The sequence below is a fragment of the Paenibacillus sp. 01T431 genome, from assembly GCF_056398625.1.
In genome coordinates, this window is the sequence record NZ_JBFTPT010000012.1 from 115,344 (window position 1) to 173,014 (window position 57,671).

General features: G+C 43.2%; 41 protein-coding genes, 1 tRNA gene and 2 pseudogenes (1 of these 44 only partly in view). 37 read left to right on the forward strand and 7 right to left on the reverse strand.

Features of this window, described 5'->3' with window-relative positions; genetic code table 11:
* The first annotated feature begins 55 nt into the window (after positions 1 to 55).
* The 13 genes from AC1DM9_RS21770 to sigK (AC1DM9_RS21830) all read left to right on the forward strand — a co-directional run bounded on the left by AC1DM9_RS21770 (position 56) and on the right by sigK (AC1DM9_RS21830) (position 18,798).
* A complete protein-coding gene (locus AC1DM9_RS21770) occupies positions 56 to 3,799 on the forward strand; it encodes a DUF4430 domain-containing protein (RefSeq protein ID WP_477582166.1) in 3,744 nt (1,247 codons plus the stop codon).
* A 76-nt stretch (positions 3,800 to 3,875) separates the two neighbouring features.
* Positions 3,876 to 5,396, forward strand: a complete 1,521-nt coding sequence (locus AC1DM9_RS21775) for an S-layer homology domain-containing protein (RefSeq protein WP_477582168.1) — start codon at positions 3,876 to 3,878, stop codon at positions 5,394 to 5,396.
* Positions 5,397 to 5,616: 220 nt separating this feature from the next.
* Positions 5,617 to 7,746 carry a right-handed parallel beta-helix repeat-containing protein gene (locus AC1DM9_RS21780; RefSeq protein ID WP_477582170.1) on the forward strand — a complete coding sequence of 710 codons (2,130 nt, stop codon included), beginning with the start codon at positions 5,617 to 5,619 and terminating at the stop codon, positions 7,744 to 7,746.
* A gap of 186 nt (positions 7,747 to 7,932) precedes the next feature.
* Entirely contained in the window at positions 7,933 to 9,711 is a 1,779-nt protein-coding gene (locus tag AC1DM9_RS21785) for a glycerophosphoryl diester phosphodiesterase membrane domain-containing protein (RefSeq protein ID WP_477582172.1), read from the forward strand.
* 33 nt (positions 9,712 to 9,744) lie between these two features.
* Entirely contained in the window at positions 9,745 to 10,470 is a 726-nt protein-coding gene (locus tag AC1DM9_RS21790; RefSeq protein WP_477582174.1) for a uracil-DNA glycosylase family protein, read from the forward strand.
* A gap of 38 nt (positions 10,471 to 10,508) precedes the next feature.
* Positions 10,509 to 11,297: an SGNH/GDSL hydrolase family protein gene (locus AC1DM9_RS21795; protein WP_477582176.1), complete on the forward strand. Its 789-nt coding sequence runs from the start codon at positions 10,509 to 10,511 to the stop codon at positions 11,295 to 11,297.
* A complete protein-coding gene (locus AC1DM9_RS21800; RefSeq protein ID WP_477509263.1) occupies positions 11,294 to 12,205 on the forward strand; it encodes an ABC transporter ATP-binding protein in 912 nt (303 codons plus the stop codon). Before AC1DM9_RS21795 ends, AC1DM9_RS21800 begins: the two co-directional genes overlap by 4 nt.
* Complete coding sequence (locus AC1DM9_RS21805) at positions 12,198 to 13,169, forward strand: ABC transporter permease (protein ID WP_339208052.1); 972 nt, start codon at positions 12,198 to 12,200, stop codon at positions 13,167 to 13,169. Before AC1DM9_RS21800 ends, AC1DM9_RS21805 begins: the two co-directional genes overlap by 8 nt.
* Positions 13,170 to 13,211: 42 nt before the next feature.
* Positions 13,212 to 13,595, forward strand: a complete 384-nt coding sequence (locus tag AC1DM9_RS21810; protein ID WP_430063071.1) for a hypothetical protein — start codon at positions 13,212 to 13,214, stop codon at positions 13,593 to 13,595.
* A 562-nt stretch (positions 13,596 to 14,157) separates the two neighbouring features.
* The gene (locus AC1DM9_RS21815; RefSeq protein ID WP_477582179.1) at positions 14,158 to 16,647 is read left to right on the forward strand and encodes an outer membrane protein assembly factor BamB family protein; all 2,490 of its coding nucleotides are present in this window, start codon (positions 14,158 to 14,160) and stop codon (positions 16,645 to 16,647) included.
* A 13-nt stretch (positions 16,648 to 16,660) separates the two neighbouring features.
* Entirely contained in the window at positions 16,661 to 17,311 is a 651-nt protein-coding gene (locus AC1DM9_RS21820) for an HAD family hydrolase (RefSeq protein WP_477527858.1), read from the forward strand.
* A 4-nt stretch (positions 17,312 to 17,315) separates the two neighbouring features.
* Positions 17,316 to 17,933, forward strand: coding sequence for an NUDIX hydrolase (locus tag AC1DM9_RS21825; RefSeq protein WP_477509260.1), 618 nt, complete (start codon positions 17,316 to 17,318; stop codon positions 17,931 to 17,933).
* 163 nt (positions 17,934 to 18,096) lie between these two features.
* Positions 18,097 to 18,798, forward strand: a complete 702-nt coding sequence (gene sigK / locus AC1DM9_RS21830; RefSeq protein WP_053374990.1) for an RNA polymerase sporulation sigma factor SigK — start codon at positions 18,097 to 18,099, stop codon at positions 18,796 to 18,798.
* A gap of 192 nt (positions 18,799 to 18,990) precedes the next feature.
* Here the strand turns inward: sigK (AC1DM9_RS21830) and AC1DM9_RS21835 are convergent, their stop codons facing one another.
* The gene (locus tag AC1DM9_RS21835; RefSeq protein WP_477582183.1) at positions 18,991 to 20,505 is read right to left on the reverse strand and encodes a recombinase family protein; all 1,515 of its coding nucleotides are present in this window, start codon (positions 20,503 to 20,505) and stop codon (positions 18,991 to 18,993) included.
* A gap of 120 nt (positions 20,506 to 20,625) precedes the next feature.
* Here AC1DM9_RS21835 and AC1DM9_RS21840 point away from each other — a divergent pair, with 120 nt between their 5' ends.
* From AC1DM9_RS21840 to AC1DM9_RS21895, 12 genes and pseudogenes are all read left to right on the forward strand, one after another.
* Positions 20,626 to 20,784 carry a hypothetical protein gene (locus AC1DM9_RS21840; RefSeq protein ID WP_477509258.1) on the forward strand — a complete coding sequence of 53 codons (159 nt, stop codon included), beginning with the start codon at positions 20,626 to 20,628 and terminating at the stop codon, positions 20,782 to 20,784.
* A gap of 205 nt (positions 20,785 to 20,989) precedes the next feature.
* Entirely contained in the window at positions 20,990 to 21,928 is a 939-nt protein-coding gene (locus tag AC1DM9_RS21845) for a phage/plasmid replication domain-containing protein (protein WP_477509257.1), read from the forward strand.
* Positions 21,929 to 22,187: 259 nt separating this feature from the next.
* Positions 22,188 to 23,477 carry a hypothetical protein gene (locus AC1DM9_RS21850; RefSeq protein WP_477509256.1) on the forward strand — a complete coding sequence of 430 codons (1,290 nt, stop codon included), beginning with the start codon at positions 22,188 to 22,190 and terminating at the stop codon, positions 23,475 to 23,477.
* A 28-nt stretch (positions 23,478 to 23,505) separates the two neighbouring features.
* On the forward strand, positions 23,506 to 24,972 hold the full coding sequence (locus AC1DM9_RS21855; RefSeq protein ID WP_477528211.1) for a DUF5677 domain-containing protein: 1,467 nt from the start codon (positions 23,506 to 23,508) through the stop codon (positions 24,970 to 24,972).
* Positions 24,965 to 26,068 carry a hypothetical protein gene (locus tag AC1DM9_RS21860; RefSeq protein ID WP_477509254.1) on the forward strand — a complete coding sequence of 368 codons (1,104 nt, stop codon included), beginning with the start codon at positions 24,965 to 24,967 and terminating at the stop codon, positions 26,066 to 26,068. Before AC1DM9_RS21855 ends, AC1DM9_RS21860 begins: the two co-directional genes overlap by 8 nt.
* Positions 26,069 to 26,282: 214 nt before the next feature.
* A complete protein-coding gene (locus tag AC1DM9_RS21865) occupies positions 26,283 to 27,449 on the forward strand; it encodes a DUF4317 family protein (protein ID WP_475775611.1) in 1,167 nt (388 codons plus the stop codon).
* 135 nt (positions 27,450 to 27,584) lie between these two features.
* Positions 27,585 to 28,095: pseudogene (sigK, locus tag AC1DM9_RS21870) on the forward strand (RNA polymerase sporulation sigma factor SigK); the annotation flags it as partial.
* Between the two features lie 373 nt (positions 28,096 to 28,468).
* The gene (locus tag AC1DM9_RS21875) at positions 28,469 to 29,383 is read left to right on the forward strand and encodes a phosphotransferase (RefSeq protein WP_477509253.1); all 915 of its coding nucleotides are present in this window, start codon (positions 28,469 to 28,471) and stop codon (positions 29,381 to 29,383) included.
* A 464-nt stretch (positions 29,384 to 29,847) separates the two neighbouring features.
* Positions 29,848 to 30,759 (forward strand): sensor histidine kinase, encoded by a 912-nt coding sequence (locus AC1DM9_RS21880; protein WP_477509252.1) that lies wholly within the window; start codon positions 29,848 to 29,850, stop codon positions 30,757 to 30,759.
* A 1-nt stretch (position 30,760) separates the two neighbouring features.
* Entirely contained in the window at positions 30,761 to 31,456 is a 696-nt protein-coding gene (locus AC1DM9_RS21885; RefSeq protein WP_477509251.1) for a response regulator transcription factor, read from the forward strand.
* Positions 31,457 to 31,558: 102 nt separating this feature from the next.
* A complete protein-coding gene (locus AC1DM9_RS21890; protein WP_477509250.1) occupies positions 31,559 to 32,485 on the forward strand; it encodes an ABC transporter ATP-binding protein in 927 nt (308 codons plus the stop codon).
* 10 nt (positions 32,486 to 32,495) lie between these two features.
* Positions 32,496 to 33,242 (forward strand): ABC transporter permease, encoded by a 747-nt coding sequence (locus AC1DM9_RS21895; protein ID WP_477509334.1) that lies wholly within the window; start codon positions 32,496 to 32,498, stop codon positions 33,240 to 33,242.
* Between the two features lie 229 nt (positions 33,243 to 33,471).
* On the opposite strand, the gene AC1DM9_RS21900 is transcribed toward AC1DM9_RS21895, so the two are convergent.
* Positions 33,472 to 34,386: a ketopantoate reductase family protein gene (locus AC1DM9_RS21900; RefSeq protein WP_477582189.1), complete on the reverse strand. Its 915-nt coding sequence runs from the start codon at positions 34,384 to 34,386 to the stop codon at positions 33,472 to 33,474.
* 149 nt (positions 34,387 to 34,535) lie between these two features.
* Between AC1DM9_RS21900 and AC1DM9_RS21905 the strand changes: the two genes are divergently transcribed.
* On the forward strand, positions 34,536 to 35,126 hold the full coding sequence (locus tag AC1DM9_RS21905) for a TetR/AcrR family transcriptional regulator (protein ID WP_477509248.1): 591 nt from the start codon (positions 34,536 to 34,538) through the stop codon (positions 35,124 to 35,126).
* A 284-nt stretch (positions 35,127 to 35,410) separates the two neighbouring features.
* Here the strand turns inward: AC1DM9_RS21905 and AC1DM9_RS21910 are convergent, their stop codons facing one another.
* Positions 35,411 to 36,262 carry a helix-turn-helix transcriptional regulator gene (locus tag AC1DM9_RS21910; protein ID WP_477509247.1) on the reverse strand — a complete coding sequence of 284 codons (852 nt, stop codon included), beginning with the start codon at positions 36,260 to 36,262 and terminating at the stop codon, positions 35,411 to 35,413.
* A gap of 175 nt (positions 36,263 to 36,437) precedes the next feature.
* Between AC1DM9_RS21910 and AC1DM9_RS21915 the strand changes: the two genes are divergently transcribed.
* From AC1DM9_RS21915 to AC1DM9_RS21945, 7 genes are all read left to right on the forward strand, one after another.
* Positions 36,438 to 37,826: a family 4 glycosyl hydrolase gene (locus AC1DM9_RS21915; RefSeq protein WP_477509246.1), complete on the forward strand. Its 1,389-nt coding sequence runs from the start codon at positions 36,438 to 36,440 to the stop codon at positions 37,824 to 37,826.
* Between the two features lie 246 nt (positions 37,827 to 38,072).
* Positions 38,073 to 38,146 (forward strand) — tRNA-Ala (locus AC1DM9_RS21920).
* A 316-nt stretch (positions 38,147 to 38,462) separates the two neighbouring features.
* Positions 38,463 to 38,852 carry an endo-1,4-beta-xylanase gene (locus AC1DM9_RS21925; protein ID WP_477582323.1) on the forward strand — a complete coding sequence of 130 codons (390 nt, stop codon included), beginning with the start codon at positions 38,463 to 38,465 and terminating at the stop codon, positions 38,850 to 38,852.
* A 328-nt stretch (positions 38,853 to 39,180) separates the two neighbouring features.
* The gene (locus tag AC1DM9_RS21930; protein ID WP_477528046.1) at positions 39,181 to 45,276 is read left to right on the forward strand and encodes an endo-1,4-beta-xylanase; all 6,096 of its coding nucleotides are present in this window, start codon (positions 39,181 to 39,183) and stop codon (positions 45,274 to 45,276) included.
* A 113-nt stretch (positions 45,277 to 45,389) separates the two neighbouring features.
* A complete protein-coding gene (locus tag AC1DM9_RS21935) occupies positions 45,390 to 45,551 on the forward strand; it encodes a hypothetical protein (protein WP_477509244.1) in 162 nt (53 codons plus the stop codon).
* 923 nt (positions 45,552 to 46,474) lie between these two features.
* Complete coding sequence (locus AC1DM9_RS21940; protein WP_477582192.1) at positions 46,475 to 48,580, forward strand: sensor histidine kinase; 2,106 nt, start codon at positions 46,475 to 46,477, stop codon at positions 48,578 to 48,580.
* Between the two features lie 18 nt (positions 48,581 to 48,598).
* On the forward strand, positions 48,599 to 49,306 hold the full coding sequence (locus tag AC1DM9_RS21945) for a response regulator transcription factor (RefSeq protein WP_477509242.1): 708 nt from the start codon (positions 48,599 to 48,601) through the stop codon (positions 49,304 to 49,306).
* A 285-nt stretch (positions 49,307 to 49,591) separates the two neighbouring features.
* On the opposite strand, the gene AC1DM9_RS21950 is transcribed toward AC1DM9_RS21945, so the two are convergent.
* The 3 genes from AC1DM9_RS21950 to AC1DM9_RS21960 all read right to left on the reverse strand — a co-directional run bounded on the left by AC1DM9_RS21950 (position 49,592) and on the right by AC1DM9_RS21960 (position 52,958).
* Positions 49,592 to 51,961, reverse strand: coding sequence for a flagellin N-terminal helical domain-containing protein (locus tag AC1DM9_RS21950; protein ID WP_477582194.1), 2,370 nt, complete (start codon positions 51,959 to 51,961; stop codon positions 49,592 to 49,594).
* Between the two features lie 157 nt (positions 51,962 to 52,118).
* Positions 52,119 to 52,319, reverse strand: a complete 201-nt coding sequence (locus AC1DM9_RS21955; RefSeq protein ID WP_076269472.1) for a carbon storage regulator — start codon at positions 52,317 to 52,319, stop codon at positions 52,119 to 52,121.
* Between the two features lie 477 nt (positions 52,320 to 52,796).
* Positions 52,797 to 52,958: a carbon storage regulator gene (locus AC1DM9_RS21960; RefSeq protein WP_147947669.1), complete on the reverse strand. Its 162-nt coding sequence runs from the start codon at positions 52,956 to 52,958 to the stop codon at positions 52,797 to 52,799.
* A 379-nt stretch (positions 52,959 to 53,337) separates the two neighbouring features.
* Between AC1DM9_RS21960 and AC1DM9_RS21965 the strand changes: the two are divergent.
* A pseudogene (locus AC1DM9_RS21965) lies at positions 53,338 to 53,619 on the forward strand (YkoP family protein); the annotation flags it as partial.
* Positions 53,570 to 53,938 carry a polysaccharide deacetylase family protein gene (locus AC1DM9_RS21970; protein ID WP_477509240.1) on the forward strand — a complete coding sequence of 123 codons (369 nt, stop codon included), beginning with the start codon at positions 53,570 to 53,572 and terminating at the stop codon, positions 53,936 to 53,938. The pseudogene AC1DM9_RS21965 and the gene AC1DM9_RS21970, both read left to right, overlap by 50 nt.
* Positions 53,939 to 54,011: 73 nt before the next feature.
* Here the strand turns inward: AC1DM9_RS21970 and AC1DM9_RS21975 are convergent, their stop codons facing one another.
* Entirely contained in the window at positions 54,012 to 54,815 is an 804-nt protein-coding gene (locus AC1DM9_RS21975; protein WP_477509239.1) for a helix-turn-helix domain-containing protein, read from the reverse strand.
* A 375-nt stretch (positions 54,816 to 55,190) separates the two neighbouring features.
* Between AC1DM9_RS21975 and AC1DM9_RS21980 the strand changes: the two genes are divergently transcribed.
* Positions 55,191 to 56,648: a sulfatase family protein gene (locus AC1DM9_RS21980; RefSeq protein ID WP_477582197.1), complete on the forward strand. Its 1,458-nt coding sequence runs from the start codon at positions 55,191 to 55,193 to the stop codon at positions 56,646 to 56,648.
* 154 nt (positions 56,649 to 56,802) lie between these two features.
* A protein-coding gene (locus tag AC1DM9_RS21985) for a formylglycine-generating enzyme family protein (RefSeq protein ID WP_477582325.1) crosses the window boundary here: on the forward strand, positions 56,803 to 57,671 show its 5' portion. It continues 106 nt past the right edge of the window; only the first 869 of its 975 coding nucleotides appear in the window; it begins with the start codon at positions 56,803 to 56,805; the stop codon falls past the right edge of the window.

Genomic DNA, 57,671 nt, shown 5'->3' on the forward strand with positions numbered 1-57,671 from the left:
CACAAACGGAAAGATGTTTTTTTGTTGCCAAAAATGATTAAAGGGAGAGAAAACATTGCTTAATTTAAAAAGATTTATGAAAAAGAGTTTGCCTGCAATTTTAAGTTTTGTATTGGTGTTTACTTTATTTGCACCACAAGTAGGTAAAGCAGCAGATCATTCTGCGAATGCTTCATTGAATGAGATGATTGATAAGACTGTTGAGTATTATAAAAATAGAAATACAACATTGAATTCTTGGTGGGAAATTGTTGCCCTTTGGGGTGCTGGAGAAAACCTGCAGGATGGCAGTTGGAAGCTGCCTAGTTGGAAGACCGTGGATCCAGGGTTGAAGCCTAATGATAGTGATACAACTCATATCCGCTATATTTATTCATTACTCGCGATGGGTGAAGATCCTGCGCATGCGTGGGAAACGGATCGAAATTTGTATGCGGAGTTAGCTGCACAGCAAAATATGGATACGGGGTCATTTGCCGGTTCAACAAACAGGCATATGTGGGCGATGCATGCACTTGATACAGGTGTAAAGCTTGGAAGTGACGTTGGTAGCTGGGATGCAGCTGCAAAGAAGAAGGCAGTTGATTATCTATTAAGTAAGCAGTTAAAAGACGGTGGCTTCACATTTTTTGGAAGCGTATCTGATCCAGATATGACTGGTATGGGGCTGCTTGCACTCGGCAATTATCAGAATGATAGTGCTGTTCAACGAGCTATTGAAAGAATAAAAGAAGAATACTTGAAAGTAAAAGTATTAAATAAAGAAACGGGAATGCTTGGAGTAAACTCGAACAACTTAGCTGCAGTTGTATCGGGCTTGTCTGCGGTTGGCGAAGATGTGTTGTCTAACGACTGGGCTGCTACCAATGGAAATACAGTCCTTGACTCCTTTCGTTTATATCAGCTGGATAATGGAGCATTTCAATATACTTTAAATGGAAGTCCTAATTCAATGGCAACGGAGCAAGCATTAATTGCTCTTCTTGATATTAAATATCAGAAAACGGTATGGTACCGTTTTGAAGAAGTAAAACTTCCTTCGGTTAACGTAAAGGTTAAGGTTGATGGTATTTCACAAAGTATTTATGAACAGAAAAATGTTAGTTTAAAGCATAACGAGTCTATCACTGCTCTCGATGCGCTTAAAAAGGCGCTTACTACTGCAGTTCCGCCTATCTCCTATAATATCGTAGAAAGCAGTTATGGTCCTTATGTCAAAGGTATTGCTGGACAGGAAGCGGGTTCTTTTGGCGGCTGGGATGGCTGGATGTTCGAGGTTAATGGAACTGCGTCAAGTATAGGTGCAGGTGCGTACCAGCTTAAAGAAAATGATGAGGTGAGATTCTATTATAGTCGTTACCCGGAACTCTCTTCATCAACAATTGTGAAAATTGGAACATCAGATCCATCGGTTGATGTGATGCTCGCGGGTGATCATTTCAGCAGCGAAGCGGCTAATCCGAGCAACTGGTCTATTGATACGGGAACCTCAGGCCTTACTGTTAAGTCGTTTGAAAAAATAAATGATCAACGCATCAAAATTAATCTTTCGGGCAAAGCATTAGATAGTACGATTACCATTAAAGCATTAGCAGCTGCATTAGAAAGTAACAAGGTGAGCGAACCGATTACGATTTCGGACACCGTGACAGTAGATTTTCAGGTTGATGGCATTTCAGAGCCAATTTATACGAAACAATCGGTGACACTTAAGAATACGGAAAAACCAGTAACGGTTTTAGACCTATTTAAAAGTGCTCTTGATCAAGCAGATCCAAAGATTGGTTATAAAATTACGGAAAGCAGCTATGGCCCTTATGTATCTGAAATAAATAAGCAAGCAGCAGGCAGCCTTGGAGGCTGGGACGGCTGGATATACGAAGTAAATGGGATTGCACCAGAAGTTGGCGTGGGCGCATATGAGCTTAAGCAAAAAGATGTCGTTCGCTTCTATTACAGCAGATATGCTGCTCTTACTACGCAATCAACGATTGCGAGTGGTGCTGTTAATCCTTCGATTGATGTAAAGCTTGCAGGCGATGAGTTCACTAGCGTAGCGGCCAATATCGATAATTGGACAATTGACACAGGAAATACAGAGCTGAAAGTGAATTCACTTGTTCAAGATGAGAAAAACATAAAGATTTCTTTTGAAGGAACAGCAAAAGGCGGCACAATTACCGTTAAAGCATTAGGTGCTGCGCTAGTTGGAAAAAAAGAAAGTGATCCAATTTCTGTTGTAGTTCCACGCGAAGTGAGTGATACAACGGATCAAAATATTGCGATTCATGAGAATGAAAAGGTTGTTTCTCTTGGTACAGCAAGCGATGCTCCAATCACGAATAGTATCATTCTTACATTTGCTTCGGCTGCATTGCCAAAGGTAACAGCTATACGTGGTGCGACTACGCTGGAGATCCCAGCTAATACAACAATTACATCAACATGGGACAAAAAGCTTCAGCTTCCCAAAAACTTAAGCACAGATGATAGCGGGCTAACGACTAAGCTGAATAGTGCTTTGTCTGCTGACAATAAAAAAGTTGATGCAATTGCAATTCGCATACAAGCGGGCGGTAACGAAAAAATACAATTTAATCAACATGTTACCCTTACCTTAAAAGGACAAGGTGATAAGGAAGCTGGTTTCGTTGATCAAGCAGGTGCATTCACAGCAATTAAGAAATATCCGGATTCGGCTTTGCGTACAGATGAGGTGTACGCTTATAACGATAATGGAAATTTGATTATTAAAACCAAGCATTTCACAGAATTTCTAGCTTACAAAACAGCTTCTTTGACAGGTGGCGGTGATGTTGGTGGAGGCGGAACTGATCCGGTAGCAGAGACGATCACTTTATCCGTAGAAAAACGTTCAATAAAAGCTGGGGATATTGTAGCTCCATATGCTGTAACACTTAAAGCAGGTGATACGGCCTTCACTGCTCTCAAACGTGCTCTTGATGAAAAAGGCGTTTCAATAGACTATTCAGGGTCAGAATCAAGCATCTACGTGAAAGCGATTGGCGGTCTTGCCGAGCGTGATCCTAATCATGGTGACTTGAGCGGCTGGATGTATTCCGTAAATGGAGTATTCCCTAACTATAGTGCAGGTTCTTATGTATTGAAAAAAGGTGATGTGCTTCGTTGGCAATTTACGAAGGATCTCGGCGCGGATATTGGAGCAACGGTTCCAGGGGATACTGGTGGACAGGTTCCAGGAAAAGACCCAGAAGTGAAACCAGATCCATCTGCACCTAAGTACACCGATGCTGCAAAAATATCTAGCTGGGCAATAAATTCTGTCATGAAAGCTACAACACTTGGCTTCATGCAGGGTACGAGCACAGAAAATCCTAAATTTGAACCTAAGCGTCAGCTAACCCGTGCAGAATTTGCTGCCTTAGTGGTTAAATTTGCTGGAGTAGAACCGGTTCTTACTGATGCTGGATTTAAGGATGTCAGCAAGCAGGATTGGTATTATGGATATGTAGCAGCAGCCAAAGAAAAAGGATTGATGTCAGGTGTAACTGAAACTTCTTTTGCACCGAACCAACCGATTACAAGACAAGAAATGGCTGCCGTTTTAGTTAGACTTAAAGGTCTAACTGATGAGAATGCACCGCAAGCAGCAATTATGGATCGTGACGCTGTTGCAGCGTGGGCTGTTCCTTATGTAAATGTAGCTTACCAAAAAGGTCTGATGACAGGAGATAACGGCAAGTTTAATCCACAAGCTCTTGTTACACGTGAGATGGCAGCTGTTACGATCATCCGACTTCATGAATTGAAATCATAATTTACTAAGCTGTCTCGTAGGCTATTGCAATAGCTGCGGGACAGCTATTTTCTTGAAAGGAGAGTGTGGATTCAGCATGAACAAAAAATCCGTATCACTTAAATCGTTATTATTGTTGGTTATATTCGCATTAATGCTTTCTTGCGTCAGTACGGCTCTGCTGCCTATGCAGCGCGCGGCAGCGGCAGAAACGATGGCGGTAGAGAATGAAATGACATCAGCCGCGAAACAAATCTTAAGCAGCGGCACCATTAGCGATTGGGAAGCGATTGCCTTATATCGTTCTGGTCATGCGGTGCCAGCGAGTTACTTGAGCGGGCTGGCTTCTTATTTAAAAGAGAACAAAGGTGAATTCCGCAAAGTAACCGACCTTGAACGAATGGCTATTGCGATTAGAGCGGCAGGTGAAGATGCAGCCTCCTTCGCTGGCTACAATCTCATTCAAAGCATCTACAATCATTCGAGAATGACGAATCAAGGCACGAATGGCGTGATTTTTGCATTGATTGCTTTGGATAGCGGCAATTATGAGGTGCCAGCAAGTGCCATATGGACACGTACGAAGTTAATAGACTGGCTGCTCAGCCAGCAAAATACGAGTGGAGCATTCCCGCTATCGGAAAAATCCGAGGATAATTTAGATATAACCGCCATGGCGATTAGCGCACTCGCTCCTTACCAAGAACAAGCAAAAGTGAAAAGTGCAATCGATAAAGCTCTAAAATGGCTGTCTTCTGAACAGCAAGTAAATGGCGGCTTTAACGCGTTTGGAGACGACAACAGTGAGAGTGTAGCTCAAGCTATTATTGCTTTGGCAGCTGTAGGAATTAGTCCAATGGAATCCAGCTTTATGAAAAAGAACGGGAATCTCCTAACGAGCTTATTAAGGTTCCAGCTTGCGGATGGTAGTTTTGCACATGCACTCGGTCAGCCATCAAATGAGATGGCAACGGAGCAAGCTTTGATGGCGCTAGCCGCGTACGACCGCTATAGCAAGCAAAAGCCGGCGTTGTTCAACATTTCGGCGGATACAGAATTGACGGGCAGCAAGCCGCAATTTGTAGACAATAACCTCATTTCCGTATGGGCCTATGATGCTGTTTATAGCGTGTTCGAAGCCAAAGTTATGGTAGGGGTAAGCGGTTCGGAGCTTCGCTTTGATCCGAAGAAGCAGATGACAAAAGCTGAATTCGCAACCTTGCTCATCAATCTATTGGAGGAAGCCCCTGCTAATGAAGCAGCAAAAGTGTTCAAGGATGTTCAGCCTGGCGCATGGTATTACGGAGCCATTATGCGTGCCAAGGAACTGGGCATCATTCAAGGGATTACAATAGATTCGTTCAAACCGAACCAAGCGGTAACAAGACAAGAAATGGCGATCATGATTGCCAAGGCTTTCAAGCTTAAGGGCAGCACAGATACAATTCCTTTCAAAGACGAGAGCAGCATTCATGAAAGTGCAAAAGCATACGTCAACGCCGTATATGTAAACGGTTTGATGCAGGGCTCGAACGGCAGCTTTAATCCTAAAGCGGTCGTTACGAGAGAAGTGGCAGCCGTAGTAGCAGATAAACTGCTGGAATTGCCGGCAGCCTAAATTCAGAAGAAGCGAAATGAAAGAGCAAGCTGCTCTTTTGTTTCGCTTCTTTTTTTGCATCTTACTACATAGGAAGGAAGCCCCTTTTTTCACTAAACGAACCAAATACAGGATTTTGTTCTTTATAAAGAATATTGGTAGTGGTATATTTAAGAGGTTGAAAGGAGGAGCACTTATTTCTTGCAATCAGATGATTTGAACCGCAAATAGGAGGCTTAAAGTGAATATATTAAAGCTAGTAATGTCACTAATGCTCGGATTACAGCTATTGCTAATACCTAATCAGGCTTCGGCAGAAGCGCCGGATTCCAAAGACTATTATCTAATTGAACTTTCTAAGTTTGGCATTTATAACGATGGTACACATCCTATTGAGACAACAAAGGGCATTAACAATGCACTGCAATGGGCGGTTAAAAATGGGAAAACGACGACGTCACTGCCGCCGGGTACCTATTTAATCGATAAAGCTAACCGGATTAATATGGTCAGCAATATGGTGTTTGATCTCCCGATGGATGCGGTGCTCCAGAAAGAAACAAATGATAAAGAGTCGTATCAACTTATGTATTTGGGTTATGGCGTTCATAATGTCACGCTCAAAGGCGGGACCTATGCAGGTGACAGGGAAACACATAACTATTCTAAAAAAGACAATAAGCACAGCTCAGGCACACATGAAGCTGGTTATGGCATTTTTACGCAAGGAGCTTATGATATTACCATTGACGGTGTGAAATCGATTAATTTTACAGGCGATGGTCTCATACTAGGCGGTTATGGCACGATGGCAAAGGATTTGTATGAAGATCATTTTGTATTAGGTTCATTTGATGATAAAGGAAAAAATGTCGCGAATGCCAAAAAGCTTCGAACGAAGCAGCCGCTTAATTTTACGAACACGATTTTTAAAACAGAAAAACAATTTGAACTGTCGAATGCGATTAAACTGCCGTATAAATTTGATATCTTCTTCTATAAAGCGAACGGAGCTTTTATTAAGAAGCTGGCAAATGTGAAGGTGCGCGAGCTCATCGACATACCGGAAGGAGCGACGCAGTTCCATCTTGTATTCGAGCAAGCGACCAAAAAAGGCGCCTATGTGGAATTTTGGAACAAAAGTGTAACCAAAAATGCGGTTGTGAAAAATTCTGAATTTGCTTATAACCGTAGGCAAGGGATTACAGTCGGCGGTGCTGATCAAGTACTTATTGAGAACAACGTTCTTCATCATATCAAAGGGACGATGCCGCAGTCGGGAATAGATGTGGAGGGCGGTTTCGGCGAGAACGGACACCGCAACAGCAATATTACGATCAAAAGCAATAAATTTCACGATAATGCTTCGTACGATGTCATTCTTTATGATGGAAAAGACGCAATCGTAGAAGACAATCATTTGGCATCAAAAGGTGCGATTGGGTTAGCCATCTCCGATCCATTTAAAGGGGCCATGATTAAAGGCAATCATTTTGACGGCTCGCGTATTGCCGCGGCTCACGATGCCACATTTATCGATAACAAGATGAATGATTCCTATACTTCGTTTACGGGTCCTAATATCAAAATAGATGGAATGACCTTTACGGACTCTATGTTTTTAATTAGTGCGAAGGATGCTTTTGGTGTGAGTGCATCGAACATCGTTATGAATAACAACAAAAAGAGTGATTCTGGTCTATCGCTTTGGGGAAAACCGATTCGTTTGAAAAACATAACGATTAACGGCGAGGGCAAGCTTAGGGTTGTAACGGGCGGTATAACTGAGGGCTCGATCATCGATAACTTAAAGGTAACCGGCTTTAATACCGATTCCGGGTTAACGCTGCCTCCTGCCACATACAACAACTGCGAATTTATCGGAGCCGCGGGAACAGGTAAATTTGGATCGATTGCGATTTCACAAGCCGGCAAATATGTGTTCGATGGCTGTTCCTTTCAATCACCGCCAGCGCTTAGCACATTAGTAATTGCTGAACATCCGAAGCTTGATTTGACGATCAAAAATTCGACATTCGAACTATTAGGCAACTCTCAAGCCATTAGTGTACAATCGGCGAAAAACCTGCTGCTGGAGAATAATACGATTACAGCGGAAAAACTAACCTCCGATAAAACAGAGATTGTGCGCATCAACGATTATTGGAAACGGAATAATCCGCATGACGTTCTGAAGGCTGTAATTAGAGGAAATACGATTACAACCAATTTAGCTGCGATCGGCATCACCACATTATATGCGGGAACAGGAGCACCAGCCTATCTCATTGAGAACAACACCTTATACACAGCTAAGCTGGTTCAAAAGAAAAATGATATTTTGAAAAACAATTCGATTAAGAAACAATAGGCTGGCAAACGTTAGCTTTTATAAAAATGAGCATCCGTTTTCTTCAATTGAAGAGAACGGATTTTTTATTGTATTTTTCCGATTCGACGCGGGGGTAGGTAAATAGCTATAATAAGGAAATGAAGTTGCTTAGCAATTCCATTTCTTGCTTTATTGATTACCATACAATGAATAGGATGAATGTTCATGCTCAAGCGGCTTGGTAGAAGTATCCGTGACTTTCGTGAAACGTACAAGCAACATTTGTTGTTTGAATATTTATTTATGCTCCTAACGAGCTTTGTCATTATTCCGATTATTTCCTTTATTTTTAACCGTATGCTTCGTGTACTTGGATCGGGCTCTGTATTGAATGGCGATGTTTACAAAATTGGTCTGAGCTACACGGGCGTTGCTGGATTAATCGCGATTTGTTTAGTAGCTGTACTTGTGCTTTTTATCGAGTTTGGCGTGGTCATTACGATTTCTCAGCAGCATTATTTTGGCAAACAGGTATTGATCTCTGATGCCGTGCTGACGACGCTGAGACAGACGCCTAAACTATTTGGATTTGGCTTGATTCAGCTGTTGTTTTTCCTATTGTTTCTTGTGCCGTTTATTGAATCGCCGCTGTCAACTTCCCTTTTTGCACAATTTAACGTCCCGATATTTTTCAACAGCCGCGTCTTGAGCTCGTCTATGATGATGCTTTCTTTATACGGCTTGTTGCTTTTGGCGGGCGTGTACACCATCTTGAGATGGATTTTTGTTTTGCATTTCATTATGATCGAAGACAAATCCATTCGAGTAGCAATCAGAAGCAGTCTCTTATTGACGAAGGGAAAGCGGTTATCGATCTTTGTTAATCTGTTTTTGCTAAATGTGTTCGTATTCGCGCTTGGTTTTGTCGTCATCTCGTCTGTTGCATATTTGCCAGCGTGGCTGGACATCAATGTGCTAAAAGCGGTGTCCAATCATTATTCATTAACGCTGACAACGGTGCTAACCTATATGTTCACTTTGCTGCTCGTGCCGATTAATATTATCTTTTTGACAAGGCTTTTCTATCACTTTAAACGTACACGAGGCGTAATGCCGCGAGATCAGCTCCGTTTATTCAAAAATGGCTGGGTAGGTCCGCTTGAGCAGCGTCTTATGACTTTTCTAAAAGGCAGAACGAGGAAACGAGTGCTCTACAGCTCTATATTGGCTGCTTATTTAGCGCTTGCGCTGTTTGTCAGCTATGCTGCAAATGATCAATTGGTTTATGTAAAATGGAGCGTGCTCTTGTCTGCTCATCGCGGCGATACGCTCGTTGCGCCGGAAAACTCGCTGGAAGCGATTCGCAGCTCAGTGGCGCAAAGCATTGATGCCGTTGAAATTGATGTACAGATGACAAAGGATGGCGTAGTTGTCCTGAACCATGACTATAATTTACAGCGTATGGCGAGTGTGCCGAAGCGGGTGAGCGAGCTGGATTATGAGGAAATTGCGAGGCTGAACATTGCCAAAGCTGGCGGTGAACCCGATGAGTTTGTGCGAATCCCCATGTTATCCGAGGTGCTTGGAGAAGTGCTGGGGAAGTCGAAGCTGATCATTGATCTTAAGCCATACGGTTCAGGCGAACAATTGGCTGAGCATGTTGTTGCATTAATTGAACAATTCGATATGGTGCAGGACTGTTATATTCAATCATTCGATCGGTCTACGCTTCAACATATTCGGTCGCTTAACCCCGATATTAAAATTGGCCAAATTTTATATTTTGCACTCGGTGATCTTTCGCTTCTTGATGTTGATTTCTATACGATCGAACAGATTATGCTTACAGAGCAGCTCGTGGAGCGTGCGCATAAAAAAGGCCGTGAAGTATGGGTGTGGACAGTTAACAGCGAGCGAAATTTAAAAGAGGTGCTTAAATTCGAAATCGACGGGATCATTACCGACTATCCTGCACGCGCGCACAACATGGTTGAGCTGAAGTAAGAACATACAGATTGAGCGGAGGGGCGGTTAACGGTGACACAAATTGAAAAATATAAACCTTTTATTGAGTCGCTCCCGCCCGGCAGCTTGTCCAAGGAGCAGCTGTTCGTGAAACAATTGCTTCTTCACGAAGAGCAGGACATGTCGATTTATTATGTGCCTTACGAATATGTGAATACTGCTGCTAAAGTGATGATTATCGGCATTACGCCAGGCTTTACCCAAATGGAGGTAGCCATACGAAGCGCGCGGGAGGATCTTGTAAATGGGGTGTCTTATGACCTCATTGATCAACGCGCGAAGAAGCTTGCCAGCTTTGCAGGCTCTATGAGAAAAAATTTGATCGACATGCTTGATCAAATTGGATTGCCAGCAGCACTTGGCATAAAGAGCAGCGAGCTGTTATTTTATGAGCTTAGAGATTTACTGCATACAACTTCAGCAATAAGGTATCCCGTGTTCATAAAGGGCAAAAATTACACCGGGCACAGCCCTATTATTTTGAAATCAGAAACGCTTTATCACTATGCTGAGAGTATCTTTCTTCCAGAATTGCTGGCGGTAAAAGATGCGCTTGTCATACCGCTTGGCAAGTCGGTATCCGATGTAGTCAAGCATTTTGCTGACAAGGGATGGATAGATAAAGAAAGATGCTTGTTCGAAATGCCGCATCCCTCAGGAGCAAATGGTCACAGAAAAAGCCAGTTTGAGCAGAACAAAGCGCAGATGCAGCAGCAAGTGATTACATGGTTCAGCTAACTATATAACAGCTACAGAAATAGAAAGGCGTGACGGGGATGCATAGTAAAAAAGTTCGTATGATTACCTCTTTTGCGTTTCTAGCCAGTCTCTTATGGATATTTGCCTTAGGCTGGTCGATAAAGGATTATTTATTCGGAACAGCGAGTCAATCATCTGTATCCCAAGATACGGAACAACCAGCAGAATCATCAAGCGGATTAAAGATTATTGCATTAGGAGATTCGTTAACGAGAGGAACAGGCGATATCGAAGGAAAAGGGTATGTGGGTTATGTCAGCGATCAACTGAAGCAGTCCGGTACAGATGTTTCCTTAATTAACTTAGGCATTAAGGGGCTTACCTCTTCAGAGCTAGTGGAGCAGATGAAACAAAAGGAAATCGAGCGGCAAATTGGACAAGCAGACATTATTCTGATGACCATTGGCGGCAACGACTTATTTCTCGGTGGTCAATCGCTTACGGATCTGTCTGAGGCAAGCATTTCGGGATTAGAAGAAGCGTACCTGAATCATCTAAAAACGATTTTGACAAGCATTCGTGCCGTTAATACAGAAGCGACCGTTTATTTGCTTGGACTGTATAATCCGTTCAGCGAGTTCCAAAATGGTGAGTTAATGTCGACCGTGGTTAGGAACTGGAATAGTAAAACTGCGGAGACTCTGGCGCAGCATTCGAATGCCGTTCTGATTCCGACCTATGATTTGTTTCAGCTGAATGCAGAGAAACTGTTATTTACGGATCATTTCCACCCGAATGAGATAGGGTATCGCTTAATGGCTGAGCGGGTAGCCGCGTTAATTGCTGATGCAGGAGGACAATCATGAGCGACATTACATTAGCGGTTCAGGGTTTACGGAAGGTGATAGGCAAGCGGACGATTATCAAGGACTTAAGCTTTGAGCTGAAGCGCGGCGAAGTGTTTGGTTTTCTAGGCCCTAACGGAGCAGGGAAAACGACGACGATTCGCATGCTGGTCGGCTTAATTAAGCCAACCTCCGGTACCATCCATATATGCGGCTTGGATATTGCGAAACATTTTACAAAAGCGATGCGGCATTTAGGATGTATTGTAGAAAACCCAGAGCTGTACCCGTTCCTCAGCGGAATGGACAATCTTCGCCACTTTGCCGTTATGATTAAGGGAATAACGCAGAAGCGGATCAATGAGGTTGTCGCGCTTGTTGGCATGCAGGATCGAGTGAATGATAAGGTAAGCACCTACTCACTTGGGATGAGGCAGCGGCTTGGGATCGCTCAAGCACTGCTTGGCAAGCCTGATGTCCTCATATTGGATGAGCCAACGAATGGGCTTGATCCATCGGGCATTAGAGAAATGCGGGCTTTTATTAGGTTTCTAGCAGAGGAAGAAGGATTGACCGTGCTCGTATCGAGCCATTTGCTGCATGAAATTCAATTGATGTGTGACCGGGTTGCGATTATTTCCAAAGGCGAGATCATTCGAGTGGATTCGGTTAAGCAGCTGCTGTCCAGCGAAGAACGTCTAGTATGGCGGCTGCAGCCGCAAGCGCTGGGACGATCGATACTTGGCGATGTTACGGCTGTCTTGGGTGAGTCGACGGATACGGTTACGACAGCTTACGTTGAACATGCAGTTGGAGAGTGGAACCGCAAGCTTGTTGAGGCTGGGGTAAGTGTGCTGGAGATGAATCGGAAGCTTCCCGCGCTTGAAGATCTATTTCTTGAGCTGACAGGAGGCGAATCGATTGATTAATCTCGTTCAAAATGAAATGACGAAGCTGGTTGGCAAACGACGTTTTATCGTCATCTCGATCATTATTATCGTTCTTCTCTCGATGTTTACTTATGCGCAGGCGAAACAGGCAGAATCCATAAAGGAGCGGCTGGGTGACGTGGATTGGCGCACCGAATTGCAGCAGCAAATTGTGGATATGCAAAATCGGTTGAGCAGCGCAGGACAGTGGCGAGAGCAAATTCAAATTCAAATCAAACAATCCGAATATTACTTGAACAATAATGTGAATCCCTCCGAGCCGGGAGCGCCAACCTTTATCAGAGGTTTTGTTCAAAACTCGGCGGAGCTGTTTCTCCCTTTGCTCATTATGATAATTGCGGTTGATATCGTCTCCTCAGAGCGAAGCATGGGAACGATTAAGTTGCTGCTCACCCGCCCGGTGAGCAGGTTTAAAATATTGCTCAGCAAATATATCGCGCTGATATTGTCCGTTTCCTTAGTTATTTTCATATTCGGCTTGTTGTCTTACCTTATCTCAGCCGTTATGTTTGGCAATCAAGGCTGGTCGGCTCCCGTATTGACTGGCTTCTCAACACAAGGAGGCGAGCTCGACATATCAGGCGTCCGCCTGGTGTCACAATGGCAGTTTATCATTCAGCAATTTGGACTAGCATGGTTTATCTCGCTTGTAGTGGGAACGTTATCGTTCATGCTGTCCATTCTAATGAGAAGCAGCGCAGCCGGTATGGGAACGATGCTCGCATGCTTAATTGCAGGCGCTATTCTAAGCAACATGGTATCCTCATGGGATTCGGCCAAATATTTGTTCATGGTCAATCTTGGTTTGATGGACTATGTCAGTGGATCTGCTCCACCTATCGAGGGCATGACGCTTGGATTCTCGCTTGCCGTGCTTGCCGCTTGGATGGTCGGTTCGCTGCTCGTTTCGTTTACGGTGTTTATGAGAAAAGACATTTATTGATCGTGCTGTAGGTTGTCTAACTCATCCTAAAATGCTTCTTCTATGCATAAGCATGTAATAGAGAGGAGCGTGATAAGGTTGGACAAAACGGTACGCAGATATTACCAGCAAAAACAAAAGCAAAAAGAAATAGAGCAGGAGCTGACAGAACTCAGGCAGACCATTATGAGCTACTTGGCTGAGCAGGAAGCAAATGAGCTGGAGATTGGGAGCCATAAAGTAAAAGTGGTTGTGCAGGAGCGTAAGGAATACGACGACAACAAGCTTTATGAGGCGCTGCCAGATCCGGAGCTATGGCGAATGTTATCGAAGCCGGATGGCTCAAAAATTGCAAGCTTGGTCAAGCTGAACGTCATTAATGAGGAAAAGCTGAAGGATACTTTTTCTACAAAGACGGTTAAGCTGCTTCAGGTGGATAAGAAGTAAATTTATGAAAGGACGATTCGTTCAAACGAATCGTTCTTTTTTTGTGCGCGGCATTTGAAGCTCGCTGGGGAATGATTAGCGCAACCGGTAATTTCGGGCTGCTGGGGAAACGGTTTGTTAACATCGACTTAATCGCGAGGCTCATCCCGCCGAATTGCCTCAAAAGCGTCAACCACACGGAAATAGATCTAGAAATTAGCTCTATTTCACTCATACTGACCAAAACCGCTCAAATAGATCTAGAAATTAGTCTTATTAATGCGTGCATAAAGCAACTCAATCGCCATCCTGCTAGGTCAAGAAGGAGGTAATGCAACAACAAGCATCTAAAGTTTTCACTAATCGACGTTTCTCAGTGAATCAGAGAGCTGATACTTCAAATAGACTCTCAAAAAAGTCGTACCAATTCTTAAATGGTCTGAACTCTCTGAATCAAATTATAGACAACATGTAACTGTCATCCTAAACGCAACTTTTTCAGCACTCTAGTCGTCATACTTACCAAATAAAGCCAAACTACGGGCGCATTAGATTTTTAGTGTGCAATGGAGGCCTTGTATTTATGATTATCAAAAAATATCAAACGACAGCAATCGTTGTGCTGCTCGCCTTGCTTGTTGGATGTGAGGGCAATGCCATTAACGACATGCCATCAAATCAAGTATCCGCTAAGGAAACACCCGCGAATGCTGTGCAGCTCGTCGAAAAAGAAGAAGCCGCAACTCCTATACCGATTACGATCGATACGATTAAGAGTGGAATAAAAGATGATCTGACCCAAGATCAGGTTCATACGCTTTTTGGAATACCAGCATCATCTGAAGAGAGTTACATCATGATGAACGGTAAAATGAGTGTCATTGATCAATACATATATGAAGAGGGCCAATCAAAACTTGTCATTCAATGGTCCAAGGAAGGGCAGCTGCTATACGTTGTGTTCTACGATACGGATGCTTCAGGGAAACGCAGGAGCTTCCTGCCTTCTATTAAGGGGCTGTCGTCATCCTCATCAGAAAATAATCTTGTAGCTAGAGAGCATGCGATAGAGCTGGATAAGCCAGTTACATTATATATGAACACGAATGCCTATGAGTGGTGGGGAGGAACACGTGCTGTTAAGTTCATCTCTGTAGATGCACGGGCAAAATATAAAGTCGTTACATTGTCGGATGATTTTGCCGAAATTCAGGACGAATCGGGATACGGTGGGTTTGTACCCGTGTGGTATTTAACAAAAGAAGCCGCTCAAGTGAAAGATATAGCACCTCTATCGTTAAAAGCAAAAGAAAATGCTAAAGCGAAGTGGTATCCGAATTCACAAGGTGATGCCACAACTATGAAAGAGGGAGATACCCTCTATGCTTACAAGCAATATGAGGATTGGTATGGAGCTGCCGTACCGGATAGTGCCGAAGGTGATAAATCCTATGGCCTTCTATGGATTCGTAAGGATCAAGTAACGTCAGCTGGTGGTGCTGCGCCTTTGTTTGAGATTGAAAATAGCAAACAAGCGGTAGCTGCTGCTGTGCGGAGTGTACTTGTGCCTGGTCTTGAGAAAGCTCGCGTGAAGGCGATCTTTGGTGAACCTTCGTTCGAAGAGTCTTCCGAAAATGTAGCACCATTAGAAGAAAAAGCTCGCACCCTTCCATTATGGCGTTATGAGGGAGAGCAAAATGAGCTTATCGTTGCTTGGTCAGAAGCGGGGACACTTCGGTATTCGATATACCGAGACTCCCCCGAACTAATTGCGCCACAATATGGTGTTAGTGCTCAGGGGCCTCTTGCACCTTCGCTGCATATGCAGTGGGATTGGCGCTTCAAGTCCGATCTCGGATTCAATTTTCTACTTGAGAAGGTTGGTAATGTTCTGATCATCGCAGGCGAGGATGGCGGTTTCAGCGGTATGCACAATAATTCGAATATATATGCGCTTGACTCAGCTACGGGTCGCAAGAAATGGCAGTTTGATTTTGGCTTTGGAAGACATGACTACGGTTTATCGCAGGATAAAGAACGAATAGCGTTTCTTAAGAGCTCTATGCAAGAAGACCGTCCAGTTCATACGCTTCTGGCATTAAAGACAGCTACCGGACAAAAAATGTGGCAAAAGAAGCTGGACAATGGTAAGGATGTAACCTCATTTGCTGTATCCAAAAACGTGATTTCAGCCGTACAATCAAAGCGAATCAGCACAACGGAAGAAAAGTTTACTTATGATCTCATCGGGTGGAGTATGGGAACAGGCAAGCAGCTTTGGAATATTGAGCTAGCTCAAGAATCAGAATTGGTTCGTGATGTCGGCAATCAAGACGTACTGCTTGTACAGGTTGGTGAGGACATGAGCCCTGTCATTTTGAATGAGCTGCAAGCATACGATCCGTTGACTGGAAAGGTGCTCTGGAAGAAGCCGGAGCGTAAAGCGGCCTCAGATCAAGAAGTGACGGATAGTGTTCGTTATGCGGAGCGTTCGAAAGCTTTTTGGACGAGGACGGTGGATGAATTAGTGTTAGTAGATGCCAAGACAGGCAAGGATGGGCTTCGCCTGCCTCTTGCCGGTTATAGCCGTTACGATATTATTGATGAAAATTATATCTTTCTACAGCAGTCATCTGATAATAACTTGTATAGTGAAAACGTGAAAAGCTCCTTAATCGAAGTTAAGTCAGGCAGGCCGTTATTTACACTAGAAGGAAGAGCTGAATTCGGGAAAATAGAAGGAAGCTTGTTATATTATCGCCTGAATGGTAAAGCGATGTCTTTTGATTTGAAAAAGGAAGAGCAGCGCTGGACAACATCGGGTGTTCCTGGCAAGCAAACGGATGGGGCTTCAGTTGTTCATTATGGCGGCAAGCTGATCGGCGTCTTTCCGGGTCTCGGTAATATGTATGTGTTAGACGAATCGACTGGAGAAGCAGTGAATAGACTCTCAGACGTTCGAGTTGGGTATTACGATTTTACGCCAAATCAACTGCTGAGTGGTTATTTATCGGTTATTGATGAGCAGCTTTATGTAGGCTCCTCGAATGGGTATTTTAGCAAGATAAAATAGAAGGAAGTGTGTTATGCCAATCGATGCCGTATTATTTGATTTTGATGGGACTTTAGCAGATACTTTGCCATTATCGTTTAAAGCTTTTAACACCGTGTTCAAAACATATGACAATCGAGATGTTACGAATGAAGAGCTCATAGCGATGTTTGGTCCAACAGAAGAGGAGATCATTGCAAATAATTTCAGGAATGAAGAATTCATTTTACAAGCGATTATGGACTATTATGCGATTTACAAGCAGGGGCATTTTGATACCATCGAAAAGGATCAGGCTATTATTGATTTGCTAGAACATTTGAAGGGAAAGGGGATCAAAATCGGAGTCATCACAGGAAAAAGTAGGCGAGCGTTCCAGATTTCATCTGAAGCGCTGAATTTAATAAGTTACTTTGATGTGGTGATTACTGGTGATGATGTTGTAAAGCCCAAACCTGAACCCGAAGGTATATATAAGGCGTTAGAAATCCTTGGCGTTAATAAATCCAAAACCGTATTTATTGGCGACAGCAATGCAGATATTGTGGCAGGTAAATCTGCTGGTTTACGGACCTATGGCGTGCAATGGCTGTCAACGTTCCAAAGCAGCGTGTTTGATATACCGCCTGATGCTATTTTCAGAAGCGTATCTGAATTTCTTGACATCATGAAGGAAGAGGGATAGACAGATGGAATTGAAGTGGTTGGAGTGGGCGAAACAGATGCAGGCGATTGCTCAAACGGGACTTACGTACACGAAGGATGTTTATGATATAGAACGTTATGAACAGTTGCGGCAGATGAGTATAGAAATTATGATGAACTATACTTTGGTCAGTGAGGAGAAAATTGCTCTAACTTTCGCAAGTGATTCTGGTTATGCGACGCCAAAAGTTGATATTCGTGGTGTGATTTTTAATGGAAATAAAATATTGCTTGTTCGCGAGAAGCTAGATGGCGCATGGGCATTGCCGGGAGGCTGGGCGGATATCGGTTATTCGCCTTCGGAGATTGCAGTGAAAGAGGTCAAAGAAGAATCAGGGTTTGATGTTGCGCCCGTTCGTTTGCTCGCTGTATTGGATAAAAAATTCCATGATCATCCGCCTGAGCCTTACCATGTATATAAGTTTTTTATACTTTGTAAAATCGTTGGTGGAGAGGCCGCTGGCGGAGTAGAAACAAGCGCGGTTGATTTTTTTGAGATAGATCAATTGCCAGAGCTGTCTGCGGAGAGAAACACCAAAAAACAGATTCAAACGTTGTTTGAGTTTCTGGAAAATCCAAATAAAGAGATTATTCTGGATTGACCTGTTGCAATAATCGGGATCGTAATATTTTATATACCTTGAGATGAAGCAGGGTTATTTTCAATTGTCGAAACACCGTACATGCACTTCTAGGCGGCTACCCACATATAATGGAGAACAGACTTCAGTGTTCATCTGTAATACATCGTGGGGGTGACTGAGCATGCCAGGATTGTTTTCGGCAATAGCACTATTTATTAAACAGCTTTCGCTACTTGTCTCTTATGTCAAAAATAATGCTTTTCCCCAGCCTCTTCAAGAGGAGGAGGAAACTAAACATCTGCAACTGATGGCGGAAGGTAATCAACGTTCACGAAATCTTTTGATCGAACATAACCTTCGACTTGTCGCTCACATAGTGAAAAAATTCGACAATACTGGGGAGGATCTCGAGGACTTAATTAGCATTGGGACAATCGGCTTGATTAAGGCGATCGAGAGCTTTCAAACTGGTAAAGGCACGAAGCTGGCGACGTTCGCGGCTCGCTGTATCGAAAATGAAATACTTATGCATTTGCGGTCTTTGAAGAAGACTAGGAAAGACGTATCACTTCATGATCCAATTGGAACGGATAAGGAAGGCAATGAAATTACGCTGATCGATATCCTCGGTACTGAAGCGGATGATATCGTCGATAAGGTGCAGTTGAAAATTGAAAAGTCGAAGATATATAAGAATTTGGATATACTTGATGACCGCGAGAAGGAAGTAGTCATCGGGCGCTTCGGGCTGGAGCATGGCGGGGATGAGCGGACACAGCGGGAGATTGCGAAGGAACTTGGGATTAGTCGGAGCTATGTATCGCGGATAGAGAAAAGGGCGCTTATGAAGCTTTATCATGAGTTTTATAAGGCGAAGCGGTAAGAATGGCCTGAGCTCTTATAGTACATCTGACATTATCGTATGTAGCGATAAAGTTAGGGTTTGATTACATGAAGTTATATCAATAAATGAAACCAAATGGCTGAGATGCCGTTTGGTTTTTTCTGTCTGTATACACACTCCACACATGTGGAGTGTACAGTGTTGCTAAAATGGCGGGGGCAGGATTGAATCCTATGCCCCCATCTTGGTACTTGGATTTAAGAAATTGAAGTGTATCTTAATGTTATTACCATCGAACACTTCAATTTTGTGGATGAGCTTATGGATGACTTGCTTTAATATCTTCTCATCCTTAATGTTAAGCTGTACTAATTTAGATATTTGCTTTTCGAAGGCATGGATTTGGCTCTCCATGTCTTTTTCTTTTTCGACGTTTGAGTGAAGCTGTTGTTTTCGAGTGTGCAGAAGCGTTACTTCATTCCGTATACCTTCATTTTGCGTTCTCCACTCGTCTTTAGTTATGTCGCCTTCATTCAATAAGTCTAAGAGGGTACTCTGCTTCTTAGTTAGCTGTTGAATCCGTTTTTCGATACCCTTCATTTCTTTATCAAAGCTAACTACGTGTTGCCCTGCTTCTTTTTTTGCGACATCGATAAGTTTTGACTTATTGATACCTTCCTCGGTTAGTTCCTTAAGAACCATAAGGACAATAGATAGCAGTTTATCAGCTTTTATGAAGTGATGGCTGCAAAATTCCCTTCCATACTTACCGTATTTACCACATTGATAGGACTTCCTATCATTTTTGTAATGCATTCCTGTTCCACAGTCAGCGCATACGGCAATATGAGCAAACAGACTTTCCTGACCGTTGCTTCTTTGTTTGCCTTTTAGCACCAGTTTTACTTGTACCTCTTCGAACTCTTCCTGTGTTACGAGGGCGGGGTGAGTATTGAGGACAATTGTTTGTTGTTCTCGGGATACTGTTTTCCGATTTTTTGTTCGGATACTCGTTACTTCACTGCGATTCTGAATCATATTCCCGATATACGCAGGATTAGTAAGAATGATCTTCACACTGCTTTGTTGCCATAAAGAGCCCGCATTCTTAGCTTTTGAGACTGATCTTGGTGTAGGTACACCGTGCTTCGTAAGGTGTTTAGCAATCTTCTGTAGCCCCCAATCGTTATGAAGGTACAGGTGAAATATTTCTTTGACCAAGGGGGCATATAGTGGGTCAAGTTCAAGGCGATCCCCATTTTTTTTATATCCGAAGGGCGGGAGGGAACCATTATACCTGCCTTTCGCAGCTTTTTCACGCTTTCCAAACTTCACTTTCTTTGATGTCTGTTCGCTTTCTTGTTGAGCAACAGAAAGATGAATTGAGAACATCAATTCTCCATCTGATGTTTTTGTATCAATGTTCTGCTCAATAAAAATCATCCCAATGCCAAGGGAATCCAATTCTCGTTTCATGTTTATGCCATCTTGGATATCGCGGGCGAAGCGGGAGATGGATTTGAACAGAACATAATCGAACTTCCTTCCCCTCGCATCTCTCATAAGACGTTGAATTTCAGCGCGTCCCTTGATATTGGTTCCACTAACTCCCTCGTCTTTATAAATATCATAGATAGTCCACTCTTTTTCCTCAACAAATCGGTTAAAGAATGAAATCTGATGACTGACACTGTCTTTTTGACTATCCAGTTCGGTGCTAACACGAGCGTATATTGCACAGCGCATAGCTGATTACCTCCTAAGTAGGGTATCTAAATTCGCTATACGATGTGCCCTCACCAAAGTTTAGAGCTAAACTCTCCTTCTTCTCTGTCGTATAGGTTTACTGAAGGAGAATGAAACCAAATGAACACACAATCAGAGTATGTCGGCAATCAATCTTTGCAAGAAGCTTTTGAAGCTGTTTTAACGGCTCTACTTCGCTCTGAAGTAATTCAAGTAGACATTGATAAATGCAACGCTTCACCTCCCAACTTGGAGGATAGTGTCACAAAGAATGATTGACTGGTCAAGTTTTTATTTGGTCATTCATTTTAATTATTTTCCGTTCCTTTATCCCCCCCTATAGCTAGGAGTTTCCTTTATTTCTAGCTATGGAATGCGGGGATAGTGATTTCTTTACGACATTCCCCTGAATCGATGTTGCGGGGATAAAGTCTGTAACACTAAAGAAAACTTATTCAATATTGAAAAGATAGGATAGGATACTATGATCGACACTGTAAAGATGACAGGTGACTATCAAATAGTATATGAGCTATTAGATAGAGCACCTTGGACAAATAACTATGTCTATGAGAATAGAACTGATAATGGCATGATTGGAGAGATATATGAATACAAGAAGAAGGGTGAAACGGTCAGACTTAAGTACAATCAAAATACGGAGAAAATGACCGTAGAAGTATCTATTCCTAAGTTTCTATTTGGTCATAATGTACGCATGGTCAGTGACATGGATATTAGTCGCTTCTTCCAACGCTTGAATGATTACCTTAGGAATAAATTCTACGCTTACCCTAAGCACGAGTCGTATTATTGGAAGATTCAACGAATGGACGTGTGCTGGAACTTTCAAGTAGGCGAGGCGGTTAGGGATTACATACAGGCGTTCTCTCATATCCATATTCCCAGATATTCTACTTGCGTATATGGCGACGGGGAAACGGTCGTATGGCAGAACAGAAGTAAACGTATGAGTTTCTATGATAAGCAACAAGAAATTAAAGCTCATAAAGGGTCACCTGAAGTCATTGAGCAGTCGCTTGGAATACTTCGGTTCGAAGCAAATATTACTGATAAGAACTTAGTGAGGTATTCGCAGAACCGATGGGCGGGGGAACTCATTAAGGAGTCTGTCGCTAAAGATATGATATTCAAGCACTTGCATCGATTGGGAATAGATAATCACTTAACTGTATCCAATCGTAGAGAAGTTGCGACTCGACTAATTAGTGAATATGGAGAGAGTAAAGCGTGGCAGCTTCTGGGGTTTATAGAATACAAAATGTTATTCGGTGATCAAAGTATAAATCAACCGTCTAAAACTACCTATGATAGGCGTATTAATAAATTGGTAAGACTAGGTATAGCTTCTATATATTCAGATAAGGAATTGCCCCCATTAAATCTCAATGAAATAATATGAGCCGCTTGCCATTCAATAATGGAAGTGGCTTCTTTTATTGTTGAGTGTCCCAGAAAGCTGAATTTCCTTAGTCTTGCTTTCTCTCTATGGGATCAGAATTGGTGCATGGTGCGCACACAAAATAGAAAAACGAGTGTGCACCATGATGCAACAAAACACGGATTTTCAGGGCTTTCTTAAATGTAAGGAAACATTTGGTAGCAGCAACAAGGTGTTTTAACTTACAATATAAGTATGGTGAATCTGTAGGGGTGATAGAGTGAAGCTTTTTAATTTTTCGGAGCCGATTGAATTCGAGGATTTAATTCCTGGTACACATAATAGATGGGGGAATGATGCCCTTCTATTTAGGATAAATAAAGGGACAGGGAAATTGTCCACTAAGTACGGGACGGATAAAAGTGGCGAGACATACGGATTTTTGTTACTAGATAATAAACCATTGATAAACAGCTACGGAGAAGAACTGTACTGTCCGACATGCGCTAAGATTTTAAGTATTGGGCTAGGTAGAGAGAAAGTTGATCCGAGCATTGTTGATACAATTAAATACTCACAAGAACTAAAAAATGATTTAGCTTATACTTTTGAAAATGTTAAACCTATGCTTTCCATTTTAGAAGATGGATATTACTTGCTTACACGTATAGAGATGATTCCAACTGATGGTGATGGTAATTTTTTTTGGAATTTACCCGAATCTAAGAAACTTTATAAAGCAACTGCGGACGTATATTATAAATTTCATGTTAGCTCGGGCACTCCAAAGTTCATACTTCCTTCTCAGAGTGTTAATTGTTTGAATGAGGAAAGGGTTAATTATTACTTAGATCAGATAAAGTACGGTAAAACCATGACAGGACTTGCTTATTATTATGAGGGGTTCATGAGCACATTATTAGATGGACACCATAGAGCAACCGCAGCTTATATAGAAAATAAAAGTATCGATTGTTTAACAATAATAAAAGTTACAGGATTCGGATTCAATCAAGACAAAAAGCCAGATAAAATTTATGCTGGCGGTGAAATATATGATCTTAATTTATTTAGTAAACCCGAGAGAATTCATAAATATCTTAAAAAGTTATTTGATTCGAGAAAATCGAAACTTGAGGTTCAAGAGGTTGAGGAAATCCTTAATGATTGTCAGAACGTTTGGGCACATAGGGCAACTCCCAAAGGTAATGATTTTGGTAAGAGGATTTACCCTGATTATTTGTCAATTGCATTTTCTGATATGGCGGGAGATGTTTCAGATGAACGAATCATTGAAATTATGGCTGGGCGGGATGATGATGCTGAGTTTGAGTTAGAGATGATATTTAAGAAGCTGCAATTGCAAGATCCCAACAAAGCTTTCGAACTGTCAAAGAGAATTATCAATGATGCGAATTGGAAGGTGCTAATTGAGGAAGCTTTTCGTTATTTAGCATCAATAGACAGTACGGAAGTTGAAGATATATTTATTAAATATTTAATAGATACTGATTACGATTCAAAGGATATATGCAGAAAGATAGCAGACGAATACTTAAATAATAGATAATCATTATAACGATTGTGATGTGATAGGTATGGATAAGCAATTCAGCAAACTCTCTGATCATACATTCAAAAAAGGAGTATTATATACACCATTTAATAGCAGTCTAGGAGATCAACTTTCTCTATCTCCATGGGCTATTGAGTGGTTACCTGAATATTTATGGTTAGCATTGATTCTAGAGCAGTATGGCAGGGAAGATGGACTAAATATAGTTGGCAGGATTTCAGGGGAATTATCGAAGATAGATAAGGAATTGTGCATTCCTATGCTATCGAAAATTTTTGAGCTAGAACCCAAAAAACAGCGGATTTTTTATGAAGTAATATGTAAATGGGCTACTAGGGATGTATTATCCCCTCTAACAATAATATACCGTACAGACAAACATGCTCTCTTTTATGAGTATTTTTCAGACTTCGAAACATCAATAGATGATAAAACCATTACCCTTCAAAATGTAATTGATAAAAATCTATTCCATCAAACAAATGAAGCTACAGATATAAGGTTTCTAATTTTATGGTTTAACGTTTTCGCTGAGCGAATTCATTTTGCTAGAGGGATGGAAATAACAAAGGCATTAGTTGAGTATCCTAAACTATCTCATGACCATCTAGAAATGAGATTGTATCGCCCGTTAATTAGATCATCTGAAATGGCTTTAAGGTTTAGAGAAGGTAACGGAGATTTTCCAAAACAATTTTGGCATAGTCTTGGGTTATTAACAAAGTGTAGATCTTTTATTATTGATTATGGTGAACAGGTAGGTGGAAGTGTGTCTTTTTTAGAGGATGCCGTTAATACGATCGACTACTTAATGTCTAATAACAAAGAGTCACTACTCACGGATGAAAAATTTTCTGTCTGCTTGGGTATCGCAACTTATGCACTGAAGATTTATAAAGAAGTGCTCGAAAGTCGAATTGGAGATGGAATCTTAGGTAGAAATGCCTTAAGGACTATTACAGAAGTGTATGTGACTTTGAAATACATGTCATTAAAAGAACAAGACCAACCAGATATATGGAAGGCTTTTAAGGAATACGGAATAGGTAAGTATAAATATGTAATTCTCAAAGCTAGAGAAGTTGAACCAGACCTCGAAAAACACCACTTTGCCCTTCCTGTACTAGAAGCATTGCTTAACGAAGATAAAGGTGAAGAATTCACTAATATGGACACAAGGCTATTTGATAATCAAAATGTAAGAAAGAAATTTGAAGCCATTGGTGAAAATGATCTTTACGATCTTTATTATGAATATGATACTAACTTCACTCATGGACTGTGGGGGGCTATTAGAGAAAGTGCAATGATTTTCTGTAATAATCCTTCTCACAAGTATCATACTGTTCCCGATATTACTTTTGAGCAGAAACTTAGAAGCGTGGAACATGACTGTGAGTATGTTCTGAAGAAACTATTTAATCAGTTATCTTCATTTTATGAATTTCCAGACTTCTTTAAAGATAAGTATGGTGGTCTAGATGATTGAATTGAAGCCGATCATTAAGATTCAAAAGGAATATTTAGACCTGATAAGTAAATATGTCGATTGCATAATGGATGAAGAAATCACAAACAATGAACTGGCATATTTCTTTGAGGAAGTATCACTTTTTTGGCGTAGAAAACATGAGATAATTGACTTTTTTCTAAAGAAGATAAGTACGGATGATAAATGTAGTTTTCTTGCTGGAGCAATGTATATTGATCTGAAAAATGATGGGCACTATGAATTCGCACCTTGTGGGAAATATCGTATTTTTACAGATCCTGTCTCGAAAATGAGAACTTTCTTTTTAACCGAAAGCAGCGCGATTAAACAAAAGAGAGTAAGGGAGTACTTAGTCAAGGTTGTAAATGATTGCATAAATGTCCTGTCAGAGTACTCGAACTATTTCATAGTTCTACCTTTGGATGATATCTTTTCGGAAGATCAAGAAGATCGAATGGCCTTTTTGAAGAAAAGCTCTTATTCGTTTATCTCAAGCCTTTTTGTTAACCCCTGTGCGACAGAGGAAGAATTTTTAGATAAATATCATTCCCTTAAGGAGATAGAACAAGATATCAGAGCAGATTTACTTGATAATTTAATCCTCAATGATAAGAGTGATGTCTCTATTTCTCTGCAAGAACGAATTGAAAAGAATTTAAATGATACTCTGTCTCTTGATGTTTTAAGACAAAGGATGGGGGATGCAGAGATTTTTTTAATGGCAATAGGGCAGTTTTTCATGCAAATCATGGATATTATTCTAATAGCGTATTCATACAAATTAATACCCTTCATTAGATCAGATGTAGTATTTAATTATTTATTAATTACGTATCCTATGATATCTGAAGAAAAAGTAGCTGTTACACTCTTAGAACAGACTGCCATAGCTTATATGTTTCAAAAGATGTACGGGAATTATGATTTTTCCTCCATCACATTCTCTGATTTTTATACCCATGTGTCCGAGAATCGTATTATTGATTCTGTGATTGAAAAGTCGCGGAGTAATGGGGAAAGCGTTTTTGATTTACAAGTCAGTGAAATTGCTTCGCTAATAAAAGAAGAATGTTCATTATTTTTACCAGCATAATTAAGAAAACAAAAAAGCCACTATTAGTGGCTTGGTGAAGGGCACATCATATTCATTTGTTCACACTGTCTACTCAACACATATTGAGTGTGTGGCTGTGTTGGTTTGGAACGGAACTGAAGATAAGTAACATTAACAGCCCTTCTAGCGAAGGGTTGTTATATCGTTTATACTGATAAAACCAATTTACTTCTTAGGAGTTGTCTAGCGAATCATGATAAAGAAAGAAGTCGCGCATATACGCAAGCAATTTAAGCTGGATCACGATATGATGAATATTAACGACATTCTCAACGTGTATATTATGAAGGATAGCAACGAGGTCTATCATTGGGAGAGCCAGGCGTTTGCTCTGGTGGATAGAGAGAAGCAGGAGTTGTATATGGGGAATTTCAAAAAACTGCTGACCGGAGAATTGGATCAGAAGTTGTTCGAGTTGAAGTTTCAGGAGGAAGCAGAGGATCCGACGCGAGTGATACTTCATCAAGGTTTGGCGACAGGCAATCCTGAAGAATGGAAGGACCTGATGCTGCTGTTGGTGGATAAAATGTTGGTGGATGCCAAGTATGAACAGGATACAGTAGTCACGTTCGTTCGTGGACAGTATTTCCGGCCGACCAAGGGCAGAAATGAAGAAGCTGAAGAGAGCGGGAAGGACGAACTGTTCGCGCATCCGTTCATTCTATGCAGCGTGAATTCCACGGAGAAGCAAAAGAAGACTCTCTTGTTCGATTATGTGGAGAGGGAATTTAAGTACAATGTCATTGTAGATCCGATTATCAAGTTAAGTTCGCCGGAGCACGGGTTCTTTTACCCTAGCGTGACGGATAACTATTCCGATGTGAACCGCATTCTGTATTGTACGGCAAAATCGAATTATCCAGATCCGCACTTCATCGGACAGGTCTTAAATGCCGAAAGATCCATGACGGCAATGGAAGAGAGGGCTATTTTCGAAGACATCGTGAAGGAAGTGGTGGGCGAACAACTCGACGTAGCCACTCTCGCACAGGTGTACGAGGAGATCCACCAAGTAATCGAAACCAACGAAGATAAAGAAGAACCCCCGAAGTTGGATTATAAAGATGTGGAACGTGTGCTGACAATAAGCGGCATAGATAACGTGACGACGGATAAAGTGGAACGCGCGTTTCAAACGATCGTCGACGATAGGAACTATGAAATGAAGGCAAGCAGCGTTATGCCGAAATTCACTTCAAAATCGATTAAGATCGATACAAAGGTAGCCTCGATTTCGGTCAGCCCGCAGGATTTAAAGTATGTGAGACAGGTGAATTATCAAGGGAAACGATGCATCCTGATTGAGATCGACGAAGATGCCGTAATCGAAGGATTTACGCTCAGTACAGAGACGTTATAGACTCAGTTGACAGCGTTGGTTGATGCGGTTGCAGTCTTTGAATAGGTCGGCGCATAATGTGTTCTTGGGGGAAAGAAAATATTTTAAGGGGACGAGCTGGAATGTGTTGACGTTTGGTTTACATCAGGTTGTGTCCACAACGTCAAAAAATTCGACAATACTGGGGAGGATCTCGAGGACTTGATCTCGATCGGGACGATCGGATTGATTAAGGCGATCGAGAGCTTCCAAACCGGGAAAGGGACGAAGCTCGCTACATTTGCTGCTCGTTGTATCGAGAATGAAATACTTATGCACCTTCGGTCTTTAAAGAAGACTAGGAAAGACGTTTCTTTGCATGATCCAATTGGAACGGATAAGGAAGGCAATGAAATTACGTTGATCGATATCCTCGGTACTGAAGCGGATGATATCGTCGATAAGGTGCAGTTGAAAATTGAAAAGTCGAAGATATATAAGAATTTGGATATACTTGATGACCTTGAGAAGGAAGTTGTCATCGGGCGCTTCGGGCTGGAGCATGGCGGGGATGAGCGGACGCAGCGGGATTGCGAAGGAGCTTGGGATTAGTCGGAGCTATGTGTCGCGGATAGAGAAGAGAGCACTCATGAAGCTTTATCATGAGTTTTATAAGGCGAAGCGGTGATAATGATCTGAGCTCTAATATTAAATTTGATCTTATCGTATGTAGTAGTGAGACCAGATGTTATTTCAATAAATGCAACCAAATGGCAGAAATGTCGTTTGGTTTTTTACTGTTTACACACTCATGTGGAGTGCTTAATATTGATGATTCTGAAACAATAATTGAGATGTGACGGTGCGGCTCAAAGGTATTGATTGTAATGATATGATCGTGTACGCTTAGGTACTGGTATTAAGCGAACGGGCAGTTTAGCGGAACAAGACGGTTAGATTGTTCTCAAACATAATATTAAATCCATGGTATGATGTGTGGGAAATGGGTCAAGGTTAGGTGAGCAGATTTTCTGTTTTTGCGAAGGAGGAGATAAAGGGATATGGAAAGTTCGAATCAATGGGATGCAGAATGGGAAGTATCAGAAGAATTGGCTTATAAATTAATAAGCAGTCAGTTTCCGCAGTTAGCTACAAAAAGTGTAAAAAAACTAGGGCATGGCTGGGATAACACTGTTTTTCTTGTCGGGTCCGAATATGCATTTCGCTTTCCAAGAAGAGAAGTTGCAATTAATTCTTTAAGGATGGAAGGAAAGATACTGCCTAAGCTTAAAGATTATTTTTCCATTGCATATTCGATACCACTATTTTTTGGGGAAGGGGATTATAATTATCCTGCACCCTTCCTAGGCTACCCCTATTTATCCGGAGAGTTTCCAATTGGATTAACTGACAAGCAACGAGCGCTATCAGCAACAACGCTCGCGCAATTTTTAAAAAGCTTACATGCATTCCCTGTGCAAATTGCCCAAGAAAATGGAGCTCAATATGACCATAGAAATCTGACTGATATTGCGATGCGTAAGAAGAAGATACATAAATTCATTTCCGATCTTGCCCTTCATTTCAGTGAAGAAGAGTATCATGCAATATCAAATTATTTGGAACAGCTCAGAACTGAAAGAGTGAATCAAAAGTATGTATTCCTTCATGGTGACCTTCATTTTAAAAATATACTGGTAGATGAGAATGGAAGAGTTTCAGGGATTATCGACTGGGGAGATATCAATATAGGACATCCTGCTTGTGATTTGAATGTTGTGTATAGCTTTTTACCTCCGGATGCGCGTTCTGACTTTTTCAAAGAATATGGGGATGTAGATGAAGAAACGAAGATCTTATCTCGATTAATTGCCATATATATTCCCATTTTGATAATGATGCAGGCAATTGATGATAAAGATGAAAGGTTGGTTGATGAAGCAAAAGCAAACATAAAACGTGCTCTTTCAGATTAAGAAATGTCATTCCGCTAACGTGGAACGAAAGTTGAAGAAATCGCCTTATCATAGGTGATCTTTTTCTTTATGTATCTAAAAAAAACTTACGATAATAGTGCCTTGATTCATCGCAATATTACGTACTCCAGTCATGTGGAGTGCTGTGTGTTGTTGGTAAGAATTTAGCAGCTAAGAGCCACATTTTCCTGCAAGTTGAAGCCCGGCAGTATACTGCCTGGGCTTTGTTTGTATCTATGGATATACATGTACTGTATAAACTATTATTATGTGGTTTATTGCTTTAATGGTACCTTCTTGAGACAATAATTAGTGTATAAATTTGAATGTTGTCGAAATAGAGCGTTATTGAAGGATATAATTATAAATTATTGAATATAGTCTTCAAGTATAAATTTCCAAGAGTTAGAGAGTTGAAATACAGGAGAACGAGATGGTTCAAGTGTCAGAAAGGAAGTGATTCTATGTTTTATATTATTTTAATCGTCATACTGGCTGCTTTAATCATTCAATCCGTTTACCTTGTGTATTACAAAAACCAAATTAAGGATATCGGCAACCAATTATCTTTTATATCAGACCATCATTCATTCAAAATGATACAAACACAAATTAAGCCAAAAGAAATTCATCGGTTAATCGATTTATGTAATGCAATGCTTCGTGATCAACGAAAGTTGAAGCAAGATTTTATCGAACAAAAGGAAGAAATCCACGCGACCATTATGAGCTTGTCCCACGATATACGAACCCCGCTGACTTCACTTGACGGCTATCTGCAATTGGCGGAACGATCCGAGTATCTTAAAGAAAAAACAGAGTATGTTAGTCTGGCACAGACTAGAATGAAACAGATTATTACACTTGTTGACGAGCTGTTCCTATATACGAAACTGAAAAACCCAGATTACATCTTGGAGCTTGAGCCAGTTGATGTGATAAAAGTGTTAAATAAACGTCTGTTTACCTTTATCGACGATTTTTTGCGAAGTGGCTATGAACCAAACATCTGCATGGTGGAAGCACCGCTATTTATAGTAGGAAATGAAAGTGCGTTGGAAAGAGTATTTGAGAATGTGATCAAAAATTACTTTATGCATAGTGAAGGTGCTCTAAGCATTCGTTATGAGGAGAAGCAGGACGAGGTTTTGTTTCATTTTTCCAATGTACTGAAGCGAAATCATCTGCTGAGCCTCGACAACATATTTACTCGCTTTTACAAAGCAGATCCGTCGCGTACGAACCAATCTTCAGGACTGGGACTTTTTATCGTGAAATCACTGATGGAGAAAATGAATGGTTATGTGCAAGCTGACCTGAACGATGAGCAGTTTTGCATCAGCTTAGCTTTTAAGAAAATCGTAAAGGAGAGTTGACGTGTACAATGACACGCACCACCTCAAAATTCTAATTGTCGAGGACGACGTGCATATCAACAATATTATTTATGATGTGCTTCGAAAAGAGAAGTTTCAATGCACGCAAGCGTATTCTGGCAGTGAGGGAATCATGAACGTCACTCATCGCGAGTATCAGCTTATTATTTTGGACCTCATGCTTCCTGGCTTCTCGGGGGAAGATTTTATGCATCGGCTAAGAATAGAATTAAGCTCTGACACACCAGTTATAGTTCTATCAGCCAAGGACAAATTAGATAATAAATTAAATCTGTTTAAGTTGGGAGCCGCTGATTATGTCACGAAACCGTTTGAGGTGGAGGAATTGCTTGCCCGAGTTAATGTACATGTCAAACGAACCTCCCGAACGGATTCTGCCACTCGCTATCGTCATAAAAATCTACTTTTAGATACCGGAACGATGAACGCTAGCGTCAATCAAGCAGATTTGAAACTTACAAGACAGGAATACAAGATCCTTGAGCTGCTGCTTAAGAATCCTACCCGAGTGTTTACAAAGCAGGATCTGTATGAGCTTGCATGGGAAGATATATACATAGGTGAGGACAAAACCATTACCGTTCACATTAGCAATATTCGCAATAAAATCAAAAGGGTTGACGATGAGGCTTATATTGACACCATTTGGGGCATTGGTTTCAGGCTGGCACCATAGGGAGTGCCTTAAACCGGCCCTAATCTTCTTTGAACTTTCTTAATCTTTTATTGACGATATGTTAGCTTCTTTTTGTTATTTTATTGACAAGGAGGTGCGAATATGGCTGAAGCAATTATTGAAGTAAGTCAATTAACCAAACAATTTAAAGGGAAAACAGCAGTGCGTAAGGTAGAGTTTAAAATAGGTAAAGGTGAAATCTTCGGTTTGATAGGCCAAAATGGAGCGGGAAAATCCACCTTGCTAAAGATGATTGCTGGATTGATATCCCCGACTTCAGGAGAAATTAAATTATTTGATCGTCCAGTGAAGGATAATCACCCTTATTTTGAACGAATAGGCGTACTCATTGAAAATCCAGGGTTATATCCCCATCATACTGCCTATGAAAATTTGGAATTAATCGCAATCTCTTATGGATTGACTAATCGGAAAGAGCATATTAACAAGCTGCTGAAGCTTGTCGGATTGGAAGGTTCGAACAAGACCAAGGTGAAAAATTATTCAATGGGCATGAAGCAAAGGCTTGGAATTGCAGCTGCATTAATTGGAAGCCCAGATGTCTTGATTTTGGATGAACCGATCAACGGTTTGGACCCGCAAGGAATTTCTGAGATTAGAAATATGATTTTGGAATTGAATAAAACGGGAATGACCATCATTATTTCAAGTCATATTTTGGAAGAGTTATCGAAAGTAGCGACGCAATATGCAATCGTACATCAAGGAGAAATCATCGAACACCATTCAAGGGAGCAACTGCTGCTTCAATGCGAAGATCGTATTGAAATAGAAGTGGATAAAGCAAGCTCGGCTGTTCCCATCTTAGAACAAAAATTGCATATTAATCATTACAAAGTCATAAATGAGCGTATGGTGTATGTATATGATGCTCATCTTGAGAACCAACATATCATCAAGACCTTAGTTGAAAGCGGCATAACTGTTCATTCGATTATCAAGCATAAACAAAGCCTAGAACAATATTTTTTGGCACGGATAGAAAGTGAGGGTGGGAGCCGTGATTAATATTCTCAAAATGGACTTTCACCGTTTTAAATCAAATAAAATGATTTATATATTACTGTTAATTTTTTTTGCTTTTCAAATATTCGGTATATTTATGTTGGGAAAATACGAGCAGCCCGGAGAAAGTGGGGATATGCTGATCAGCTCGATGAACGAAAGTCAGTTCATCCAAGTCATGATGTCTCAAATCCCATTGTGGCCGCTGATTTATATTGCTGTATTTGTTGTTTACTTCTATATGAGTGAACATAACTCTGGGTTTTATAAAAATTACATTTCCATGAAGCGTGCGCGGATGTACACTGTTATTTCAAAAATATTAATTGCAGGCCTATTCACTTTGCTTACATTTATTGTCATGATCGTTGCGGATATGATCGGAAGATCAATTTTCTTTGATCATGCAATGATTGGAGATGGGGGTTATTTTGCGAAATTGTTGATCGGCCAATTTTTACTTCATTGGGCATTTTCAATTGTAATCTTATGCATCTCCATCATTAGCAAAAGCTTGATTACTAGTATTGTAGTTGGATTTGTTCTATCGTTGAATGTTTTTGGAATGATTGTAACTGTCTTGGAATCCATCATTGATGGCGTTCATTTGTCCTCTTTCTTAATAGTTAATACGATCTTAAGCGCAAGAGATTTTGATAATATAAATGATCTTGTTCATGTAGCTAGCGTGTCGATTGTTTTCATAGTTATATTTTCATTTATAGCCATCAGATATAAGATCAAAGAGGATCTGAAATAGTATTTAGGGCTGTGCAATTAGCAATGATGGGAGGACGAACTGGTTGGTTACACTCCCCAACAAAAAAGTGAATACTTGAAGTTAGGTGTGCTGTTGGTCAGGGAGTAGTGTTTTGGAGCCATGTTTACCTGCTTTAATAAATAGATACTTTGCCCGAAGCTTCTAAAGTTCGGGCTATATTTGTTATACCCAAAGTTTTTTATGATATGGAATTTTCAATAGCTTTGTGTTATTCATTGTTTTCAAATGCCACAGTAAGACGTGGTAAAGGTATACCTAACTTTTTTGCTTCTCTCACAACTTCAACTACCGCAAAGCCTGCTTTACTATTGTTGTATTCGATGAAAAGTCGTGGTAAGCTGCCCTTCGCAAAAATAATCTTGTTAAAAAGCGTACCGAGAAGTGCTGGTGGAATCTTCGTTAACAGTAAAGAAATCTTATCAATCTTTGCACCTCTTGCTTTAAGCACAGGGCTAATTTCCCTCATATTCTTACCAACATTTGCGAATGAGTCACTATGATTCATGAGTGCTGGAAAACTTCCCAGTTTTAACACCTCGGTCTCTATAGCCGCATTCATGGCAAAGTGATTCCATAGCCAGTTTTGCATATCCTTTATCCAAGTAATTTTAAAATGGGCACTTTCAAATAGTTCTTTGACCTTATTGTTAATATGTTCAGTGCCTATCCGTGGTTTTTCCAGAAATAGCATTTTCAAAAAGCCACCCCTAAGCCTATTGTCCGCGATGCCGCCGCCGCCTCCTGGGAAGCCAAAGACAACATTGTTCATAGACAATGGTGAGATCGATGATTTCAAATCTTGCCACACGTTATTAAATATTAGGACAGGGGTGTTTCCAGCAGCTGTCGATAGTAATTGTGCTGCTTTTGGAAGTTGTTCCGTGTTGACACTCACAATAATGAGATCATAATTTGGGCTCATCTCCTCATGCAGCTTGACGTTCCAGCTTTCTTTTATTAGCTGTTTCCCTCTTCGTGCGTCCCACATTTCAAGCTCTATGTTGCTTCCGAAGGTTTCTTTTCTCCCTTTTCTAACGTAAAACTCAACTGTATGCCCTGCCTTTTCAAAAGCCCAGGCATATTGGGTCGATATTACACCTCTACCGAAGAATAAAATTCTCATATTGCCTCCTAAAAATATATATTAATCCTTGTTATTGATCAAACAACGTGTTGTATAATGTTATTGTATAGACTCACTATACGCTCATCAACCATCAGATTTTTAATATTTGTCGTATAATCGATTGAACAGACAAATGGAGGAAAATAATGAAAAAGCAACCTGAAATTACGGACAAAACAAGGCAAACATTTATAAATGTATTCTGTGATTTATATAGCAAAAAACCAATTGAAAAAATATCCATTCAAGAGATTGCTAACCAATCAGGATATAATCGCAGTACATTTTATCAATACTTTACGGATATCTATGAGTTGTTGGACTGCGTTGAAGAGCGTGTCTTGAAATCCATTAACGAGGAAATGGCAGGCAGAGAGTTTTCTACACATACTTTCCAAGATGCACTTCAATGCTTGGAAAATGCAGAGGAAATTTCAGTTCTTAAAGCCCTCTTGGGAGACTATGGTTCTGTTCATTTTATTGAACGCCTGAAAAGAGAAATTCCCTTTGAGAGATTGATTGTGGACTTTCCAACAAATGATGTCTTAGCACCATACATAATTGAGTTTTACATATCAACATTAATATCTACGTTTCGCCTTTGGATACGAAACGGCAAAGATCTATCGTCGGAAGAATTGGTCAAGTTGGTAGATAGCCTATTTGCAAATGGGATAACACCGTATCATATCTTTGGCACGGTCAATCCGCGGCGCCTTGATTCGAATAAAAAGTAAGGGGACGAGGAGAAAGAGAATGAGGGACTTTAATACCGGCTCATCTTGCCATTTGGCGGGTACCATTGGCGCATTCTTGATATACAGTTTTATGATCTATAGTGGTTTTTTCAGGGTTAGATGCTGATAAAGGATCCCCATCTTATCAATTTATTGATGATATTCATATAAATTACGCTCGAACCTCAGCGATCGCTATCGGGTTAATGAGAAACAAGTTATTTACGTGCCTGAGCAGAAACGGGAGACAAAAAGCTGTTAAGGGCATGTCCTCTGACAGCTTTTTACTCGAACTTTGACGGTGCAACGTTATAGTATTTTTTAAAAGATTTCGAAAAGGTAAACGGATCAGGATAACCCAGAAGGTTAGCAATTTGTTGAATCGTATATTTCTTTTCGTTCAAATATTCTCTCGCCCTGTTCATTTTAATCTGGTAAATATATTGTCCCGGAGTAATGCCCAAGGCTTTCTTGAAATAAGTAATAAAATATTTTTCTGATATGCCTACAAACGCTGCAAGCTCTTTTATTTTAATAGATTTGTGAAGGTGGTTATTAACGTATTTGAACACTGGCTGCAACACGTCCAAATTGCTCTGTACTTTTCTTGACGTTCTCCCATTCAGAAATGTGCCGGTATATTGGCCAAGCCCGTGGAGTTCAATAATTTTGGCAATAACGGCCGTCAGACAAGCCTTTAAATATAAACGGTTCCCAGGTATGCTTCGTAATAGATTCGATTGCGTAAAGGCTTTGCCGAACAAAATGGCTTCTTCCCGGATCAGCTCTTGCGGTATGACCCCCGAGAGCTGAAAATCGTTTAGAATTCGTTGTTGTTTGCCGATTTCAAAATCGAAATGAATGTAAATAAACCGGCATCCCTTATCACTAGCTGCTGCCATATAGGGAACCCCTGGGTAAAAAAAGACCACATCTCCCGGGTTTGCTGTATGTTCAAAACCATTGATAGTAATGGTAACGATTCCCGATTGAATGAACCAAAGATCATAGTCGGTGTGTGCCTTGTGTTCAATCCATTTCGTGTCGTGGGTAAGCTCAAAGAAGGATTTCATTCGAAGCGAGATCAATTCCGACAATTCATTGAGAATCCCCATATCCGTCATATTCTTATCCATTGGCATCCCTCTACATTCCTCAACCAGAAGACATTGCTCATATTATTTTAGTATATCACTGGATTTGTTAATCACAAATATTCGTACTATTTGACATGAAAGTGAAACTATCTCATATTCTACTTTTAAACCATTCTCCTATAATTAGGTTATAACCAGTTAGGAGGACTTGATCATGATGGATTCGAATGTTTCACAACCGAAGGTAGTTATCATTGGGGCTGGGAGTCTTTTCTTTGGGCGGCAGTCAATCTGGCAAATGGTTCACTCTAAATATTTGAATAACGGAACACTTTCTTTAGTAGATACTGATGAAGAAAAACTATCCAAGATGGTAAGGCTCGCTGAAATGGTTGCAAAGGAAAACAATGTATCTCTTAAAGTGGAAGGCTCGACGAATAGGAGACAGGTATTGAAGGGAGCGGATTTCGTCGTTCTCAGCTTTGCTGAGGATACCGTCAAATACCGTGGCATCGATTGCCAGGTTTCTTTAAAATATGGAATTCGGATGTGCTCTGGGGATACCATCGGTCCAGGCGGAATCTTCAGGGCAATGAGAGAGCTGCCAGTCATTATGGAATGCGCTAAAGACATTGAGGAACTTTGTCCGGATGCGTGGGTAATCAATTACATCAATCCATCTACCGTCCATGGGATCGCGTTAAGCCGATATGCGCCGAAACTTAAATCCTTTGCGCTTTGCGACTCCCATCACATGCCGAACAAGAAAGCTTACTACGCGATTCGAGCGGGTATCATTCAGGATCAAAGTGAATTCAATGAGGAGATCGATCGGAGATTTGATTTCCGCGTTGCCGGTGTCAATCATTTCACCTGGCTGCTTAAGGCGGAGTATGACGGAAAGAATGTTATGGCTCCGATTGCCGAGGCATTAAGGAGGTCGGCAGGAACGGAAAACAACGGTGGGGATAGAGGAGCAAAGGCACTTTATAACGATGCAATCACTTATGAACTTTATAACATTTTCGGGTATATTCCAACATGTACGGCCCATACCAAAGAATATGTCCGGTATTGGCAGGGGCTTGGCAAGAAGGAAGACGTCATCCCGCCTTTATCGATTTGGGAAACGGAAGACCGGTATAAACGGCATGAGGAAATGTGGCGGCAAGTGGATGACTTCATCTCAGGGAAAAATCCTATCGCCGATTATATGAAATCTTTCGGACCCGATCACGCTACGGATATTATCGAAAACATGGTGGGGAATTTGAACAAGCGGTTCTTTATTAATACGCTCAATAACGGTGCTGTGACCAACATGAATAACGACTCGTTCCTTGAGTTGTTAAGCGAAGTAAGCATGGACGGAATCAAACCGCTTCATATGGGTGAAATGCCGAGGGGAATCCGGGGCATGCAGGAGCTGGTGCTGGATACGCACGAACTGACTGCGGAGGCTGTTGTGGAACGGAGCTTCACGAAATTGAGAAGAGCGATGATGATCGATCCGCTTGTGAATTCCATACATGATGCGGATTTAATTATTAAAGAGTTGTTGGAACAGGAAAGGGAGATCATCCCCGAATATTGGTACGAGTAAACAAGTACGGCAAACATACAATCTGAATGCCTAAACAATATTTTCAAAACAATAGACTTGAAATAGCTCATGCTGAAATTGCATGAGCTATTTTTATTAGGTTTAACTCAGTTGGGAGTACGAGATGGTTGGTTACACTTCCCTAAAAGTAAGACGAAGTAAGGCGAAGAAATAACACGGGGGATTAGCTCGGTTGGGAGAACACCATTACCAGTTTAACACCCATAAAAGTTAACAACTAAATATGGGGCTATAGTTTAGGGGGGAAATAGGTCGCTGGCAGCGATCAGTCGGCGGTTCGATTCCGCCTAGCTCCACCATACCTTATCATCAGAACGGCAGAGATGCCGTTTTTTTTTATTTTATTTTGTGCTTGGATATTTCAAATCCCTAACTGAGAACATTTGAACAGTTTAGGTATGTATGCTGAAATTCAGCAATTATTTTACATAATTACTAAAATGAAATCAAATGCTTGGTTCTTTGTAACGTCACACATGCTGAGTGGACGTGGTACTAGAGGTGTAGCTAACATGCTGATCAGTAACTCTGCCGCAGTTTATCGCTAATACTGAGGCTCTTAGGGAGCTTGGGGTTGGCGATGGTGAAGAGGATCCATTAGAAGCATACACGGAAATTCAAAGCGCGATAGACAATGACCTAAAAATACATGGGCATACGCTCGTCTGGGAAAGCCAAACGATTCCGTGGCTGAACAACGCTAAGATCTCCGACTCCGACCTGACTCCGTCCAACCCAGGACTGACCGCGGCTGGGGCGTATACGAACATGAAAGACTATATTAACGCGGTTCTCACGCATTTTAGCAAGTTCAACAAGAGCAGCATGCAGAACATCATCTCGTGGGACGTCGTCAACGAAGTGATGTTGAAAAAAGCATTCGATAAGGCTACCGAAAACAACCGCACGAGCGAGAACGCGTACGATCCGAGTGCCTCCTCACTCGCACCGAATCGGCAGTTATCCTGCAACGGATTTGGAGTAAATAAAGGTTTCATTAACTAATAATGAGGATGGCGATGAGGTTGTTTCTGCGCCATCCTCATTTTGTTGTGGTCTGTTACAGCCTTCATATTTTCCAAAATGAAATAGCAATAACTACTGAATTATGTTCATTTATGAGATATATCCTTTTATTTGTATTTAGCTTGTGGTTCATAAGTTCGGATCTAATATCTTCTTTAATTTTTATAGTAGAATCTCTACTTCGTTAGGTGCCGCCCTATTAAAACGCTCATTATAATTGAAGATACGGGAAGGAGAAGTCATTCAACATCAAGATTGAAAGCGCTTTAGGTAACATCAAAATCCATTATAGGGGGAAGGACATCAAATGAGTAGACGCTTCAAACAGCTATTGCTGTCACTGTTAGCCGCTGCACTGTTAGTGCCGCAATTTTGGTATGCTCCAAATGCGAATGCAGCGAGCGCAACGATACCTGTCATCCTGTACCATGTAATCACCGATAATCCATCCGGAGATTATCAATACAGCACAGCCAACTTCAAAAAACAAATGAAGTATCTGAACGATAACGGCTATACCACCGTATCCGCGGAACAGTACGTCGACATTATCGTGAACGGGGCAACCGCTCCTTCGAAACCGATCCTGCTGACGTTCGATGACGCGACACCGGACTTTATTACAAACGCGCTTCCAGTATTGACGCAGTACAATATGAAGGCGGTATCTTTCGTCATCCAGGACAATATCGGTTCTTGGGGAATGACGCTGAGCCAATTGAACACGCTGAAAAACAACCCGAACATCAGTCTTCAAAACCATACAAAGACGCATGATCAAGCTGTATGGACGACTAGCATCACCAAAGCGACCGCGGCCGCGGAAATCCAATCCGCTAATACGTTCTTGAAAGGAATTACCGGCAAAGATCCGATCCTTCTTGCCTATCCTTACGGCAACTACAACGCGGACGTAAAAGCAGCCGCGACGGAGAACGGAATTAATGTCGGTTTCAAAGCCTGGAGCGGCGATGACGACGCCTTGGCGATGGGACGTATTCTCATTAAGAAAGACGATACTTTAAATACCTTCGCAGCCGCGATCGGCGGACCTACGCCTCCGTCACCGGAAGCGATCGGGAACGTCGTCGTTTCGAACGACTTCGAGAACGGCACGCAAGGATGGTTCAAGCGTGGTACCGAGACTGTAACGGCTTCGAACAATGCCGCTCAGAGCGGAACCGGCAGTATCTTGGTGCAAGGAAGAACGGACAACTGGAACGGCCCGGGCTTTAACCTCGCCGCCACCGGCATACTGAACAAGGAATCAGTTTACGAGCTTTCCGCATGGGTTAAACTCAAAGAGGGATCGACCGGCTCCGAGACAATCCAATTCGGCGCTCAACAGACTGGGGCATCCAACGAGTACCTGAATCCAGGCTCCGCGGCAACGGTAACAGCAGACGCATGGGTACAAGTCAAAGGCGAGTATACATACGACATGAACGCCAATGCCCTGCAAGTCTACTTACAGAGCAGCAGCAGTAAAACCGCTAGTTTCTACGTCGACGATTTCCAAGTGAAAGTCGTCAAACCGGCCGTTCTTGTCGAGAAATTCGAAAACGGCAAAAATGGGTGGACCGGCAACGGCGCTACGGCGACCGTAACGAATGCCGTACACCACTCCGGCTCGAACGCGCTTCTCGTGACGGAACGTGCCCAAAATTACCACGGCCCGAGCCTAGTGTTGACGGATACGCTTGAAAAAGGCGCGGATTACGAAATTTCCGCCTACGCCAAGCTGGATACCGGAGCGGCTTCGACGCAGCTAAAGGCATCGATTGAGCAATCCGGATTAACCGGCAACGACCAGTTTAAGCAAGTAATCGAGTTGACGACGGTCACCGACGGCGCTTGGGTGAAACTGAGCGGTACTTATACATATAACAGCGCCGCTACGGGAATTAAACTCTACTTCGAATCCGAAGACGCCGGTAAAAATACTAGCTTCGCGATCGACGACATCGTCATTCGCCAGACAAGCGCAGCTTCTCCTCCAGGATTCCTCGTCCTGTCCCAAAGCTTTGAGGATGGTCAGCTCGGCGGTTGGACGGATCTGGGATGGAACGGCACCGGTACTGCGGTAGTATCGTCCGACTACGCATCCGAGGGAACGAAATCCCTTCTGTATAAGGTCCGTTCGGACAGAAAGAGCGCCGTATCGCTTAATTTGACCAGCAAGTTGGTATCCGGTCATAAATACGATATCTCGTTCAAACTCCGGTCCGCTCAAGGAACCGATAACTACCACTTAGGCGCAAAAGTCAAATCCGGCGGTACGGATAGCTACCCATGGATTATCCAAAACCAGGTCGTTACGAACTCCGTCTGGAAGACATTCGAGGTGAAAGGCTACGAAGTACCAGCCAACACGACCGAATTCCTAGTGTGGATCGAAGCGAACAACTACGACTCAGACGAAACCGCCACGGCGAAAGCCGACTTCTATATGGACGAATTCGTAATCAAAGACGTTACGCCTGGCGCCGAGCCTGCTAGAACACCTGCAGTGCCATTCAATACCGTAACGTTCGAGGATCAATCGAATGGCGGCTTTGTCGGCCGCGCGGGAACGGAAACGTTGACCGTTACGAATGAAGCCAACCATACCGACAACGGTTCTTATGCGATGAAAGTAGCAGACCGCACCGACTCTTGGCACGGTCCGACGATTCGCGTCGAGCAGAACGTAGACAAAGGCAGCGAGTACAAAGTAACGGCATGGGTCAAGCTGATCTCGCCGACCAGCTCGCAGCTTCAGTTGTCCACGCAAGTCGGCAACGGCAGCACCGCCAGCTACAATACCATACAAGCAAAAACCGTGAGTGCTGCAGACGGATGGGTGAAGCTTGAAGGCACCTATCGTTACTCCAGCGTAGGCGACGAATTTTTGACCATTTACGTCGAGAGCTCCAGCAACAAGACTGCTTCTTTCTACATCGACGATATCAGCTTTGTGAACACGGGCTCAATCCCTATCTCCGTACAAAAAGACTTGACGCCAATCAAGACAAAGTATCAAGACGATTTCTTGATCGGCAACGCGGTATCCGCGGCGGATTTCGATGGCACTCGCCTGGAGCTTCTCAAATTGCATCATAATGTCGTAACGGCGGAAAACGCCATGAAACCGGATGCGACACAGGCGGTGAAAGGTACTTTCACTTATGCGGATTCGCTAGTCGATAAAGCGATCGCCGCAGGGATGAAAGTACACGGCCATGTGCTCGTATGGCATCAGCAGACGCCTGCGTGGATGACTACTTCGAACGGTTCACCTTTGAGCCGCGACGAGGCACTCGCCAATATGAGAACGCACATCCAAACGGTTATGACGCACTACGCTGACAAATACGGCAACAATTTGATTTCTTGGGACGTCGTCAACGAAGCGATGAACGACAATCCTTCTAATCCGACGGATTGGGTTGCTGCCCTGCGCACCTCTCCTTGGAAAACGGCGATCGGTAACGATTACGTGGAGCAAGCGTTCTTAGCGGCAAGAGAAGTGCTGGACGCAAACCCGTCTTGGGATATCAAGCTCTATTACAACGATTACAACGATGATAACCAGAACAAAGCTACGGCCATTTACAATATGGTGAAAGAGATCAACGACAAGTACGCACTTACGCATCCGGGCAAGAAGCTGATCGACGGCGTCGGCATGCAGGCGCATTATAACGTCAACACGAAGCCGGACAACGTTAAAGCGTCGTTGGAGCGGTTTATTTCCTTGGGCGTTGAGATCAGCATTACCGAGCTGGACATAACGGCCGGCAACGGCGGCACGATCACCGAAAAGGAAGCAATCGCGCAAGGCTACTTGTACGCGCAGCTATTCCAAATTTACAAAGAGCACGCCGCGAATATCGCCAGAGTCACCTTCTGGGGTCTGAACGACGCGACGAGCTGGAGAAAAGAACAACCGCCGTTGCTCTTCGATAACAACCTGCAAGCGAAACAAGCCTATTACGGCGTTATCGATCCGAGCAAGTTCATAGCGGAGCACCCGCCGGCTTCGGCAACCGCTAGTCAAACTTCCGCTAAATACGGTACGCCGGTCATAGACGGAACCATTGACGCGATCTGGAGCGATGCGCCTGAAGTCTCGATCAACAAGTTCCAGATGGCATGGCAAGGTGCACGCGGTGTAGCCAGAGCGCTCTGGGATGATCACAACCTGTATTTGCAAATCCAAGTTACTGATAATGCGGAACTGGACAGTACTAGCCCGAACGCGCATGAACAAGATTCCGTCGAAGTGTTCGTAGACGAGAATAATGGTAAGACAGCTTCCTATCAATCGGATGATGGACAATACAGAGTAAACTATATGAACCAGGCAACTTTTAATCCGTCAAGCAAAGCAGCCGGTTTCGAGTCAGCCACCTCTCTTTCCGGAACGAACTACACGGTAGAAATGAAAATACCGTTAACATCGATCACGCCGGAAAACAACATGAAGCTAGGCTTTGACGTGCAAATCAACGACGGTAAAAACGGTGCTCGTCAGAGCGTTGCCGCATGGAACGATTTGACCGGCCAAGGTTATCAAGACACGTCCGTTTTTGGAGTGCTTACGCTTTTCGGTAAGAATTCTCCTGCAACGACACCGGCGGCGCCTGCGAACGTAACGGCTTCTGCCGTGAACGCTAGCTCGATCAAGTTGAATTGGAACACCACTTCAGACACGAGCGTAACGTTCTCCGTCTATCGTGGAACGTCCGAATCCGGTTCTTTCACGGTAATCGCTTCCGGCGTACCGGTTTCCGAATTCACGGATACGGGTCTGGAGGCTTCAACGAAGTACTACTACTACGTGAAGGCAGTTAAAGGGGAATTGGTGTCGGATGCATCCACAGTTGTGACTGCAACGACGATTCCTCTGGTTGTAACGCCTCCTGAGGAGGTTTTGGCGGCACCTACGGGATTGACGGCTGATGCTCAAAGCCAATCCTCAATCAGGCTGAATTGGAACACCACTTCAGACACGAGTGTAACGTTCTCCGTCTATCGCGGAACGTCCGAATCCGGTTCTTTCACGGTAATCGCTTCCGGCGTACCGGTTTCCGAATTTACGGATACGGGTCTGGAGGCTTCAACGAAGTACTACTACTACGTGAAGGCAGTTAAAGTGGAATTGGTGTCGGATGCATCACCAGTTGTGACTGCAACAACGAGAGCCGCTTCGCCTCAGACCGGTACAGACACGCCTCCTCCGGTGACTGAACAACCGGTTGAAAACGGCCAGATCACACCAAAAGTTACCGTGAATAACGGTAAGGCATCGTCCAACATCTCTGCCGGCAATCTGCAGAAAGCGTTCGATCAAGTTGTAACTAACGCTGCAGGCAAGAAAAAAGTTACGATCGACATTCCTGCAACAGCAGGCGCAAATTCATACGACGTGCAATTGCCGCTTCAAAGCCTGAAAGATTCCGGATCGACAGTACTTGCGATCAAGACGGTGAACGGCACGGTCGAGCTTCCTGGCAACATGCTGGCAGGCACGAACGTCGGCAGCTCCGAGTTCGTATCGGTTCGCTTGGGCAAGGTCTCGACAGAAGGACTCAGCAATGACGTCCGCCAGCAAATCGGTAACCATCCGGTCATTAGCCTCGAAGTTTTGGCAGGCGACTCCGTTGTCGCTTGGAACAACCCGAACGCGCCTGTAACGGTATCCGTACCTTACACGCCGACGGCTGAAGAGCTAAGCAACCCGGATCACATCATCATCTGGTACATCGAAGGCAGCGGCAAAGCGACACCTGTGCCGAATGCCCGCTACGATGCAGCAAGCGGTACGGTCAAATTCTCGACGACTCACTTCAGTATCTATGCGGTTGCGTTCGTCGTGAAATCGTTCGGAGATCTTCAGTCCGTACCATGGGCGAAGAAAGCGATCGAAGCGATGGCATCTCGCGGCATCATTAACGGCACGAGTGAGAACGCGTACGATCCGAATGCTTCCATCAAGAGAGCGGACTTCCTGTCGCTGCTCGTTCGCGCATTGGAGCTTAAAGGTAACAATGCTTCCGTAACGATGTTCTCCGACGTGGATTCCTCCGCATACTACTACGATGCGGTCAAGATCGCTGCGCAGCTCGGCATCATTCAAGGCACGGGCAGCAATCTGTTCGATCCAAACAGCAAGATCTCGCGTCAAGACATGATGGTCATCGCGGCGCGCGCGGCGAAAGCCGCAGGCAAAGCGTTGCCGACAGGTGGCACTTTGGATGCGTTCAGCGACGAGGCATCGGTAGCTTCTTACGCGAAAGACAGCGTTGTAGCACTGGTCAATGCCGGTATCGTGCAAGGATCAAACGGCATATTGGCGCCGAACAGCTCTCTCACTCGCGCCGAAGCGGCAGTTATCCTGCAACGAATTTGGAGTAAATAAGAGTTTCAGATAGCCTAAAGAGGCTGCTCTGCAGATTGAATCTTGATATGCTCCCCATACGGTAGACAGGTGAAATAATATATAACCTGTTTGCTGTGAGGGGAGCATTTTTCATGCCCGAAAATAAAATTAGTGCCTCAGAGAAATTAGCCATCGTGCAAGAGATTGAGAGCGGTCGAATTGGATTGAAGTACGCTGTTAGTAGATTTAAACTGAGTAAAAACACGCTCGTAAAAGGGAGACAACTTTATCGGTTATCTGGTGTTATAAGTTAGGTCGTTCTATTGTTAGTTCGATTATCGAGAAGCATAAAGGAACACTCTCTAGAAAGTATAGATAAGGGGAATGATACTATGAGGCTTGATTGCATCTTATTGTTTTTTTATTGACTTGATGGTCTATACATTTCAGATCAGTGATTCTTTTTCTTGTATTAAAATCAAATAACACTGGATAAAATATGTGCAAATCATGTTGTGAGTCCTGTCTATTCCGGTAGACATGCATGTTGAAATGCGAAAAACTCGTTAAAACCAACTAGCACTATATAAATAATCAAGTCGTTAGAAGCCTTACACCCTACGACCTTAAGGGACTTCTTAATACATAGTAAGACTTAGCGGACACTTGTTCTAATCCCCTCGCATTCACCATAGTACACCAGTCCGCATCAGGGCTGGTGTGTTTTTATGTGGCCCTATTCTATGATAGGTGTCGGCTTTATAATTATAATTTCCACTATAAAGCTGTAAAAGTACGGTAGTCAGACGTTCATAAGATGGGGGTACATCGTATTAGGTAATGTTCACACTGAGCACTCGGCACATGTGGGGCGCTGTATGTCACTCGTAAGAAAGTAGTAGTTAAGAGCCGCATTTACCTGTATATTGAAGTTTGAATGTATTTGAATCTACCACTATGATCTGCATCGGTGAGTCTACTTCGTTACCCGGTATATTCTTCTTGCTTAAAACATGGGTTTGCATGTTAATTAACCGTCCGGGGGTGGACGGTTTTTTCTTACGTTCAAAAAAGGACCTCATCGTAATGTTTGTGTTCAACGCCTCGTAGATATTTGCAGGGTACATTTACCTATAATGATGATATGATTTAGATAATCGACTTACTTATTGCGCTCTTGGAGATTGGGGTTGGGTTCATAATGAGGGGTATTCTCCGATTCGGTTCTCGTTCTATCTTGCTTTATATAATTGCTGCCCTTGTTATTGGTTCGGTTGTAAGCTATGCCGTCGTCCCTGCACCGGACTCCCCTAAGTTCCAAAGTGAAAAAGGCATTCTGGATATAACGCAGGCCCATGTCAGTGAGAATCCGGTAAAGTTAAAAGGGGACTGGGCGTTCTATTGGCAAGAGCTGCTGTCGCCTGAGGACATACAGAATCGCTTAGCAAGGGACGGAAATCATGATCGCTGGATCAGCATCCCGGGGTCATGGTTAGGCTATCAATTAGATGGTCAGCAGCTGAACGGTACAGGCTTTGCAACCTTTCGGGTGGTCATAAAGCTTAGCGAGCAGGATAGGAATGAGCGGCTTGCTCTGCGGATGCCTACCATTTTTCATGCGTATAAATTATGGGTTAATGGCGAGCTGTTGGCAGAGGTTGGTGTAGTTGGTCAGGACAAGAGCAGCGTGACACCGCATCTGGCAACGAAGCTGGTGTTCTTTCAGCCCAAGAATGACAAGGTAGAGCTGGTTATGCAAGTAGCCAACTTCCATCATAAGCGAGGCGGCATCACCAAGTATATAGAGCTCGGCGGCAGTGATGTGTTAACGGTTAGGACAAATCTGAGAATCGCCGCAGAAATGTTCACCACCGCAGGCCTGCTTGTGATTGGCGTATATCATCTGCTGTTATTCGGACTGCGACGCAAAGACAGGGCTCCATTGTATTTTGGTCTGTTCACCACGTTGTCCGGTATCCGATCCTTGCTGGTCGGCGAGCTCTTACTCACACAATTGTGGCCATCTTTTCCATGGGGATTGCAGTTCAAGATCGAATACCTGATTCTTTGCAGCATTGGTTATATCATGACGATGTACTTTGATAGCATTTTTCCGAATTATGTGTCGCGTTGGTTTCATCTTGTCACGCGGATCGTTACCGGCGCATTCTGTATCGTTGTTGTGGTGACCCCTGCACTTCTATATACCAAAATGTTACTGATGATCGGTGTGATGGTTTTTCTGCATATGGTTTATCTGATGGTTGGGCTAGTCAAAGCGGCTATGCGGCGTATGGAGGGAGCGCTAATCTTCCTGCTCGTGTCGGTGGTTGGTTTAGTTACTGTCGTCAACGATTTTTTATATTACAACGAATGGTCGCTGATCGGAAATACATCTCCGCTTGGTTTGTTGGTGTTTACGATCGCACAGATGATTCTGCTTTCTTCGAGATTTACGAGGGCGGCATCGAACGAGGAGAGGATTGCACGTGAACTGCAGGATGCTAACAACAAGCTGACCGAAATGAATTTGAATTTGGAACGAACCGTGCAGGAACGCACACAGGCCCTATCCGCTGCTCATGATGATCTCCGCACGTCGTATGACCGGTTGCTTCACTCCGAGGAAGGGAGGAAGAAGCTCCTTGCCTATATAACGCACGATCTGCGTATGCCGTTGTCCAGTATGCTTGGTTATGTAGAAGCTGTGCAGGACAGGGTCAAGCCGGAACGTAATGAACAGTACTTGAAGTATATCCGGGATAACACGATAAGGGTTAACCGCATGATCGAGGAGTTGTCCTTCTTGTCGCATTTGGAGACGGGACAAGTCTCGTACCGAATGGAGCAGGTTCATGTGGTTGACTTCTTGCGCCGGTTCTATGAACAATATGAGCTAGTTGTGCGTGACGCAGGGTTGGATTTCACGCTGGATTTCAGAGATGTGGAAGATCAACGCCCTGACATGCCTGTTGTCGAAATGGATGTGCAAAGATTAGAGCAGGCATTGTTTAATATAGTGTCGAACGCGATGAAGTTTACTTCTAGCAGTGGGTCGGTGCGTATTGCATTAGCTGTTGAAGAAGAGGATCATATCCGCCGTGCAATCATTAGCGTGCAAGATTCAGGCACAGGTATTCCCCCAGAGCAGCTCGAGCAAATCTTCGATCGTAATTACAGGTATGATCGACCGGGCCTGGAGAAGGGTATAGAGGGCAGCGGGCTCGGGCTGGCGATTTGCAGGGAAATCGTCCAAGCGCATGGAGGGACGATTCGAGCGGAGAGCGACGGCAAGACGGGGGCAATATTCTATGTATCGCTTCCTTGTATTCTTGTATTGTAGAAGAAAGAAGGTGACAGCATGATGGACATGCACAAAATTATGATCGTCGATGATGATCCCAATATATGCGAGATTGTTCAGGTGTATTGCGAGCGTGAGGGCTTCATATGCTCCTACAGCTACAGCGGGGCAGAAGCCATGAAACTGCTTACGTCGTTCGAGCCGGATTTGATTGTACTGGATGTATTGTTGGCTAATGAAAACGGCATTGATTGGTGTAGGAACGCACGTTTCTACACGAATGCGCCGATCGTGTTTCTGAGCAGCCGTGAGGAGGACGAGGTCAAAATCAGCGCATTATCCTATGGCGGCGACGATTATGTGACCAAGCCGTTTAGTCCAGGAGTACTCATGGCCAAGATCAAGGCTCACCTTCGCAGAGTGTCGACGGGCAGAAGGGAACAACTGCTAGAGTTTCCGGGTTTGACGCTGGATTACTACGCACAGTCCGCCATCATGGGTAGTGAAACCATTTTTTTAACGAAAAAAGAGTTCAGTCTATTGTCCTATTTGGCACAAAACGTTAACCGTGTCGTCACTGTCGATATGTTGTTTCAGCTCATCTGGGGAATGGAGAGTCTGGAGGATACGAGAACCGTCGCTGTACACATTAGTAATTTACGTAAAAAAATCGAAGCTGACCCTGTCAATCCTGAGAGAATCATTACGATTCGGGGGGCCGGATATATGCTGGTTGCCAGAAGTGCGTTACAAGCGAGAACATAGTAGCGTTAAGGTTGGTAGTGTGACCACGACTGCCGCTAACACACTGCAGCTAGAAGGGATAGAACCAAGCTGCCTTAATTGTAGTGAGCTGAACCGTATCATAAATAGAGCGAAATCCGTGGCAGACGTTCTGGAGAGGATCCCAGACTTCATGCAAAACAACCTCCAATTCCACCTATGATAAAGTGGAGATGGAGGTTGTTTTTACACGTAAAATTAGTAATAAGTGGAAACCGAAAAGTTATAAATGGGCCTTTGGGAAAACCCCTTCGGAATTTCAGGGAATTAACGGAGCAATTGCAGTACGCCTTGCGGCTGTTGGTTCGCTTGAGCCAACATAGATTGTGCTGCTTGAGTAAGAATGTTGTTCTTAGTGAACTCCATCATTTCCTTCGCCATGTCTACATCACGGATACGCGACTCAGCGGCAGTAAGGTTTTCAGAAGCAGCTCCAAGGTTGTTAATGGTGTGATCCAAACGATTTTGGTATGCACCTAATTTGGAACGTTCGGCGGATACAGCATTAATGGAATTATCTAGTACTGCAATTGCTCCAGAAGCCTTAGTAGCATCCGAAACATCAAGGGAGTACTCAACATTAACGTTATTAGTGCCATTATTGGTTTGTTTCGTAGTTGTCCAAGCAGCACCCGTAATCACATTTCCATTTTTATCTTTAATTACTGCAGATGTATCAGAAGAAGTTAACCCGAGAGCACTTGCACGCATGTCTGTAACATTCATGGACAAGGACTGACCTTGGTTTGCTCCGACTTGCATCGACAAGGATTTGTCCTCAACACCACCTTCAACTGTAAAAGCGGCTTGACCATTCGTTTTTGCGCCAATATTTACTTTGAGGCCATTTCCAAAATCGATCGTGGAGTTGGCTGCAATATCAGATTTCTTAGTTGTATCACCAGTTGTTGTGTTTGTCAGCGTAGCGGTTTTTGTTGTTGCAGCAGTAACGCTAAATCCATGTGTAGTAGGGCCAGTAAGTGTACCGATAGTAAGATCTACGCCATTACCCAGGTTATAAGTGCCGCCATCCTCAAACGTTAAAGTTTGCGTGCCAACCACAACGCCGCCATTGGCATCGTGGACTGTTGCAGTATAAGCATTTGCGGTACCAATGGTAAGGTCAAAAGTGTTAGAAGCGCTATACGTTGTACTATCAGCACGTGTATCAATGCTTACTCCGTTTGCGAAGGTAACTGTGCTGCCGGCAGTAAAGGTTACGTCAGGTCCGCCGTCAAATGATGCTGCAAGCTCATTAGTGACAGTAAAGCTATCAGTTCCATTGATAATTGTGTTACCAACGCCGTGGGCAATCGTGAAATCTCCAATTGTTACACTACCTGCAGCAGCACCTGCAGCAATAGATGTAGTACCTACAGTGCTGCCGCCTTGACTTAATGTAACCGTGCTGCTTACATCAAATGTTTGGTGATTTCCGGCTGCGTTAGCTCCAGTTAATGTGGTGTTAACCCCAGTAGCGGTTTTAAAGCTCACACCGAAGTCATTAGATGTTCCCAATGCCTTGAATTGATAATTTTGTACGTTGTTATCAAGAATAACTTTGTCTGTTAAAGCTGTAGTGCCGTCGGTATCCATTAATTGAACACTAAAAATACCGTTGCCTTCATCTGCATAAGCAAGTTGATATCCTACTCCATTGCTCAGTGCCGAAGAATTATCTAAACTCAAAGTAAGGGCACCAGCCGCACCTGCGGCAACAGTACCATTGTTTACCGCACCTAAAACGCCTACAGTTTTTATATCAAAGCTTCCAGACACTGAATTGTTACCTGTAACCGTAATACCATCGGCCGTAAGGCCTGTATTGGCACCGGTGAATGCGCCGGTTGCAACAGAATCTGTTCTTGTAATTGTTACTTCATGTGCACCGTTAGCCAAAGTAGAAGTAGGAGCAATCGAAACGCCTGTTACAGAGCCGGCCGGAGTATCAAGCGATGCATTTTTCGTTTGCGTTTGGCCAATACGAATTTCATAATCGCCGCTGTTAAGACTTGAGTTTGCCCCAACGCTAACGTTTTTAATTGCATTATCAGCAGTATGGGTTGCGGATTTCGTTACAGTGTCTGTAACATCTACTGTATAATTTCCTGCTTTCAGAGAACTGTTCTTATCTAAATCCGGATTCGAAATAGTCGTCGTTCCCGCATTGAAAGGATTAGTTGTTTTATCAATCGTTACAACACCGGATTTTTCCGAAATGTCCCCATTTAACAGTTTTTTCGTGTTGAACTCGGTCGTATTACCAATACGGTTAATTTCAGCTGATAATTGGTTGATTTCCTTCTGAATTTCGCCACGGTCATCAGCAGTGTTCGTATCGTTGGCAGCTTGCGTTGCGAGTTCTTTCATACGTTGAAGGATGCTATGTGTTTCGGTCAAAGCGCCTTCTGCCGTCTGAATCAGGGATATCGAATCTTGCGCGTTGCGCTGTGCTTGATCCAATCCGCGGATTTGTGCTCGCATTTTTTCGGAAATCGCAAGACCTGCAGCGTCGTCGCCCGCACGGTTGATACGAAGACCGGAAGACAATTTCTCTAAAGATTTTCCTGTTGCTCCTGTGTTACCTGCTAATTGCCGATGCGTGTTCTGTGCTGCAATGTTGTGGTTAATTCTCATTTCTCATTACCTCCATGTGGTGTGTTTTAGGTGCCTATCCGTTGGCATCCTTTGAAGCGCATACCCTGTACTCACAAGTCGTTGGTGGATTGCGCGCTAATCCAAAACAAGGATTTGTAAGTCAAACTGTTATCTTCCTTGATTTCACCACTCGTCCTTAAGTGGCAGGAGCTTCGACCTTTTTTGCCGTTTCTAAGGCTATATTGTTTTCTTCCCATAACTCTCCACGAACAATAGAAATATGCTTTGGTGCTTCAATCGCCAAACGTAAATGGCCTTCATCGCTCTTAATGACCTTTACCATAATGTTGTTGTCGATTAGCACATATTCTCCGGGTCTTCTCCCTAACACGAGCATTAGCTCATCCCCTTATCCCGCTCAGTAAATTGACATAAAAAAATGAGCAAACAAACCACTGCCCTTCTTCCTCCTGAAGAATGACGGCGACTCATTTGCTCATCCTAAGTCTCGTAATTATTTAATAAGTATTCAATTGTAAAAAACTACATTTAAACAGCAAAAAGACGAATAAATAGGCATCTGTTTCAAATGTTCCTCCTTGAAACTACATGCGTATTTACTCGTCCATGAGTAATCGAATATGAGATTAATTTATATATCGACAATGTATTTGAAATGTTTAGTCTTTTTGAAAAAAAAATTTGAAAGTTATTATCCTAAATTACGAAAGCCTATGGTTTCAGTCGTTTGAGAAAAATGGGCTTGGGCATCTCATAGGCTTTGCCCAGACGAAGCAAGTCCTTGTTTAAATATCTAAGGAAAGCTGCAAGTAAATAGAAGGGTCACTAGTGTTGCATAAATCTTCAGAATCATTTAGTCAGAAAATTCCGAAAGTAATTCTCCGCGAACGATAGAGATATCTTTTGGCGCTTCAATAGCCAAGCGTAAATGCCCCTCTTCACTTTTAATTACCTTTATGATAATTTTTTCGTTGATTACTATGTATTGTCCGGGTTTTCTTCCAAGAACCAGCATCAGACTCACTCCTTTACAGTGAAGGACCATTATATGATTTGAACTTATTTTACGAGAATTATCATTCATGCAATTGAGGTTTCCAAATTGCCTCCTGCAGCATTAACTTTCTACCATCCCCATAACCCTTAATGAGAGTCTGACTTTGTATTCTCACTTGCTGTATAGGCAGCAGGGAGGGGTAAGCTCAGTAGCAACGCTACAAACAAGCTGACCATTCGCCTTTTCATAGAGCTTTTCCTCCATGTATATTATCATGATAGATTAGCCCATTAATGAAACTCAAAGAAAACTTTAAGTTCGTGCTAGAGATAAAGCATACCAAAGAAAAAGATTACAAAGATAATTGGCTGTAAGAACGTAGAACAGATTAGGGTTTAAACAACATCCGATTCAATCAAAGTGTCTTAGAATATGGCTAACATTATACCTGAGATTTCTACTACGAGTGCTGCATCCCGTAGGTAGGCAACTTGTGAAGCAGAGCTCTTCAAAGCTGGTTCCAATGATGTTGATGATGTCTAGACAATCGTTGTTACATCATTATCAAAAGAAGTGCAATCATGACTCAATGGCTACCTGTCCTGTTTTTAATCGGTTCCTTTGTGTAAATGATGATTCCCGTAATATTGTCACGAGTCTTTGGTCTAGGTGTATATAAGAAAGGTATACAAGCACAACAGGCTGACTTTACTTTAGATGACGGCCCTGATCCACGCTATACACCTGAACTACTAGATTTGCTGAAGCAATATGATGTGTTGGCAACGTTCTTTGTACTTGGTAGTAAAGCTGAACAGTATCCACATTTGATACGAAGAATTCATGATGAGGGGCATCAAGTTGGAATTCACAACTACATTCATAAATGTAACTTACTTATATTTCAGTGGAAATTAAAGCGTCAGCATATCAATCGCATGGCAGATATTATTGAGGGGATTATCGGGGAGTATCAGGTTTCGCGTCGTTGCGGCTAGCGACAATGGATAGTTTCCTTCTTTATAACCGGGCCCGCAGATACCTGCGGGCTGTTTTGCTATGGTACAGAGCTCAGGTGAACAACTGGGCCGCGTCCTGCTGGTTCCCGTAGGTCATGAAGTCTGTAGGTGACATCGAGGTGTATTTTTTGAATACTCGGAAAAAGTAAGAGGTGTCATAGTAGCCTAAATAGTTTGAGATATTGGAGATGGACATGTCGGAGTTCAACAACAGGTTACATGCTTCAATCACGCGCAATTGATGGATGTATTTGATCGGCGATTGTCCGATAACTTCTCGGAATACGGCGATCGTATAGTTCGGTGAACGCTGAATTAATCGTGCCAGATCCTTGATTTCAATCTGTTCGCGGTAGTGGTCTAGCAAATAGTGTTTTATCATATCGGCATATTTCGTTTTGATCGGTATAACCTCGGGCTTCTCTAGTTCTCTTGCGATGATGCCAATCAGCTCTTGCAGGATGCCGTGACAAATGAAGGTTCTAAAGTTCTCCCCCTGGCGCATTTCCTCATATAAACGTTCAAATCTTCTATGCAAGTACTGGAGCCTCCACAGCTTGAAATGTACAAATTTCTTATCGTGAAGAAAAGGAATGAATGGCATAGCATCAACTTCATAGTTGAAGATGATCGTAAACTTTTGGTGTGGTCCGGAAGGGTGATTTTCACCGGCGCGACGCGAGCCATCTGGAATAAACATAAAGTCTCCCCGTTCACCGGTATAATCTTCGTTTTCAATCCTGTAAGTAACTTTGCCCTCCATGACAAGAACAAGCACATTGTAATTGATAACCTCGGAATGCGTACGCCAATTCGGGATGAAATCGTCAAAATGTACAGCTCTAATTGTCAGCATAAGCATCACCCATTTAATGAAAATAGTTGCCTTTATTATAGCATTGATAATTATCATAGTGTAAACGAAAACGTGTTGAAATCTTCAAGTTAGTGTTGAAATGTACATCTTCCGGAGATTATGTACATCGACAAAGAAAAGGGCTGACTCTTATACTGAAGATAATGCTTAAAGAAGGCGTTATCATTCTAGGGAAAGGGATAACGACATGAAAGCAAGGAAGTCACCGGGCGAATGAGAGCACGGCAAGCGGTACCGTTGCGGGAGATTAGGGCGAATTCTCAAAGCAGGTGATGCCAAGGGCTAATTACTTGCAGGGAGCTGCAGCAGTTGCAGGGACGAACAACTAGTAATCGAAGTAAAGGAGATTGAACGATGCGAGTATTGCTGCTTGATCTTGATTCCACCAGACCTGACCATCTTGGTTGTTACGGATACCATAGGAATACCTCCCCCCATATTGACAGGATCGCCGCCGAAGGAGTCCGTTTCGATAATTATTACACGTCCGATGCGCCGTGCTTCCCCTCTAGAACGGCGCTTATGACAGGAAGATTCGGCATTCATAACGGGGTTGTCGGTCACGGAGGGACAGCTGCGGATGTGCGCCATGAAGGCGAATCCCGCGATTTCCGCAGCAGGCTGGCCAGTGAAAGCTTCCCTTCGCTGTTCCGCAGCGCGGGGATGAAAACCTCACTTGTCAGCCCGTTCGGAGAAAGGCACACCGCCTGGACGTTCTATGCCGGCTTCAATGAAATTTACAATACGGGCAAGGGCGGCATGGAGTCGGCCGAGGAGGTGACGCCGGTCGTGCTCGAGTGGCTTGAGCGCAATGCCGAGCAGGATGATTGGATGCTTTACGTAAATTATTGGGACCCGCATACGCCATATCGTGCGCCGGAGGAATTCGGGAACCCGTTCAAGGACGATCCGCTCCCGGAGTGGATTACCGATGATATATTTGCAGCGCACCGTGAAAAGGTGGGACCGCACAGCGCGCACGAGATCAACATGTATAACAACCGTGTCTCGCCCCAATATCCCCGTCATCCCGGGGAGCTTGTGGATCGCAATGATCTCCGCCGTATGATTGACGGGTACGATTGCGGTGTGCGCCATATGGACGATAACATCGGTATGATTCTGAACGCGATGGAGAAGAAAGGCATTCTGGACGATACCGTAATTATTATAACGGCTGATCACGGAGAGAATATGGGCGAGCTTGGCATCTACGGCGAACATGGTACGGCAGACCAAGCGACATGCCGGATCCCGATGATCATCCGCTGGCCGGGCTGCATAGCCGGTCATGTGGATAAAGGCCTTCACTATCATCTGGATTTGCCGCCGACGATGGCGGAGCTGTTGGGACTTCAGCAGGCGCCGAGCTGGGACGGCCGCAGTTATGCCGACTCGATACTGACGGGCGAAGATACGGGACGCGACAGCCTCATTATTTCGCAATGTGCACATGTGTGCCAGCGCAGCGTAAGGTTCGACGAATGGCTCTACATCCGCACCTACCACGATGGCTATCATTTGTTCGACAAAGAGATGTTGTTTCATATCAAGGATGACATTCATGAGCTGCACAACTTGGCTCCCGCCCGCCCTGACATATGCAGAGAGGCTGCATACCGCCTGCTCGACTGGCATGATCAGATGATGATGTCGATGGAGCACGATGTTGACCCGCTCTGGACCGTCATACGAGAAGGCGGGCCCTATCATGCCAAGGGCAATCTCAGCGAATATGCTGAAAGACTTATCGAGTCGGGCAGAGGACGTTACGTGGAGGAATTGAGAAAGAGACATCCACAAGAGAAGTAGCAGTGAAAATGTTGAAAAAATTAATGTTTGAAGAAACGCCAGCAGTCCTTTTAAATCAATTTTCATGAGAGAGTTGTTCACTTCAGTGAAAAAATGATTTAAAGGATTTCTGGTGGCTTTCATGTGTGTGGAGGGAGGCGAAGGAGTGGAACAAATGAAATCCTGCTGTGCGGCAAGCAGGCTGCAAGCGAACATTGAGCACAGTGTTATAGCGGTCCCAGCACCGTCACAAACTGCCGTTCCGGAGCCGGATCACATCGACTTGGATTGGGCTATCATACCAGGCGGTTCCTTCGAAATGGGAACAATTTCTAGCGAAGGGTTTCCAAGCGATGGGGAAGGTCCAGTTCGGAGGGTGGAACTCGATGCCTTCAAAATCTCAGCTTGCCCCGTGACGAACGCGCAGTTTCGGGCATTCGTGGATGCAACCGGATATCGAACTGAAGCAGAAAGCTATGGATGGTCATATGTTTTCCATTTGCTGGTTTCAGATGAAACGAACATCAGGGTTAAAAATGTACCTCGGCAAGTCCCCTGGTGGCTTGTCGTTGATGGAGCAAATTGGAACAACCCGGAAGGGCCGGATTCGAGCATTGAGGGTCGTATGGATCATCCGGTCGTTCATGTCTCTTGGAATGATGCCGCGGCGTTCTGCTCCTGGTCTGGGACAAGACTGCCGACGGAAGCGGAATGGGAATATGCGGCACGAGGCGGTTTACAGGGCAGGACCTATCCTTGGGGGGACCTGCTCAAGCCGGACGGTAGGCATATGTGCAATATATGGCAGGGAAAGTTCCCAATTAAAAATAATGCAAGCGATGGTTATATCGGTACTGCTCCTGCTAAGTCGTTTGATCCGAACGGTTACGGACTGTATAATATGGCAGGAAATGTATGGGAATGGTGTGCGGATTGGTTCAGTCCTGCCTATCACCGTCAAACGTCTTCAGTGAATCCACGATACACACATGATACAGGCAAAAGGTCGATGAGAGGCGGCTCGTATCTGTGCCACCGCTCCTA

Coding starts and splice junctions, on each gene's coding strand:
- AC1DM9_RS21905 (WP_477509248.1), top strand. CDS start 34,536: ATGAAAAAGCAACCTGAAATTACGGACAAAACAAGGCAAACATTTATA.
- sigK (WP_053374990.1), top strand. CDS start 18,097: ATGCCAGGATTGTTTTCGGCAATAGCACTATTTATTAAACAGCTTTCG.
- AC1DM9_RS21900 (WP_477582189.1), bottom strand. CDS start 34,386: ATGAGAATTTTATTCTTCGGTAGAGGTGTAATATCGACCCAATATGCC.
- AC1DM9_RS21785 (WP_477582172.1), top strand. CDS start 7,933: ATGCTCAAGCGGCTTGGTAGAAGTATCCGTGACTTTCGTGAAACGTAC.
- AC1DM9_RS21835 (WP_477582183.1), bottom strand. CDS start 20,505: ATGCGCTGTGCAATATACGCTCGTGTTAGCACCGAACTGGATAGTCAA.
- AC1DM9_RS21895 (WP_477509334.1), top strand. CDS start 32,496: ATGGACTTTCACCGTTTTAAATCAAATAAAATGATTTATATATTACTG.
- AC1DM9_RS21980 (WP_477582197.1), top strand. CDS start 55,191: ATGCGAGTATTGCTGCTTGATCTTGATTCCACCAGACCTGACCATCTT.
- AC1DM9_RS21855 (WP_477528211.1), top strand. CDS start 23,506: ATGGATAAGCAATTCAGCAAACTCTCTGATCATACATTCAAAAAAGGA.
- AC1DM9_RS21910 (WP_477509247.1), bottom strand. CDS start 36,262: ATGGATAAGAATATGACGGATATGGGGATTCTCAATGAATTGTCGGAA.
- AC1DM9_RS21875 (WP_477509253.1), top strand. CDS start 28,469: ATGGAAAGTTCGAATCAATGGGATGCAGAATGGGAAGTATCAGAAGAA.
- AC1DM9_RS21915 (WP_477509246.1), top strand. CDS start 36,438: ATGATGGATTCGAATGTTTCACAACCGAAGGTAGTTATCATTGGGGCT.
- AC1DM9_RS21840 (WP_477509258.1), top strand. CDS start 20,626: ATGAACACACAATCAGAGTATGTCGGCAATCAATCTTTGCAAGAAGCT.
- AC1DM9_RS21890 (WP_477509250.1), top strand. CDS start 31,559: ATGGCTGAAGCAATTATTGAAGTAAGTCAATTAACCAAACAATTTAAA.
- AC1DM9_RS21800 (WP_477509263.1), top strand. CDS start 11,294: ATGAGCGACATTACATTAGCGGTTCAGGGTTTACGGAAGGTGATAGGC.
- AC1DM9_RS21820 (WP_477527858.1), top strand. CDS start 16,661: ATGCCAATCGATGCCGTATTATTTGATTTTGATGGGACTTTAGCAGAT.
- AC1DM9_RS21810 (WP_430063071.1), top strand. CDS start 13,212: ATGCATAAGCATGTAATAGAGAGGAGCGTGATAAGGTTGGACAAAACG.
- AC1DM9_RS21815 (WP_477582179.1), top strand. CDS start 14,158: ATGATTATCAAAAAATATCAAACGACAGCAATCGTTGTGCTGCTCGCC.
- AC1DM9_RS21930 (WP_477528046.1), top strand. CDS start 39,181: ATGAGTAGACGCTTCAAACAGCTATTGCTGTCACTGTTAGCCGCTGCA.
- AC1DM9_RS21795 (WP_477582176.1), top strand. CDS start 10,509: ATGCATAGTAAAAAAGTTCGTATGATTACCTCTTTTGCGTTTCTAGCC.
- AC1DM9_RS21935 (WP_477509244.1), top strand. CDS start 45,390: ATGCCCGAAAATAAAATTAGTGCCTCAGAGAAATTAGCCATCGTGCAA.
- AC1DM9_RS21860 (WP_477509254.1), top strand. CDS start 24,965: ATGATTGAATTGAAGCCGATCATTAAGATTCAAAAGGAATATTTAGAC.
- AC1DM9_RS21775 (WP_477582168.1), top strand. CDS start 3,876: ATGAACAAAAAATCCGTATCACTTAAATCGTTATTATTGTTGGTTATA.
- AC1DM9_RS21880 (WP_477509252.1), top strand. CDS start 29,848: ATGTTTTATATTATTTTAATCGTCATACTGGCTGCTTTAATCATTCAA.
- AC1DM9_RS21955 (WP_076269472.1), bottom strand. CDS start 52,319: ATGCTCGTGTTAGGGAGAAGACCCGGAGAATATGTGCTAATCGACAAC.
- AC1DM9_RS21950 (WP_477582194.1), bottom strand. CDS start 51,961: ATGAGAATTAACCACAACATTGCAGCACAGAACACGCATCGGCAATTA.
- AC1DM9_RS21865 (WP_475775611.1), top strand. CDS start 26,283: ATGATAAAGAAAGAAGTCGCGCATATACGCAAGCAATTTAAGCTGGAT.
- AC1DM9_RS21945 (WP_477509242.1), top strand. CDS start 48,599: ATGATGGACATGCACAAAATTATGATCGTCGATGATGATCCCAATATA.
- AC1DM9_RS21975 (WP_477509239.1), bottom strand. CDS start 54,815: ATGCTGACAATTAGAGCTGTACATTTTGACGATTTCATCCCGAATTGG.
- AC1DM9_RS21845 (WP_477509257.1), top strand. CDS start 20,990: ATGATCGACACTGTAAAGATGACAGGTGACTATCAAATAGTATATGAG.
- AC1DM9_RS21970 (WP_477509240.1), top strand. CDS start 53,570: ATGATGATTCCCGTAATATTGTCACGAGTCTTTGGTCTAGGTGTATAT.
- AC1DM9_RS21960 (WP_147947669.1), bottom strand. CDS start 52,958: ATGCTGGTTCTTGGAAGAAAACCCGGACAATACATAGTAATCAACGAA.
- AC1DM9_RS21825 (WP_477509260.1), top strand. CDS start 17,316: ATGGAATTGAAGTGGTTGGAGTGGGCGAAACAGATGCAGGCGATTGCT.